Origin of the sequence: Sedimentibacter sp., assembly GCF_033447055.1 — a bacterium.
GTDB lineage: Bacteria > Bacillota > Clostridia > Tissierellales > Sedimentibacteraceae > Sedimentibacter.
In genome coordinates, this window is record NZ_JAWQJF010000069.1 from 1 (window position 1) to 42,088 (window position 42,088).

At 32.5% G+C, this 42,088-nt stretch carries 36 protein-coding genes and 1 other annotated feature; of the genes, 12 read left to right on the top strand and 24 right to left on the bottom strand.

Features of this window, described 5'->3' with window-relative positions; genetic code table 11:
* Window positions 1–98 precede the first annotated feature (98 nt).
* From ilvC to SA378_RS04585, 5 genes are all read right to left on the bottom strand, one after another.
* Entirely contained in the window at window positions 99–1,109 is a 1,011-nt protein-coding gene (gene ilvC / locus SA378_RS04565; protein ID WP_318524802.1) for a ketol-acid reductoisomerase, read from the bottom strand.
* Window positions 1,110–1,312: 203 nt separating this feature from the next.
* Window positions 1,313–1,543: an ACT domain-containing protein gene (locus tag SA378_RS04570; RefSeq protein ID WP_318524803.1), complete on the bottom strand. Its 231-nt coding sequence runs from the start codon at window positions 1,541–1,543 to the stop codon at window positions 1,313–1,315.
* Between the two features lie 207 nt (window positions 1,544–1,750).
* Window positions 1,751–1,997: a binding site (T-box leader), on the bottom strand.
* 105 nt (window positions 1,998–2,102) lie between these two features.
* Window positions 2,103–3,731, bottom strand: coding sequence for a putative manganese-dependent inorganic diphosphatase (locus tag SA378_RS04575; RefSeq protein ID WP_318524804.1), 1,629 nt, complete (start codon window positions 3,729–3,731; stop codon window positions 2,103–2,105).
* A 14-nt stretch (window positions 3,732–3,745) separates the two neighbouring features.
* A complete protein-coding gene (locus SA378_RS04580) occupies window positions 3,746–4,732 on the bottom strand; it encodes an ATP-binding protein (protein ID WP_318524805.1) in 987 nt (328 codons plus the stop codon).
* On the bottom strand, window positions 4,725–5,804 hold the full coding sequence (locus tag SA378_RS04585) for a DnaD domain-containing protein (RefSeq protein WP_318524806.1): 1,080 nt from the start codon (window positions 5,802–5,804) through the stop codon (window positions 4,725–4,727). The genes SA378_RS04580 and SA378_RS04585 overlap by 8 nt, the downstream gene beginning before the upstream one ends.
* Window positions 5,805–6,060: 256 nt before the next feature.
* Here SA378_RS04585 and SA378_RS04590 point away from each other — a divergent pair, with 256 nt between their 5' ends.
* The 6 genes from SA378_RS04590 to SA378_RS04615 all read left to right on the top strand — a co-directional run bounded on the left by SA378_RS04590 (window position 6,061) and on the right by SA378_RS04615 (window position 12,014).
* Window positions 6,061–7,536, top strand: a complete 1,476-nt coding sequence (locus SA378_RS04590) for a peptidoglycan DD-metalloendopeptidase family protein (RefSeq protein ID WP_318524807.1) — start codon at window positions 6,061–6,063, stop codon at window positions 7,534–7,536.
* 249 nt (window positions 7,537–7,785) lie between these two features.
* Window positions 7,786–8,280 carry an HD domain-containing protein gene (locus SA378_RS04595; RefSeq protein ID WP_318524808.1) on the top strand — a complete coding sequence of 165 codons (495 nt, stop codon included), beginning with the start codon at window positions 7,786–7,788 and terminating at the stop codon, window positions 8,278–8,280.
* A gap of 290 nt (window positions 8,281–8,570) precedes the next feature.
* Window positions 8,571–9,101, top strand: coding sequence for a ribosome hibernation-promoting factor, HPF/YfiA family (gene hpf, locus SA378_RS04600; RefSeq protein WP_318524809.1), 531 nt, complete (start codon window positions 8,571–8,573; stop codon window positions 9,099–9,101).
* A 729-nt stretch (window positions 9,102–9,830) separates the two neighbouring features.
* Window positions 9,831–10,970: an HD-GYP domain-containing protein gene (locus SA378_RS04605; RefSeq protein WP_318524810.1), complete on the top strand. Its 1,140-nt coding sequence runs from the start codon at window positions 9,831–9,833 to the stop codon at window positions 10,968–10,970.
* A 92-nt stretch (window positions 10,971–11,062) separates the two neighbouring features.
* Entirely contained in the window at window positions 11,063–11,425 is a 363-nt protein-coding gene (locus SA378_RS04610; protein ID WP_318524811.1) for a hypothetical protein, read from the top strand.
* On the top strand, window positions 11,418–12,014 hold the full coding sequence (locus SA378_RS04615) for a M23 family metallopeptidase (RefSeq protein WP_318524812.1): 597 nt from the start codon (window positions 11,418–11,420) through the stop codon (window positions 12,012–12,014). The genes SA378_RS04610 and SA378_RS04615 overlap by 8 nt, the downstream gene beginning before the upstream one ends.
* Window positions 12,015–12,066: 52 nt before the next feature.
* On the opposite strand, the gene SA378_RS04620 is transcribed toward SA378_RS04615, so the two are convergent.
* A complete protein-coding gene (locus SA378_RS04620; protein ID WP_318524813.1) occupies window positions 12,067–12,552 on the bottom strand; it encodes an FMN-binding protein in 486 nt (161 codons plus the stop codon).
* 126 nt (window positions 12,553–12,678) lie between these two features.
* A complete protein-coding gene (locus SA378_RS04625; protein ID WP_318524814.1) occupies window positions 12,679–13,461 on the bottom strand; it encodes an REP-associated tyrosine transposase in 783 nt (260 codons plus the stop codon).
* A 149-nt stretch (window positions 13,462–13,610) separates the two neighbouring features.
* Here SA378_RS04625 and SA378_RS04630 point away from each other — a divergent pair, with 149 nt between their 5' ends.
* Window positions 13,611–14,720 carry an HD-GYP domain-containing protein gene (locus SA378_RS04630; RefSeq protein ID WP_318524815.1) on the top strand — a complete coding sequence of 370 codons (1,110 nt, stop codon included), beginning with the start codon at window positions 13,611–13,613 and terminating at the stop codon, window positions 14,718–14,720.
* A 253-nt stretch (window positions 14,721–14,973) separates the two neighbouring features.
* Entirely contained in the window at window positions 14,974–15,411 is a 438-nt protein-coding gene (locus tag SA378_RS04635; RefSeq protein ID WP_318524816.1) for a DUF523 domain-containing protein, read from the top strand.
* 83 nt (window positions 15,412–15,494) lie between these two features.
* Here the strand turns inward: SA378_RS04635 and SA378_RS04640 are convergent, their stop codons facing one another.
* From SA378_RS04640 to SA378_RS04655, 4 genes are all read right to left on the bottom strand, one after another.
* Complete coding sequence (locus SA378_RS04640; protein ID WP_318524817.1) at window positions 15,495–16,172, bottom strand: hypothetical protein; 678 nt, start codon at window positions 16,170–16,172, stop codon at window positions 15,495–15,497.
* Between the two features lie 407 nt (window positions 16,173–16,579).
* Window positions 16,580–18,409, bottom strand: coding sequence for an O-antigen ligase family protein (locus SA378_RS04645; RefSeq protein WP_318524818.1), 1,830 nt, complete (start codon window positions 18,407–18,409; stop codon window positions 16,580–16,582).
* Between the two features lie 258 nt (window positions 18,410–18,667).
* The gene (locus SA378_RS04650) at window positions 18,668–21,205 is read right to left on the bottom strand and encodes an S-layer homology domain-containing protein (protein WP_318524819.1); all 2,538 of its coding nucleotides are present in this window, start codon (window positions 21,203–21,205) and stop codon (window positions 18,668–18,670) included.
* Window positions 21,206–21,590: 385 nt separating this feature from the next.
* Window positions 21,591–22,151 carry a hypothetical protein gene (locus SA378_RS04655; protein ID WP_318524820.1) on the bottom strand — a complete coding sequence of 187 codons (561 nt, stop codon included), beginning with the start codon at window positions 22,149–22,151 and terminating at the stop codon, window positions 21,591–21,593.
* 278 nt (window positions 22,152–22,429) lie between these two features.
* On the opposite strand from SA378_RS04655, the gene SA378_RS04660 reads away from it, so the two are divergent.
* On the top strand, window positions 22,430–23,455 hold the full coding sequence (locus tag SA378_RS04660; RefSeq protein ID WP_318524821.1) for a M14 family zinc carboxypeptidase: 1,026 nt from the start codon (window positions 22,430–22,432) through the stop codon (window positions 23,453–23,455).
* A 195-nt stretch (window positions 23,456–23,650) separates the two neighbouring features.
* The gene (locus SA378_RS04665; RefSeq protein ID WP_318524822.1) at window positions 23,651–24,904 is read left to right on the top strand and encodes a competence/damage-inducible protein A; all 1,254 of its coding nucleotides are present in this window, start codon (window positions 23,651–23,653) and stop codon (window positions 24,902–24,904) included.
* Between the two features lie 220 nt (window positions 24,905–25,124).
* On the opposite strand, the gene SA378_RS04670 is transcribed toward SA378_RS04665, so the two are convergent.
* From SA378_RS04670 to SA378_RS04725, 12 genes are all read right to left on the bottom strand, one after another.
* Entirely contained in the window at window positions 25,125–26,297 is a 1,173-nt protein-coding gene (locus tag SA378_RS04670; protein WP_318524823.1) for an ABC transporter permease, read from the bottom strand.
* Complete coding sequence (locus SA378_RS04675) at window positions 26,260–27,615, bottom strand: ABC transporter permease (protein WP_318524824.1); 1,356 nt, start codon at window positions 27,613–27,615, stop codon at window positions 26,260–26,262. The genes SA378_RS04670 and SA378_RS04675 overlap by 38 nt, the downstream gene beginning before the upstream one ends.
* 9 nt (window positions 27,616–27,624) lie before the next feature.
* Window positions 27,625–28,554 (bottom strand): ABC transporter ATP-binding protein, encoded by a 930-nt coding sequence (locus SA378_RS04680; RefSeq protein ID WP_318524837.1) that lies wholly within the window; start codon window positions 28,552–28,554, stop codon window positions 27,625–27,627.
* 16 nt (window positions 28,555–28,570) lie between these two features.
* Entirely contained in the window at window positions 28,571–29,569 is a 999-nt protein-coding gene (locus tag SA378_RS04685) for a hypothetical protein (RefSeq protein ID WP_318524825.1), read from the bottom strand.
* A gap of 274 nt (window positions 29,570–29,843) precedes the next feature.
* Window positions 29,844–30,491 carry a response regulator transcription factor gene (locus tag SA378_RS04690; protein WP_318524826.1) on the bottom strand — a complete coding sequence of 216 codons (648 nt, stop codon included), beginning with the start codon at window positions 30,489–30,491 and terminating at the stop codon, window positions 29,844–29,846.
* Window positions 30,484–31,695 carry a sensor histidine kinase gene (locus SA378_RS04695; protein ID WP_318524827.1) on the bottom strand — a complete coding sequence of 404 codons (1,212 nt, stop codon included), beginning with the start codon at window positions 31,693–31,695 and terminating at the stop codon, window positions 30,484–30,486. The genes SA378_RS04690 and SA378_RS04695 overlap by 8 nt, the downstream gene beginning before the upstream one ends.
* 359 nt (window positions 31,696–32,054) lie before the next feature.
* Complete coding sequence (locus tag SA378_RS04700; RefSeq protein WP_318524828.1) at window positions 32,055–32,813, bottom strand: OAM dimerization domain-containing protein; 759 nt, start codon at window positions 32,811–32,813, stop codon at window positions 32,055–32,057.
* A complete protein-coding gene (locus tag SA378_RS04705) occupies window positions 32,813–34,369 on the bottom strand; it encodes a lysine 5,6-aminomutase subunit alpha (protein ID WP_318524829.1) in 1,557 nt (518 codons plus the stop codon). Before SA378_RS04705 ends, SA378_RS04700 begins: the two co-directional genes overlap by 1 nt.
* A 114-nt stretch (window positions 34,370–34,483) precedes the next feature.
* Window positions 34,484–36,058: a MutS-related protein gene (locus SA378_RS04710; RefSeq protein WP_318524830.1), complete on the bottom strand. Its 1,575-nt coding sequence runs from the start codon at window positions 36,056–36,058 to the stop codon at window positions 34,484–34,486.
* Window positions 36,059–36,066: 8 nt separating this feature from the next.
* Complete coding sequence (locus SA378_RS04715) at window positions 36,067–37,095, bottom strand: hypothetical protein (RefSeq protein WP_318524831.1); 1,029 nt, start codon at window positions 37,093–37,095, stop codon at window positions 36,067–36,069.
* A gap of 131 nt (window positions 37,096–37,226) precedes the next feature.
* Window positions 37,227–38,477, bottom strand: coding sequence for a lysine 2,3-aminomutase (ablA, locus tag SA378_RS04720; protein WP_318524832.1), 1,251 nt, complete (start codon window positions 38,475–38,477; stop codon window positions 37,227–37,229).
* Between the two features lie 84 nt (window positions 38,478–38,561).
* Complete coding sequence (locus SA378_RS04725) at window positions 38,562–39,602, bottom strand: zinc-binding dehydrogenase (RefSeq protein WP_318524833.1); 1,041 nt, start codon at window positions 39,600–39,602, stop codon at window positions 38,562–38,564.
* Between the two features lie 234 nt (window positions 39,603–39,836).
* On the opposite strand from SA378_RS04725, the gene SA378_RS04730 reads away from it, so the two are divergent.
* Window positions 39,837–40,256 (top strand): DUF1934 domain-containing protein, encoded by a 420-nt coding sequence (locus SA378_RS04730; RefSeq protein WP_318524834.1) that lies wholly within the window; start codon window positions 39,837–39,839, stop codon window positions 40,254–40,256.
* Between the two features lie 90 nt (window positions 40,257–40,346).
* The gene (locus SA378_RS04735) at window positions 40,347–41,756 is read left to right on the top strand and encodes a sigma-54 interaction domain-containing protein (RefSeq protein ID WP_318524835.1); all 1,410 of its coding nucleotides are present in this window, start codon (window positions 40,347–40,349) and stop codon (window positions 41,754–41,756) included.
* A 57-nt stretch (window positions 41,757–41,813) separates the two neighbouring features.
* Here SA378_RS04735 and SA378_RS04740 read toward each other — a convergent pair.
* Window positions 41,814–42,088 (bottom strand): stage II sporulation protein R (locus tag SA378_RS04740; protein ID WP_318524836.1); only part of this gene is annotated, 275 nt, incomplete at its 5' end.

The following is a 42,088-nucleotide window of genomic DNA, read 5'->3' on the forward strand; positions in this document are numbered from 1 at the left end:
GCGACGATTATCCTTGAACTATATTTTTGCGATTTTCTAGGTTCATATATACCTAATTTTTTTGACCTTGTTTTTCATAAGCTACTTTACACTATCTATTATTCTTGCCCTTCAGCAGGTTTGTTTATCCATGACATCATTGATCTTAATTTTTTACCTGTTTCGATTATTGGATGATTCAATTCCATATTTTTCATTGCAAGGAACCTAGGTTTTCCAGCTTTGTTTTCTGAAATCCAGTCATATGCAAATGTTCCGTCCTGGATATCTGAAAGAACTTTTTTCATTGTTTTACGGGTATCTTCAGTAACAATTTTTGTTCCTGTTATATAATCTCCGTATTCTGCAGTGTCACTTACTGAATATCTCATATTTTCAAATCCGCCTTCATATATTAAATCAACTATAAGTTTCATTTCATGCAAGCATTCGAAATATGCAATTTCTGGCTGGTATCCGGCTTGTGTCAACGTATCAAAACCAGCTTTCATCAATTCTGTAACGCCGCCGCAAAGAATAGCTTGTTCACCAAATAAATCTGTTTCAGTCTCTTCTTTGAATGTTGTTTCAATTACCCCGGCTCTTGTTCCGCCGATTCCCTTTGCATATGCCAATGTTAAATCTTTGCATTTTCCTGTGTAGTCCTGGTAAACTGCAAATACATCAGGTACGCCTTTGCCTTCCTGGTATTGTCTTCTAACTAAATGTCCAGGTCCTTTTGGAGCAACCATGAATACATCTATGTTTTTTGGCGGTACTATTTGATGGTAGTGGATGTTGAATCCATGAGCAAAAGCAAGGGCATTTCCTTCTTCTAAATTTGGAGCTATGCTTTCTTCATAAATTTGTTTTTGTACTGTATCTGGAGCTAAAACCATTACGACGTCAGCTTCTTTAACAGCTTCAGCAACAGTTTTAACTGTCAATCCGTGTGACTCAGCTTTTGCTTTTGATTTGCTTGTTTCTTGTAAACCTACAACAACATTAACTCCACTTTCTTTTAAGTTAAGAGCATGAGCATGTCCTTGACTTCCATAACCAACAATGGCCACTGTTTTTCCTTCAAATACTTTTAAATCCGCATCCTTATCATAATACATTGTTCCCATTTTTTATTTCCTCCTAAGAAATTGTTTTGTTATTGGTTTATTAGTAATGCCTATATTTGGCAGTCACTTTCTTGTTGTTGTATAATTCTGAGTTTTTCACGAAGAATCTCAGCACTTTTTATTTAAAGTTAAAAGATGAGGTCCTTCGCTATGCTCAGGATAACATAAATTGAGATAATCTCTTACTTTAACTATTGAGTTATTTACTGTTCGTAAACATCATAAACATCAATGATTTTTTTCATCTGAAGCATTGCTCTTTCGAAGCTTTGTTTATTTTCATCTTCTAGTGTAACTTTAAATTGAGAATTATTTGCATCCAATGGCAACATACTGAACCCTTTAACATCAAATTGCTTTCTCCTTAATGTTGTCAACACTCTTACTGCTGAATCCATTCCGCTTGATACTCTAAAACTAATTGTCCTGCACATATAACCTCCTTGATTTTTTTAATTTCAACCTGAGGTGCGATTGGTTAGGGCATACTCAGTCTCATTCACAAATTTATTTGCTCCCTTTGGTCGCATAAATTTGGAATTCGTTGCGGTTGACCTACCGCCATTTTTCAGAAAAAACACTCTGAAAAATGGGGTTAGGGCATACAAAAAAACCTCTCGTCTCTATATACATTAGATGTATATAGGGACGAAAGGTCTTTCGTGGTACCACCCTATTTTACGATAAAAAAATATCGCCTCATTCAAGTCGAAAAAACTATATGTTTTTTGAACTCTATTCTTATAACGCAGAAATACGTCTTCGTCTACTGTTTCTTCGACTCAGAAGCTCAGGAGTGATTATTATATCTTATAACACCGATTCTCACCATCCATCGGCTCTCTGAAGTTATTTTTATGATATTTTTGTCTCCGTCAAAGCTTTTTTTAACTTGTATTAGATTATACACAAAGCCAAATGGCTTGTCAACACTTTTTTAATTTTTTTATTTTGTTAAAGCCCATTCGTTGCAACACAACGCTTGGGCTTTGTTTATTGTCGAATTAATTTCAAAGCACTTATTATTTTCGGAACAATTTGTTTTTTCCTTGAAACACATTTATCAACATAAATTCCCTGGAATACATCTTCTTCCTCAAATATTCCTTTAACAAGCCTTTCCTTGCTTGATGTGTAAAATATATACGAACCTTCATTTACAATATCTGTGACAGCCATAATCAATATAAAATAATCCATATTTTCTGTAATATTATCTATGAGCTTTATGTATTCTTCTTTTTTGCTCATGATTTGATTTATATCCAGTGTAAATACCTGAGAAATACCAACATTTTTATATTCCAAGTTAAACCTTTTAAAATCCTGGTATATAATTTCTTCCATTGTTTTTCCTTCAAGAGATGTACCGGCTTTGAACATTTCCATTGCATATTTATATAAATCAATATCCACAATTTTCAAAAGATTATCTGCAGCATCTTTATCTCTTTCTGTTGTTGTAGGTGACTTGAACAACAATGTATCTGATATTATCCCGGATAACATGAGACCGGCTATATCTTTTTTTATTTCCACATTGTTTTCTTTGTACATGTGATAAATTATTGTATTAGAACTGCCAACAGGACTGTTTCTGAAGCTTATTGGAATTATAGTTCTAATATCACCTATTTTATGATGATCGATTACTTCGAGAATTTCTGCTTCCTCAAGGCCTTCTGCACTTTGATTCATTTCATTGTGGTCAACAAGTATAACTCTTTTTCTTTTAGGATTAATTAAATGATTTCTGCTCAAAAGCCCCAGATATTTTTTATCCTTTGATATTACAGGAAACTTTGAATGCCTTGACTGTTCAATATCTTCCTTGCATTCATTTAAATAATCTTCCTCAAAAAACATCATGATGTCTTGACTTTTCATGATATCTTCAACATATTTTGAAAGAGAAATGTTTTTTGCAGTATAATAGGTGTGATAACCGGTACTAATTAAGTTTACTTTATTTTTAGTTGCCATATCAATTAAATCAGATGAAACCTGCAAATCGCCAGTTACAATTATTAACTTTACTCCTATTTCAATTGAATACTTGATTACATCATATCTGTCCCCAACTATTACAATTGAATTTTTACTGATTATATCAGAACTTCTTAAAGTATTTTCTTCAAAAGATGCTACGATTATATCACCATCTATTATTTCATCAAATTTCAAAAGATTTTTTCCAAGTAAAGTTTCAATTATATTGTCGTAAGAAGTGTGCAAGTGTTTTTGGTCTGTATTGATTAAACTCATTGCAATATCTTTCATAGTAATAATACCGGACAAATTGCCTTCTTCATCAACTATGGGCAATGTTCTCAATTTGTTTTCATTCATATTGAAATATGCAAAATGAACCGATTGATGTTTCATAAACGGCCTTATTTTCTCATAATTCAAATCTTTGATTTGAATTTTCACATTGTTTAATTTTTCTGGAACTGTAACATTAAAATAATTCAATACAAATTCAGTTTCCTTGTTTAAATTACCAAGAATATATGGCTTAGATGGTTCATTAATTATATTTTTAAGCTCCGACAGCGCTATTGCTGCACAAACACTGTCTGTGTCAGGTGTTTTGTGTCCGAATATTAAATTGTATTTCATGTTCGCTCCTTTTCTTACTTGCTTTTATACCTTAAATCTTTACCGTAAAATTTAAGTGGTGCAAAATTATTAATTACTCTGGACATTATCCTGTCAGAATATGTTTCTCTCAACTGCTCAAATGACAAATTAGTTGATATTATTACCTTCTTTTCAGTTATCAGTCTTTCGTTAATAATATTGAAAAGCTCTGCATTGGTAAATGAATTGCTGACCTCAGTGCCAAGGTCATCAATTATTAATAAATCGCATTCAAAAATCATATTGTAATTAATTTTGTTTTCCTCAGTTTCATTTTGTTTGTTGAACTTGTGTGTTTCTATAATTTCAAACAAAGAAAATGCAGTTTGATATAGCACTGAAATTTCCATGTTTATCAAAGAGTTTGCAATACAATTGCACATGAATGTTTTACCAAGACCTGTTCCTCCGTAAAATAGCAAATTCATATTTGTTTCATGAAAATTACAGCAAAAATCTTCACATATTTCTAAAATATAATACATATTCTGCTTTGGTGTTAGCTTTTCACTTTTATAAATTTCATTGCTGAATACACTTATATCAAAAAAATCAAAATTTTCTTTCTTCAGCATATGAACCATATTAGACATGGTATATAAATTATTAATAATTTGTCTGTTAAAACAGCTGCATTTTTTACCGTCAGGAGTATATCCTGTGTCATTGCATTTATCGCATTCATATTCTATCTCAAGATAATTGTCAGCAATATTGTATTGTTCATATATTTCTTTCCTTTGTTTTTTTAAATATTCAATTTCTTCCTTTATATTCAAAATCTGTTCCTGTAAATTTACCGGATTAGACAAAAAAAGCCTTGACAAACTTATGCTTAAAAGTTTAATTTGTTTTTCAATTTCCTCCAGACGGGGAATTTTATCATAGAGTTTTTCTTTTTTCAAATCAGATTCATGAGCTGCTTTAAGTCTTTTTCTGTTATATTCAGTCATAATGTTTTCAATTATTTGTTTATTCATCACTCCCGTCTCCTTCTTCCGGTACTTTAAGACCTAATTTATTGAGCTTATTTTCAAACCTTTTTCTAGCAATGTTTTCTATATCTTCCCCTGAATAATCTTCACTTTGAATAAAATTATGAAATTTGTTTTTAGTCTTTGCTGTTTCCTTCGATGGTTTCATTTTTACTTCAGGTTTTTTATCATTTTTAAGATCTTCTATTGTCTTAAATCCATTTTTATACCATTCGCTTAATATTTTATCAAAATAATTTATATTTGGATTATTGATTTTTGTTGAATTTTCCAAACACCTTAAAATCATCTCCAAAGAGAAACCCCATTCGTCAAACCACCTGTCAATAGTCTTCATTTCAGCTTCAGTCAATGTTCTTATAAAGCCAAGAGATTTGCTTATTCTTGAATACATAGAAAATCTATCATTTCGTTTTTCCAAATACTCAACCATAGTATCAATATCGTTAACACCCTCATCATGCCATGCAGAAACTACTGATTCGATATAATTAAACTTCTTAACTTTTTTATTGTTTATGCAGTAACTGAAAGCTTGTGTCATAATATCTGTCTTCATTTTATAAGTGTTTAGCCATGTTACTATCTTTTGTTTTTCATTAATTTTTAATGGCCTACCAAACATTTCTTCAATTTCTTCCATCATTTTTTTATTGTCAGATCCCCTGTTGAATGATACAAGTTCATTATTGTCTATATAATTGTTGTTCTCCGGTATGCTTTTTGCTATATATTTGTAAACATTGTCAATATAGAACTGTTTCAAATTTACAAATTCAATTATATAATTATATTCGTCATCAGTTTCATGCTTGATTATTATACCTTCTTTTTCCCAGTAAGTCCACGCATTTAAAACATCAGAAAGTGGTAATTTTAAGTTCTTTGCAATTGTAGCATTGTTAAAATTCTGTTGTTTGTCCTTAGCATATTTATAGCCCAAAAGATAGACTTTAACATATGTTCCATCTGCTCCGGGCATATAATCATTGATAAAGATATTCTCTATAGGGGTATCCCCCAAATCTATTTTCATTTCTTGAAGAATAAAATACATACTTTTCTCCTCTTTGGCAATAATATGTTGTAATATGATTGTAATATATTCGTAATAATCTTATTATGTTTTTGTGAAAACATTTTCTAGATATCTGGTTGACAACATAGCATGTTTAATACTATAATATTATAAGATGATTAATTAAATCACGATACTATGAAGTATGTTTTATTATATCATTTTTTAAATTAAAAGAAAAATACTATTTTTTCTTAGTACTGTAATATCACAAAAAAAGACTAGGAAGTATACTATGAAAAAACTAAATTTAACATTCATAAAGAACTTAACTCTTAATAAAGCCGATAAAATTTTTAAAAAACTCCCTGAAGAAGGACAAGAAAAACAAATTATCCCATTCTTATTGAATAAACAAATCAAAGGCGCAATAGCCCTTGCATGTGCAACTACATTAATATTAAGCGGATCTTACTCTTTAGACTATTTGGATTCTCACGAGAATAATGTGTTTTCAACTGACAGTTTTTCAATATTAGCAGATGGCAAGGAACTTTGCAAAATCAGAGACCTTGAACAATTAGACACTGCTCTTGAAGAATTAGAATATGACTTGGAAGAAAAACACCAACACGATTTATCAATTGAAAATAATTTTCAAATAGAACCTTCAAAAGCAAAAGATAAAGAAATTATATCCGGCGAAGAACTTTACAACATACTTGCAGAAAATGCAAGCTATTCCATATTAGCTGATGCAATCAAAGTTGATGGAAACCAAGTTGGTGTAGTAAATTCAGAATTAGAAGCTAAAAATGTTGTTGAAAAAGTTAAAAATTACTTCACTCAAAATTATGATAAAGAATCCGTAATAGAAGTTAATACTAAGGAAAAAGTAGAAATCAGTCAAATTAAAGCTTCCAATACGGACATTCAAGCAGCTGAAGAATTAGCAAATTACATAATTAAGGGTACAGATGAAGAACAAAAATACGTAGTTGAAGAAGGAGACACATATTGGACTATTGCAGAATATTTCAATATGTCATTAGATGAATTAATATCAGCAAACCCTTCATCGGACTCAGAAAATATACAAATTGGTGAAGAATTAAATTTAGTAGTTCCAAAACCATTTATAAACGTACAGGTTAAAAGAAAAGTAACACAGGAAGAAAAAATGCCTTTTGAAACGGAATATCAATACGTTTCATATATGTACAACGACGAAGAAGTTGTCGAACGTTCAGGAAAATATGGTATATCAGAAATAGAAGCTATTATTACAGAGCAAAACGGAATTCAAATTGCAAAAGAAACTATATCAGAATCAGTAATATCAGAACCTACAACAAAAATTGTAACAACAGGTACTCAAGATCCACCACCAAGAATAGGTACAGGAACTTTTATCAATCCTCTTCCAGGAGCAATGATATCATCAAGATTTGGATCTAGAAGCGGAGGTTTCCACAGAGGAATTGATTTAGCTAAAGCTACAGGTTCATCAATTAAAGCAACCGACGGCGGCACAGTTATATCAGCCGGATGGGATGGATCTTACGGTTATTCAATTCTTATAAATCATGGAGGCGGATACTCATCAAGATATGCGCATTGCAGCGATATGTACGTGTCAGCAGGCGATAAAGTATATCAGGGACAGATAATTGCAGCAGTTGGCTCCACAGGAGTTTCTACAGGACCGCATTTACATTTTGAAATAATGAAATACGGATCAGTAGTGAACCCCGCGTCATATATATATTAATAAATTTGAATACTACGCCGTTGAGCAATCAGCGGCTTTTTATATTTATACTATAAGTTTTTATTTTTTATTTTTTAATTTTTATTTTTAATTTTTATTTTTAATTTTTAATTTTTAATTAAATTTTAACTTGCATTTTTATGGTTTCCGTAATATTATGTATGGGTATTATGAATTTAAATTTTAGTGGTATAAACAATTAGCTGTTTGGCATCCCCTGCAAATTTAAATTACTAGAAGGATGGTATAATGATATATTTAGATAATAGATTTATGGAAATTGCAAGACCAATTATCGAACATGAAAAATATCAGCAAATGAGATATCTTAAGCATCATGATGAAATTGTTTATGAGCATTCCGTAAAAGTTGCTTTTTACTCTTATCAGATGGCATATAAGCACAATTTAGACTGGGAAGCTACAATAAGAGGAGCATTGCTACATGACTTCTTTCTTTATAAGTTTAAGAAGTGTTTTGGTCCGAGAATAATAACTGATTCGATAAAACATGCTATTATTCATCCCATAATAGCTTTTGAAAATGCAAGTAAATATTTTGATTTAAATAAAAAAGAAGAAAACATTATAAAAGGTCACATGTTCCCTTTTGGAATTCCAAAATCAAAAGAAGCATGGATTGTGAGCTACGTGGACAAGTACATTGCAACATTTGAATATGCTTCAAACTTAAAGAAGATGACATATAATAAGAAGAAAAAAGCAGCATATGTCGTTGAGTAAAATAAACTGATTTATTTAGATGCGAAAGCATCTTAACTTGATTACAAAATGTAATTTCAGATCTTGTCATTCTGAGACGTAGTTGAAGAATCTTATCTTTTGAATTTTTTTAGAGATCCTTCACTGTGTTTTGGATGACATGAATAGGGTTTGTCAATAGTTGAGATGTGAAAGCATCTTTTTTTATTTCTCAATAAAATTAAATATTTTATTTAAAAGTGTTTATTTGTTTCATATTTGGGTAATATTTAAGTATATTAATAATAAATAACTTGAAAGGGGTTGACTGCATGAAGATATCTATTTATGGCAAAAACATGCAACTCACAGATGCATTAAAGGATGCAACAGTTAAAAAACTAAGGAGGCTAGACAAGTTTTTTCAGCAGGACATCGAGACAAAAGTAGTTTTAAGCGTTGAAAAAAAAATACATAAAGTTGAGGTGACTATACCTTTTAATGGCAGAATAGTACGTGTAGAAGAGTATTCCGATGACATGTACAATGCTATAGATGAAGCAGTGGAATCATTAGAGCAACAAATTAGAAAATACAAAACAAAATTACAAGATAAAAGACATATAAATGAATCAATTAAATTCGAAAATATAGAACCTCTCGATGATGAGTATACAGAAGAATTTAAAGTAGTGAAAACAAAGCGCTTTGCAATAAAGCCTATGAATATAGAAGAAGCAATACTTCAAATGGATTTACTAAAACATAATTTCTTCGTTTTCTTAAATGCAGATACTGAAGAAGTAAATGTTGTTTATAAAAGAAAAGATTACAATTATGGTTTAATAGAACCAGAATTATAAACATACAGCATAACCTTACCTCTAAATTATAAAATTTCAGCAACACAAAAAACGCAGTCATCGTGACTGCGTTTTTTTGCTTAGCAAATAATTAGTCCTTGTTATACGTCCATATTTCCCCAAACATATGAATTATATATTACATAAAATTGTATGCATGTCGAATAATGTAACAATGTGATTTATAATTTTACCTTATATTTATACTGCTTATGCAAATAATAAGTTGTCCACAATAGTGTATAAGCTGTGTAAATTTTATGAGTATGTTACATTGAAATTTCAATAGAAACTTTTTCAAAAATTTACAAAAAAAATACTTGACAATAATTAGCCTTAAGTTTTTCAACTTATTGAGTTGTTAACAATTCTATCCACAAGTGTGGATAACTTTAATATATATAGAACAAACCTTCTGTTTTAATTACTTTATTAAATTAATTTAAATAATTTTAACACTTATTTAAGTAGTTACACAATTTGTAACAAGCTCGAGCCTGTTACAATATTTATAATAATTTGAAAATGAATATTTAGAGAATACTTATTATAATAGATAATGTATTCTATTTAATTTTTATACAATAACTAATAAATCACAAAACAATCATACAAGTGATGAACATTTGATGTGTATTTTAAAACATACTTGCAAAAAAATATAGAAATTTGCACTATTATATGTTATACTGTCATAGTATCTAAAAAATTAAATTATTGGAGTATTTCATGTTATTTATAACAAATAAACATCTTAAGCCAGGCATGATTTTAGCAAGAGACATATATTTATATAACAACAGCAATTTCAACACATTGCTTCTGACTAAAGGACAAGTTTTAAATAATACTTTTATAAAAAAGATTATTCATCACAATATTGATGGTGCATATATTGAAAGTGAAGCTTTTGCAGACATTGATGTTGAATCCTTTATTAATGATGCTTTAACAGCAAAATCATTAAACAAAATAAAGGATGTTTATTACGAATTTAAAATGAGTTCAGGAAAAATAAATTCATCAACAATCAGACAAATTTCCACAATTGTAGACAAATTAATTATAGAACTTCTAGGTAAAGAGGTTCTTTCTTACAATATAATAGAGTTTAAAGATTACGACAATTATACATATCAACATTGCCTTAATGTGGCTGTTTTGAGCATATCCACAGGCATTTCTTTGGGATTGAACGAGCAGATGCTTCATGATTTAGGTATAGCCGGACTTCTTCACGACATCGGGAAGATGTTTATACCTGTAGAAATACTTAACAAGCCAGGCAAACTTACAGACGAAGAAATGGAAATCATGAAGACGCACCCTACAAAGGCTGTTAATCAATTAAAAAACCTTGTTCCTTATAACGTATTGGCAGGTATACAAAGTCATCATGAAAAGTTAGATGGCACAGGATACCCTTATGGTTTAACCGGAAATAACATACATTATTATGCTAAAGTACTGGCAGTTTGCGATGTATATGATGCTCTTACTTCCGATAGATCATACAGAATGGCTTCTTTCCCGAGTGAAGTAATAGAATACATTATGGGCTGTGCTGACACACACTTTGATTATGAAATATTAAAGAGTTTTTTAAAAATTATAGTCGCATATCCTATAGGAACATTTGTTAAACTTAGTAATAAAAATTTGGCCGTAGTTGTAAAAAACTATCCTGAAAATATAATGAGGCCAATAATACGCATTATTAATGAAGATGGTACTGTTGGAGAAGATATAGATCTTCTTTATGATAAAAATCACATGAACGTTACTATAATTGATATGGCATATGATTATGACGGTTTAGGATTTAACAAAATATTAAAGTCAACATACGAGATAAATGTAAAGAATTAAATAACAAAAAAAAATTATTTGAATATAATATCTAACAAATAATTTTTTGGATGTGAAAATAAAATATCATGGAATTTAACTTAGAGTCAATTATGGAACTTATAATTCCTTTATTAACAATTATATTTGGTGCCTTGTCAGCTTATTTAAAAGCTAACGAAAAAATTAGAAACAGTTCAATTAAATATATAACCGAAGCAGAAGAATTATATAAAGACGTGAGCAAAGCAGGGGGACAAAAATTCTCTTGGGTAGTTGACACATTGTATAACTTTATCCCACGCCCTTTAAGAATCATATTTACAAAGTCCTGTATTGAAAAAATAGTACAAAGCACATTTAATGGAATTGAAGCATACGCTAAAACACAAATGGACAAAGCTGTAGATAAATACTTTGAAAATATAGAAAATAAAAACCTATTAAAACGTCAAGAAAATGATGACGTTGGTTAAATTCAAATTTCTCCCCTTAGAAAAAATTGTTGTAACCAGTCCTTACGGTCTTAGAAATTTAACTGTGAATGGTATAAATTATTGGTGGCACAATGGAATCGATTTATATGCCAATTTACAAACTCCAGTGTATGCAGTAGATGACGGTACAGTCATGGCTGCAAAATATGACGGCGAAGGATACGGCTACTATATAGCTTTGAATCATGGAAAATTCGGCACACTTTATGCTCATTTGTTAAACAATGTTGTCACACAAGGTAAAACAGTGAAAGCAGGCGATTTAATAGGATACTCAGGTGATACAGGAACTACCACAGGACCTCACTTGCACCTTGAACTAAGAATTTGCACCTATGATAATTTTTGGGATAGAGCCAGTTGTGACAGAAGTGTATTTATGAGAACGGTAGATCCAATGCTTTTTATAGAAGAATATCAGGAAAGTGCAAAAGCTTTGACATTGGAAACAGCTATATCAATAGTTAAAACTAAAGCAGGTTTAGAAGATAAAACAATGGATTATATTGCTAACGATTATAAATATGGAAATGATTTAATTACAAAATTAGCAAAAGCATTATTATAGCATAACATAAAACCCGCCTTAAAAGACGGGTTTTGCTGTTAATAGTATCTAATTATTTTGTAGCTAATGCAGCATTAACAGCTTCAATTATAGCGTTGCTTGTTATAGTAGCACCTGAAACTGCTTCAACTTCTGCAGAATCAGCTTCAATTATTAATGCTGGTAACTGTTCAATTGCTAGTGATCCCATGCCTGGTGTCTCATCTGCTCCAACTGCTTCAACTGCTGTTATGTCGTCACCGTTTACTGTTAAAGTAACAGTAACGTCTCCGCCAAATCCTTTTGCTGTTCCAGTTAATGTTGCAGCTCCATCAGCTGGTGCTGGTTCTTCAGCTGGTGCTGGTTCTTCAGCTGGCGCTGGTTCTTCAGCTGGTGCTGGTTCTTCAGCTGGCGCTGGTTCTTCAGCTGGTGCTGGTTCTTCAGCTGGTGCTGGTTCTTCAGCTGGTGCTGGTGCTGGTGCTGCAGCTTCATTGCTTGAACAAGCAGCAAAACTAAACAACATTAATGCTAATACTAAAACTAATGATATTTTTTTCATCTTACCCTCCAAATATTTTAATAATACTATATGATTATACCACCATTTTTGTAAAATAGAAGTAAAAAATAATTAAATTTTTATTAAAGTTTTAGCAAAATCGGGGACGGTTCTTTTTGATTGAAATTATTCTGCTTTTAATTTTTTGCTGATTCCAGCTACTTTATAAAAAGATATATTACAAAGTTCAGATATTTCTCTATAAGAAATAATATTCAATTTAATCAGTTTTTCAGCCAGTTCTTCTTTTTTATCAATAGTTGCTTGACTTTGATCTGATATTCCGTACTCAATTACAAATTTTTCTATTAGGCTACTAACTATATTTCTAGTATTTTCACTTTCTTCTTCTTTTGTATCAATATATAAATTATCATCACTTATGCTGTGAAATGTTACAAATTCATTCTTATTTGTAAATAAACCTGATATTTCATTTAAATATTTGTCAGTTATTATTTCAGAATGCAAATTAATATAATCTTTGGCGCTGCTCCATGAGTAATCCATTATATTCTTTGTTATAGCGGCCTTAACAGGGTTATTATGTATGTATCTTAATGCGCCTAGAAAATATTTATCATTTTCTACTGCTTCACTTTTGAATCTGTCCTGAAACACATGTCCATATCTTTTTTCAATTTTATTGTAATACATAGCATATTTGATATTCAATTTTTTCATTAATGTTTCAAGCTTGTCTTCATCCGCCTTTATCAGTAAATGTAAATGATTATCCATTACGCAATAAGCTATAACATCAAACTCAATATCTTCTCTTATATTTTTTATTATTTCTATGACCTTATTTTTATGCACAGCTCTGTTAAATATCTGTTCTTTATTTATACCCCTTATCATTATATGATATATTCCCGTAGAACTTTTTATTCTTGCTTGTCTTGGCATTTTTTCACCCCCAAAATTATATCTTAAAATAATCCTATTACAATTTCAAGAATTTGTCAATCAAAAAGAACCGTCCCCAATTATTTCATTTATTATTTATCAAAAATGTGATATCATATAAATGAAAAAATATTATTTAGGAGCATGGTATGTTTATAACTAAAAGTTATCTAAAACCCGGCATGATTCTAGCCAAAGACATATACTTAAATGGCAGAAACTTTAAAACAGTGTTGCTTACTAAAGGTCAACCATTGAATAATCACTACATTGAAAAGATAATATTTCATAATATAGAAGGTGTCTATATTGAAAATGCAGCTTTTAACGACTTGGACTATGAATATGGTATTAATAAAAATCTGGAAACTAAAGCACTGACTGAAATAAAAGAAGTATATTCAAAATTGTGTGAAACAGATGGAATAATAACTGACTCTTCAATTCATAAATTTTCATTTATTGTTGATGAATTAATTTCTGAAATTTTAGTAAAAAGAGAACTTACGAATAATGTAATGGATTTTAAAAATCATGATGAATATACATATCAACACTGCCTTAGCGTAGCTAATCTTAGTATTTCAACAGGTATATCCATGGGTTTAAGCAAACAAATACTCCATGATTTAGGCATGGCAGGATTTCTTCACGATATAGGAAAAACACTTATACCTCTGGAAATATTAAATAAGCCCGGTAAATTGACCAGTGATGAATTTGAAATAATTAAATCTCACCCTACAAGCGCTGTGAATATGTTAAAGAATTTGGTATCTGATGATATATTAAAAGGCATTGAAAGCCACCATGAAAAATTAGACGGCTCAGGCTATCCATATGGAAAATCAAAGGAAAATATACCTTTGTACGGCAGAATTTTAGCAATATGTGATGTATACCACGCTTTGTCTTCAGACCGTTCATACAGAAAAACTTGTTTTCCCAATGAAGTAATTGAATATATAATGGGATGCGCAGATACACATTTTGATTATGACATTTTAAGTGTTTTTTTAAAAAGCGTTGTTGCATTTCCAATTGGAATTTTTGTAAAATTAAGCAATGGCAAAATAGGTGTAGTAATTAAAAATCATGTAGAAAATAACATAAGACCTGTTGTTCGTATTGTAAATCAAGACAATACCGTAGGTGAAGACATTGATTTATTAAATGATTCACATTATATGAATACTACAATAATCGACATGGGATACGACAGCAATAATATAGATTTCAATAATATTTCTAAGATTTAAAAATTATAATATGGTTAAGGCGTCAAAAGTCAATTTTCATAAATTCCAACACGCAAACGTACTATATACAGTATATTTATAATACATCATTTCATATATACAGTATGCCTGTTGTTAGTCTATAGCTTTTGACACTCTAATCATAATATGATTATACACAAATTTAATTTTCAAGAAACAAAGTCAATAATATTATTTTATTGGGCTATGTCAATAAATTGAAAATATAATTATTAAAAATGGGATGAACAAGATGAATGAAATGAATAAAAATTACGAATATATTGTAAGTGCATGTCTTTGCGGAGAAAAGTGCCGTTATGACGGAAAAACAACATTGTCAGAGAAAGTAAAAAAACTTGTGGATGAAGGAAAAGCACTCATGGTTTGTCCTGAGGTTGAAGGTGGTTTGTTAATTCCAAGATTACCTTGTGAAATTAAAGACAACAAAGTTATTAATGCCGAAAATGAAGATAAAACAGAAAATTTCATGGCGGGAGCACAAAAAACTTTGTATCTTGCTAAGAAGTACAACATAAAAAAAGCAATCTTAAAAGAAAAAAGCCCATCCTGCGGAAGCAGCTTTATTTATGACGGCACATTCAGCAGAAATGTAATAAAAGGACAAGGCATAACTGCAAAATTACTCCGTGAAAACGGCATTGAAGTAATAAGTGATGAGGAGTACTAAGATGATATTCCTATCATCTTCAGTAAAAAATAGGGGATAGTTCTTCCTGTTTAAAGAATCGTCCCCTATTCTCATATTTATATTTAATTTAACTCTTCAATTTTCTGCTTTAAGTCTTCTTTTAACCTTGAATCATTTAATAAATAGTTTTTGATATTTTTATCAATATCAAGTGCTTGTTTAGCATATTTAATAGAATTTCTTGATTCATCCATTTCATCGTACAGTGCAACCAAATCACACATTGCATTTATATTATTAGGGTTAGACATCAATTCTGATTCAAAACACTGTTCAGCACTTTCATAATTTTTCTTTTCATACCAATAAGTATAACCTAATGTGATTCTTGCATTATACATATCAGGACATAATTCTATTATATCATTTAATAAATTAATCTTTTGATCTACATCTTTTATATTATAGACTGTATTCATCTTTTGGCTTGCTTCTAAAAGGATGTCAATTCTTTCATTATATTTTTTTATTTCCTTATCTAATTTTTCGTTAATAGTTTTCTCTATAGTATTGGGCAGTTCCCTTATTGTATACCAACCATATATAACAAAAAACACACCAGCCAATGCACTAGCTGCAGATATTACTGTTAATAAATAATTACTGTCAAAACTATTTATACTAATATCAGTTCCCATTGCATTATTTAAATATTCCGCTATGAAAGGCGAGAATAAGCCCACTATTAATAAAAAAATAAATATGAATAACATACATTTTATTACATAATTGCTTTTCATGTATACGCCCCTTCATTTTTTTACTAAATTATAACATTAACTATTTAAATATGCAATAATTTTCTAACTGTAACAGCTCCATAGAGCAAATTTATTGACGAGACAGATAGTATAGACAGATAGGGACATGTCATAGTGTCTCACTTGCATCTTGAAATAACTCCCCTAAAACTTTCTCTACCCATTATTGTTTCCAAAAAACATGTATTGGTAAATTCACTTTGTCCTAAATACTCCTTAAAGCTGCTCCATTTATAATTATCTATACTAGTGGATATTCCAGCTTTAACAGGATTTTGATGTATGTATCTTGACAAAATTAATAAGTATTCATCAGTTTCTACAGGTTCACTCTTGAATCTATTTGCAATTAATATACCGCTTCTCTCATACTTTCAATTTTTTTATTACCTTGTTCTTTCCTTTGTCATTATGTTAATACCTATACCTGTACCCAACAAAACCCAGAACAACGGAGCAACCGATATAATACTATCGTTAAATATACCTGCTACTAAATACGCTATTATACTTAAGAATACTGAAGCCCCAATATATTCGACGTACGAAATCATATTTCCTTTTATATAAAGCTTATAACTGTCAATCAAATATGTACCCCAAATGAACATCAATGCAATTAGTGATACTACGCCAGTATTTATTGCTGTCTGCAAATACATATTGTGGGGTTTATCAACCACAATACTTGTCATACCATTTGTACCAACATTAAACCTTCCTACATAATCTTCCTGTGGAAATACCATCGGATAATTATCAGGACCATAACCAATTAAAATAACATCTTTCAACATTGGTATAGTTCTAGACCAAATGTACCCTCTATTTGAAGCAAAAGTTTCTTTTCCATCGAAAAATTTTAAGCGTAGAGCTTCAATCGGCTCTGTTAATTTGTTATTAAAAGAAATGACTTTTATATTATACTCATCTAAAGATTTATATAAACTCCAAGTTCTATCGTAAAAATTTGCATTTATTTTTAATTGACTATTTGATAATATTGAAAAGCTATAACCTTCATATTTCTTATCGATAATAGTAATATTCCCATCTTCGTCAGTCTTAGTATTTAGTTCAATTCCATCTTCATCAATAAAACTCAGTTTTGAGTTTTCCACAATTCCAGTAAGAGTCTCTTTGCTTGTAATAACTGTAAAAGTGTTTTCTTTTACCGATACTTCTTTAAATCTAATTTTCTCCTGCTTTTGAATATTCTCTATTTTTTCTATTTCAGCTCCAGGATTGAGTCTTGTTAATTGACTACTTACTCTTCCATCAGAAGCTTTATTAAAAATAACAGTAATAAGAATAAATCCAAAAATTAGCAATATTATTTTGCTGATTTTTTCTTTTATTAATTTTCTAAATAATATAACTCCATTAACAGATGATACCATAACTCCAAGGTATCCTGCCCTTGAATTGCAACCTAACCATATTGAAAAAGCGAGAAAAGCGATTAAGCCAAATATTATTGATTTTATTTTATCATCTGCAATCAAATAAAGCACGACAGCTAATGGTAATACTAATGTACAAAAACTACCTACAAAGTTACTATTGTATAATGTACCAAAAATGGTGTACTTATCAGAAGAAAATATAATAGTAGCTTCACGTAATTCACTTGGTGTAATGAGCCACTTACCTAGAGAACTTTGAAAAAATTCAATTCCGAAGTATTCTCCTATACCTAGCAACCCTTCTATTGCTATCAATACAACAAAAGAATTCATTATAATTCTGACATCTCTTTCATTTCTAGTATAATTAATAAGTATAAATGTAAGTACTATATAGCAAATTAAAACAAATATGCCCTGATACATTTCAATAAAACCTACAACTGCTACATGCTTATTCTGAGACATGATAGTTGAAAATATCGACATTATTATATATGTGGCTAAAGGAATATAGTATCTTTTCTCTTTTTGTAATTGAAGTTTATTATTCAAAAATAATCCAAAATATGACAAGAAAAAAGCTACAGTTGCAACAATTAAAGCTATAGACTTATAGTAACTAAAAAAATCTACATGCGTAGATCCACCTTTCCAAAAATTAGCCTCATCAATAGGCAATTTTACAATTTTGCCATAAGTTATTAGTGGTATAATTACAATAATGAATATTAATGGCAAGTAATAACCAATGTTCTTAATATAATTCTTAGAATTTGACATTGTATTTTTTGTATTTTTTTTCTGCATTATTTACCTCCAAAACTGTATAGTATAATTATATCTTATTAATATAAATAGTCAATATTAAACAAACCCTAGCAATTATACAGTCCGTTATTTTATTTTTATCAGCTAAAGTAAAATCTAAAGATACTTGACGAATATAGCTCTAATAGAAAAAAGAAGAGAATAAGTTTTATTAAACTACTTCTCTTCTTTTTAATTGAATCATCAACTTTCAATATCTTTAAGTTGATTATATTACCCCAATGGGTATATTATTTTTTAAGGTTGTGTTTGAACTACTATATTAGCAATAGTATCTGTTGCAGCTGTATTGAATACTGCTGTTGGTTCGCCTTCATTTAAGTCTGAAACATCACCTATTGACCATTCAGCAGCTGATTCATCATAGATGTATACAGCAACGTCACTAGCAAATCTGTAAGTTGTACCACCCATTACAATGTAAGTAGATGTTACGTCTGTAACTTGTACATCTGTTCCAACAAAAGCATTTACATCTCCACCATTTGCAAGTGTATCATTAGCTATAGCTGAAACATTATCTAATTCATCATCTGTTCCAAAGTTGAATTCTACAGCTGTTCCTGTTGTTATAGTAGATGGTACAGTAAATGGAGTTGTATCATTTTCTGCTAAATAAGTTACTTCAGCACCATCAACAAATGCTGTAACTTCAGTCACTATATCACCTTTAGCATTTTTAGTTAAACTTAAAGCTGTGATTACACCAAAGATATCATCATTTGCAGATTCAAGGTTACTAGTTACAAATACAACTATTTCTCCATCATCATACAATACTGTATGAGAACCATCTTTCAAGTTATCGATAGATACTACATCATCATTAGCTGTATCGAATACCAGTGCGTCATCTGCTGCTATATCAGCTAAATCATCTGTATCAATTGTTGCACTAACTGTATTCATTATTTCGATTTCATCAATGTCTCCATCTTCATTTAATGAATACTTAATTAATGTGTCAGGTGTTAATGTTGCAGTCAATGTAATACTTTGTGTTGTTTCAGCACCTACGATTGGAGTTACTGCTACTAATGGCGCATCTGTTGCTGCTGTTGCAGCTCTGTGGTCAGTGTAAATAGCATAATCGTCCAAATCATTTGTTTCAGTCAAGTCAAGGTCTACTAAAACGTCATAAACAACTGTCTCGCCTTCAGCAGTAAGAAGTTTAATCTGTGGATAATCTGTTATAGAACCATCCATCTTGCTTGAATATTCACCGTTTGCTTTGTTAAGAACTAAAGCATAATCTGTAAGAGCTTCCCCATCAGTATCTACAGCAAATATTTTTCCTGCATTGTCTAAATAGAATGTTCCTTCATCGCCAACTGATGGTAATGTTCCATAACGAACTGAACCTTCAATTCTGCTTAATGTATACTCTGTTCCATCAACATATACTGTTGTTTGACCATCAGCAGTCTTTGATACTTCACCTTCTACTGAATCCCTAACAACTACTAACTTAACAGGTGCACCGTCATTAGCTTCATAAGCTACAACAACATCATTTTCAGCAATATCATCTAATGAATCAACAGCACCAGTAACAGTTACTTTGTCTAAATCAACTTCATTGTCAGTATCTTTAGGCAATGATAATGATGTTCCGTCAACACCAGATATTTTAGCTTTTCCAGATACATAATCACTGTCTACTAATATAGCTTTAGTTGCTCTTTCAACGATGAAATGATCTGCATAATCTCCGCTTTCTATTTCTTCAGAATCACCGGCTTTAATAGTAGCCAAATCATCACCTGAAATAACTGTTATTTTAGCTTCTAATGCATCGTAGTTAGCAGAGTTATCATCACCTCTGTATAACAATTCGTTGAATTCACTTGCTGTAATTGTAGTTTGTTCACCATTATAGTAAACAGTAACACCAGAACCAGTAGTGTTTATTGTATATTTGTCCCCTTCAGAATCTTTTACAACAAAAGATTTAGAAGCTTCATTTACACTGTTAACTGTTCCTGTAAGAGTTTCAGAATCACTACCTTTTACATAAACTACATCACCAGAATCATTTGTATATGCATCAATATATTGATATACATAAGGTGTTAAGTCAACTAAGTTTCCTGAATAGTCGTTATCATCTTCGTTAAATCTATCAATTCCAACGTAATAGTATTCTTTAAGATTTGCAACATTATCAATAAGTAACTTAGTAGTTTCAACTACTATGCCATCTTCATCAATTTTTACTATTTTAGCTTCTAATGCGTTGAAAAGAATCTGAGCTACTCCGCCTCTGTCAGCTGCAGCTGTTGCCATTACTACATCATCATTAAGGTCTAAGTCAATAGCTTTTACTTTGTAGTTTGTTGGCCAAGTTCCTTTAAGAGATGCATCAGTATATCCTAATGCTCTTACTACCATTGTTAAAGCTTCATCATATGTAACAGCTTTGTCTGGTAAGAAAGTTCCGTTTGGATATCCAACAACTAAGCCTGTTCCAGCAGCTATAGCTACATAACCATTTGCCCAATGTCCTTGAGTGTCAGTAAAGTTGCTTGATGCTCCTGCTACTAAATCTCCATAACCTAAAGCTTCAACTAATATTTTAGCTAATTCTGCTCTAGTTATAGTTTTTTCAGGTCTAAATGTTCCGTCTTCGTAACCATTGATTACGCCTAATGCAGATAATGCGTTAACTGCATCTTCGTAATCGCCAGTTACATCTTCAAATGTGCCTGCGAATGCAAAGCTCATGCTTGATAATACCATTGCGATTACCAATACAAGTGATAATACTTTTTTCATTCTTTATTTCCTCCTATGAAATTTGTTTTTGTGGGTGTTAGGTCCCCAATACCTTCATTGTGATAGCACAACGACTATAATATTATAACACCGCAAAATTATGTAGTCAACATTATTGATAGTAATGTAATTTTATTGTAATATTCGCGATATAGGTGCCAAAGTGCTATGTATATAATATAGCATATGTTTTTGATATTAATATTACAGTAATGTTACATGTATATGTTTTCATGTGGATTGTCTTAGTTTGTTGGAAAATATGTCGAAAAGATGAGATCCTTCGCTGACGCTCAGGATGACATGGACAGATTATTTGCTACATTTAGGATGATAGATTATGTATTATAGAGGTTCGGGCGGGTATAATACTCGCCCCTACATTCTATATATCATTTGTATTTGTAAAGCCAAATTGATTTTCATCGTTTTGTTCATAGTAATTTGGATTTATTTTTGTTGTATTGAAGGTTTCGTATAATGTCAGGCAACCTAGTATTGTAAAAGCTATTCCTATTATAATGATTACTGTATTTAATGCTGCCTCGGAATTTATGATGCAGTAGATGGCAAACAATATTCCTATACCTGAAACAATTATCATTATAATATCTGAGTAGTCTTTTGATTTTATTGCATTAAAATATATAGGAACGGTTAAGAACAATAGCATTATGCCTATGATGAACATTGTTAGTTCAGGTTTGACTAATCCAAGTATCGAAGCTGTTACAGCAGCAAAGTAATTTATTTTTTCTTTTGTTGTTAAATATTTATATGTCATTTTAATATTCGTCAGGCAGAAGGCAAGTGTTATGAGCATGGCAAGGCGTATAGAAATACTTCCAATGTATTCTGATGCAAGTATGAATGTAATGCCTGTTAATGTAAGTGATAGGCTGATAATTTTCAATGTTTTAGTTTTTAGATTTAAATTTGACAGCATGTACTCAACCCCCTTTTTGTTTTGATTAATTATATCATTTATGTTTTTTGTTAGCAATAGAAAAGATGAGATGCATTCGATAGTAAAAAAGATGAGATCCTTCTCTGGCGCTCAGGATGACAACGTCATAGTTTTTTAGGCTTTTTAAATCATTAAAAAACAGTATCCGAATTCAATAAAAACAGATATGCTGTTTATGAAGTTAAGTTATTGAAATTTGTTGTATAATTGAAAATTATTATATTATAATAAATGTATTACAAATGATGAGGTTTATTATGAATAAGTTTATTGTTGATACTTCTGATACTTATTTTTTAGATGATATATATAAAGATATAGATACGCTTTGCGAAAAGTACAGCAGTATTTTAAGTAAAATGGTTATTGGAAAATCTGTGGAAGGTAGAGATATTGTTGCTATAAAAATTAGCGGTAAAAAAGATGAGATCCTTCGCTGCACTCAGGATGACAGGAAGGTTCTTTTTGTTGGAGGTATTCATGCAAGAGAGGATTTTTCTGTTATGCTTTGCATGAAGATGATTGATTATTACTGTCATTATTATAGTGATAGGAAAAATTTTGACGGCTTTGATGTAAGAAATATCATTGATCTGGTTAATATGTACTTTGTGCCTGTTGCTAATCCTGATGGTTTAAATATTGTTCATAATGGGATAGAAGCATCATCGAATTATGAAGCATTAAAGGTTATGCAAATTTGGGGTGAGGATCATACCTATTGGAAAGCTAATGCTAATGGTGTTGATTTAAATAAAAATTTCAATGACGGTAATTGGGAAATCAGAACATGTGTACCTGGAACTGAAGTTCCTTGTTCTGACAGATTTAAGGGATTCGCACCAAGCAGCGAACCTGAAACTAAGGCTTTAATTAATTTTTGCAAAGAAAATAATTTTTCTCTGATGGTGACGTATCATTGCTCGGGAAATTGTACTTTTTGGGCTGACAGCGGTACTCATCATATGTTTAATGGATTAGATGAAAAAATTATGGATGAGTTAAATAAAAAATATATTTATAGAAAAACTAAGGTGAGTATGGATCCAAAAGTTTATGGGTGCGGGTTCGAAAACTGGTTTAGAGTTAAGATGAAAAGACCTGCGTTTTGCATAGAGTTATCGCCATTTGTTGAGGGTGGGAAACAGCATCCTGATAGTATGTTCGATGAGTTGGTTTGGGAACACGCCAAGACTACTGGGTTGTTTTTTGCGGTAAAGGCAATTGAATTATCTAATGAGATTTATGGTGATGTCGAGAAGTATGCTGCTTTAACGGAGTGAGAGAATTTAAAAGATGAGATCCTTCGCTGACGCTCAGGATGACAACGTCATTTTGTCACGATAATTTATTGGCTTCTGGACGACGGACCGTTTTTGTGATAAAGAGCAATCACACCAAATTGTTGTTGTATTATGGTATTTTTTGATTTATAGTAGATTTATATTTATTTATTTTACAATTATTGGAGGAACGAAATGAATGCTGAAATACTTTGCGTAGGTACTGAGCTTTTGCATGGAGATATAGTCAATACAAATGCCCAATATATATCTAAAAAATTAGCTGAAATAGCTATTGATGTTCATTATCAAACTGTTGTGGGCGACAATCCTGACAGAATCAAGAAATGCTTTGGTATTGGATTTTCCAGGGCTGATATTGTAATATGCACCGGAGGTCTTGGACCTACTCAGGATGATATTACAAAGGAAGCATTGGCGGAATATTTCAATATTGAAATGGTTTATGACGAAAATAGCTTCCAGCATGTGAAGGAGATGTATTCTCGCTTCAGAAAAGACTTTCCAAAAAACAATATTAGACAGGCATATTTCCCTGAGGGTTCTATCATACTGGATAATCCAAACGGCACAGCCAATGCTTGTATTTACAATGGAGAAGACAGCAAAGGAAATATAAAAATAGGCATACTTTTACCTGGGCCTCCTAAAGAAATGGGACCTCTTGTAGATAATGAGGTAGTACCTTATTTAAAGCAATTTTCAGACCAGGTTGTTTACGGAGAAAAATTGGTAGTTGTAAATATTGGTGAATCAGCTGCAGAGGAAATGATTCTGGACATAATTGAAAAGCAGACAAATCCAACCATTGCTCCATATGCAAGCGCGGGAAAAGTAATTTTTAGAATTACTGCAAAGGCTGAAAGCAAGGAAAAATGCATTGAAATGATACAACCTGTTAAAGAAGAATTGATTAACCGCTTTGGCAAAAGTAATGCATATGTTACTGAAACAGGCAAAGTAGAAGACAAAACTGCAGAACTTCTGATGGAGAAAAATATCACTATTGCAGTTGCTGAATCATGTACCGGTGGTTTGGTTGCTTCAAGGCTTATAGGTTATCCCGGCATATCAAAGGTGTTTAGGGAAGGATTTATCACATACAGCAATGAAGCTAAAATGCATACTTTACAGGTTAACAGAGAAACTTTAGAAAAGTTTGGTGCAGTAAGTGAGGAAACAGCTAAAGAAATGGCATACGGTGCAGCAAAGATAGCGGGTACTGATATAGGAGTTTCTACTACGGGTGTTGCAGGTCCTGGCGGTGGAACTGAAGAAAAACCTGTTGGATTGGTTTATGTGTGTGTTTATTATAAGGATAAATTTAATGTTTTGAAAATTCAAGCTACAGGTTCTCGTGAAATCGTAAGAGAAAGAGCGTCAACATCTGTGTTGGATTTAATTAGGAGCAGCATTGAGAATAATTAATATTTAAAAGTTAAAAATTAAGAATTAAAAAGCTGAGATCCTTCGCTAGCGCTCAGGATGACAACGTCAAAACTTATATGATATATATGATTAACAAAAGAGTCTGAGTTTATATGAATATAAATAGGAACGACACGGTGGGTCGCTCCCTACAGCGTCAAAATTCAAATATATATTCGGGCGGGTACAAAACCCGCCCGTTTTTCAGTTGTCGAAACATTTATTCATATTTTAAAACTTTTACTCCAACTGCAAAGAATACAATGCCCATTAATAAAAGAACTACGGTTGGAACAATGGCTGCTTCAAAACCCATGCCCCTGCTTGCAATGTTATTAATTCCCTGCATTGCCCATTTTTGAGGGGTGAGTTCTGCCAAGAGCAGCAATGCTTTATTGTTGACTATTTCCAAAGGCCACATGCAGCCCCCAAGCATTGAGGTGCTTGTTAATATTACCGGAACCATCGATCCTAACTGAGCTTGTGTTTTTACAAAACCTGATATCATAAGCCCCAAAGAAGTAACAGTGAATACAAATGCAGCTGATACCAGCAAAACTCCTGGTATGCTGTTTCCCCAGTCCACTCCCAGCAAATATTTGCCAGCTAGTATAAGCACGCATATTTGAACAGAGCCAACCAGGTATGCTACCACCATGCTTCCTCCCAGAATTGATGCTTTCGAAACCGGTGATATGAGCATCCTCTGCCATGTTTTGTAATGTTTGTCGCTTAAAATTGTTCCTATGGAAAAAACCATTGTATACATGGAGAAAAACAGTGTAAAACCTATCATAGAATGCTTCATGCCGTCATAACCTGATTCATTGCTTGTATTAGCAACAGTTGATGTAACTTTCATTGGATTTTTATATTTCCATGATTCCATAACTTTCTCATATGCTGATAATTTTACCTCTTGTTTATTCGCAACGGGTAATTGTGAATGAATGAAATCAGCGGTAACATCTGCAATTCTAATTCCTCCTGCCATCTTCAATACAATGCTGTTAACAGTTTCTTGAAGTGTCAATATCATTGTATCGTCCTTGATTTTTATGAAACCCAAGGTTACATCGCTGCCTGCTTCTATATTGCTTCCAAAGCCTTTATTAATTAACAATGCAACAAGTGTTTTTCCTTCTTCGACTTCTTTGGAAGCATTTGTATAGTCTGTTTCAATAAAATTGAAAGTTTTACTTGATTTCAGTTCTTGAATAAGATTTTCAGAATAAGTACTTTTATCTTCATCCACTATTAAAACTGTAGGTCGGTATGAGTTGAAAGAAACGCCAAATACTGCTGTAAGTCCAAATGCCATGGCAGTCATGAGCACTAAAACCTTGACATCGTCTTTAAGCCTCAGAAGCCTTAATTTTATTATACTTATCACTGCCGTGCACCCCCTTCCCATTAATCAAGACCACAGCTAACAATGCGAACACAACTCCTATGACTGCCAATGCGAATATATTATTCATTACTTCCGGCAAACCATATCCAACCATAATCTTAAGATATGCTTTAAGAGCTATGCCATTAAGAGACAAGAAACTTAGCTTTTGCAATGCTGCAGGCATTACATCAACAGGAAAGAAGCTTCCTCCTAAAAGTGCCATCACTTGTATAATTGCTGATTCAAATGCACTTGCCATTTTATAGTTACCTGCTCTGTAAGTTGCAGCTGCTACAAAAGCTCCTAATCCTGCAACAGCTAGTGCAGCTGTTAAACTAACCAATGAAAAGGCAATTAAGTTTCCCCACTGCACTTTCAATGCAAAATGTGAGAAAATAGTCATTACAATTATTTGAATTAATGCTATTATATATACCACAGCAAATTCACCTGACAAAATGCTGAATTTAGAAGTACCTGCTATTATCATCCTCTGGTACGTTTGATTTTCTTTTTCTTCTAAAAGCATTCTGCCTCCTTGGCCGGCTGCAAAGAGAATGAACATAGTCATCATGGCTGTAGAGTAATAATCTGCGCTGGAAATATTCCTCTTTCCTTCAACAACAACATCCTCAATGTTTATATTGATGTTTTCCATCATTTTGCTCATGTCTTCCATCACATCATCCATATTTTCAAACCCATTTTCTCCAAGGTCATTTGCCATGGTTGTTTCAATTAATACATTCTTTCCAATTATTACAGATGACATTGCATTGGTGTATGCTTCCATGACCGATTCAACTATCTGGCCGCTAATGGTCTTGTCAGGATGTGTAAGAATTTTAACATCAACATTATTCCTAAAAGGTGTGAGAAAATTAATTTTCATATTGTATATAAATCTTTCAGGAAGAAGAACAACTGCAGATACTTCCCCGCTGTCCAAAAGCTCCATAGCTCTTTTTTCTTCTTCCACACTATATGATATAATCTTTTCAACTTCTTCACTGCCTAAGAAATCTTCAAAAAAAATATTTTCCGGATCAACATCACTTGAATCAACATCTTTTGAAAGTAAATTATTGTCCAAGGCTGTTTCAAACATTTGAGTATCCTTATTTTTATCATAAAGTTTTACAACGGCAATATTTATGCTTTCTATATTCAAATCATCACTGCTCACAAAAGAACCTTTCAAAGCCATGCTTAATATAGTCATAAGAATTATAGGCATCAGAATGATTATAGCTAAAGCTTTTCTATCACTTAGTATGGTTTTCAAATCTTTTTTGATAATGCTTATTACTTTCATACTGTTCTCCTAATCTCTTAAGGCTTTTCCGGTCAAATGAAGAAATACAGCTTCAAGATTTGGTTTCTTCACATCAATGGATTGAATGAGCAAACCATTTTCAGATACTTTGTCAAAAATTTCTGCCAATAACGTATCTGCATTTTTTCCATACAAGCAAATTGCATCTTCAACAATTTTCCCATCAAACACACCCTGAATTTCCTTCAGCTTTTTAAGAATATCAATGTCCATGCTGTCAAGCTTAATATTTATTTGCGTTTTTTCCTGCACCAGCTCCACTAACTCCTGCTGATTTCCTGAAGCAATAATTTTTCCTTCATCCATAATGCAAATTTCATTGCAAAGATATTGAACTTCCTCCATGTAGTGGCTGGTATATATTATTGTTATACCCTGCCTGTTAAGTTCCAGCACTGTATCAAGTATATGGTTTCTTGATTGAGGGTCAATTCCTACAGTAGGTTCATCCATTATGCGAAGCTCAGGCCTGTGAAGCAGTGCTGCGCCAATGTTTAACCTTCTCTTCATTCCGCCGGAATATTTATCCACCCTGTCTTTTAAGCGGCCATTTAGCTCTATTATATCTGATACTTCATTTATTCTTTTTTTAAGTTCTGCACCTTTAAGTCCGTATATGTTTCCCCAAAACCTTAAATTTTCATATCCTGTGAGAGTAGGATACAATGCTATATCCTGAGGAACTACACCTAATCTTTTTCTTATTGTTTTGGGATCTTTTATGATGCTTTCCCCTTCATACAGTATTTCTCCCCTTGATGGAGGCAAAAGAGTTGATATCATGGAAATTATAGTTGATTTACCTGCACCGTTTGGACCTAAAAGGCCAAATATTTCTCCCTTGTTAACTTCAAAACTTACACCATCAACTGCATTTATATTTCCAAAGCTTTTATATAGGTTTTCAACCTTTAACATTGTCATTGCGCACCCCTTAATCTTTGTTCTTAAACAAGTCTTCCATCATATCAGGCATATTTTCGTCCATTTCGTCCATTTTTAATGTATTTTCTTCTGTGAGAACAGGAAAATCAAAACTTTGTTCTTTGTTTATATCCCAATTTTTTATATTTAAACTGTAACTTGCACCTGAAAGACCGCTTTTCTCCGAATCAATGAAACTCAAAGAACACTCTATCATTTCATTGACTATATATCCGTCAATATCCACATACGCAGTGTAGCTGAAACTTTCAACATTAAATTTATCAATGTTATTTTTCAATTCAATCAGCACGTCATCCAATGTTTTATTTTCTGCAGCCTCTGCATTTTCTTCTATATATTTCTCATAAAATTCATTTAAATTTTCATCCCCGGAAATTATGTCAATGCATTCTGAACCTAATGTTTTTATTTGTTCATCACTTAATTTAATAACATATTCCGTTGTTTTTACTTCACCGTCCGGAGTTGTAAGCACAATATTTTTTCCTTTAAAAACATCATCTTCCTTCATGAGCCCTATCCACTTTGAAGCTATTGCTTTTAATGTTTCTTCTGAAACAATATTGTGTGCTTCTTCTTTTTGTTCTGTACTGATAGAATTTTGTATTTCATTTAATTTCATGTACTTGCCCACTACCGGAAGCTTCACGAACATTTCGTCTTTATTAATATACAAATCAAAATCAAAACCCAGTCCCCCCATATTCAGATAATTTCTGTATATGCTTTTTTCTGATTCATCATCAAAGGAAATATTAAATTTCCCATTCATGTCTTTGTAATAATTAAGTTCTTTAATTTCTTCCGGCGTCATTCCATCAGTGTTAAAATCTGTAACCAGGGAAAATTCTCCAGACGTCTGACCCTTTGTTATTTGATCAGTTTTTTCTGCTGCTTGTTTATATTCCCCCAAGCTGTCAGTATTGCAAGCTGTCAGTGAAAACACAAGCATCACAGCTAATATGGCACTAATTAATTTTTTCATGTTAACCCTCCTAAATATTTTTTCTTACAATACCATTTTATTAATTTTTAATACCATTTTCTAGTATCTAAAATCACATATTTAAAAATTTGCATGTGACTTTTGGCACAAAAAAAGAAAATGAGATCCTTCGCTGCGCTCAGGATGACAACGCGAAAATGCAATGGGAAAATGCAATGGGGACAGTCCCCACTGCATCTTTATTCCTTCACGATTACAACTCGAAAAATGTTGACGCTGTCATTATGAAGGCAAAGCCTGAAGAATCTCATCTTTACAAATCATTCTTTATTGTAAATACTGCCAGTTGTGTTCTGTCTCTAAGATCAAGCTTAATCAGCACTCTGGTAATATGGTTTTTCACAGTTCCTTGACTTAAAAATAATTCATCAGCAATTTCCTTATTATTTTTTCCCTCTGCTATAAGGCGGCAAATTTCGATTTCTCTGTCTGTCAACAGCTCTGCTTTTGGATCAGTGTGTTTATCCACAGTTTCTTTGGCAAGCTGCGAAAATTTGTCTATAACTTTAACTGCAACCTCTGATTGAATGAGGGCTCCCCCTTTATAAACTGTACGAACAGCCTTGGCTATTTCTGAAGGGGTTGTATCCTTCAACAAATATCCGGAAGCTCCATTTTTTAATGCATCGTATATGTATTCGTCATCATTGAATGTAGTAAGAACAATTATTTTTACGTTGGGAAAGTCTCTCTTAATCAAGGCTGTTACTTCAACACCATTTAATTCCGGCATTTGAATATCCATAAGAACCACATCAGTCTTATTCCATTTACAAAACTCATATGCTTTTTTGCCGTTGTTTGCAGTGCCGCAAATTTCAATGTCCTCTTCCATTCCCAATATGAGTTTCAGACCTTCCACCAGTATATCCTGATCATCAACTAACAGCAGCTTAATCATTGTTATCCTCCGAATGCAGAACGACACAGGTGTCATTCCCAATAAAATTATCATTTAAATTTAGAAATCCATTTATATAAAATCCATCACCTGATGCAAATTCTACATCACCATTAAAAAATTTAACTCTTTCCCTTATTCCCTTCATGCCAAATCCTTCATTTAAAACCTCTGCTCCTGAACCATTGTCTTTTATGTTAAATTTAATGAAGTTATTGGAATAATTAAGCTCCATCCAAATTCTAGTTGCATTCCCATGCCTTACGGCATTTGTCAATGCTTCCTGTAATATATGGTAAATGGCTGTATTTGCCCCATAATTTTTCGTCACTTCACCGGTTATTTTCAAATCAATTACTGCACCGGTTTTTTCTGAAAATTCATCCACAAGTATTTTTATAGCTTTGTCAGGTGATAAAGCACTTTCTTTTCCCCTTAATGTTTCAACAACTTCCCTAATGCCTGACATGCTGTCTTTTGCAGTCTTTAAAGAATTAGTCAATAATTGTTCTGACTTTGAAGAATCAGTTTTCATGTAATGTTCAGCCATTTGAAGCTGCATTATCAATGCTGTCATGTTGTGCCCCAATGTATCGTGTATGTCTCTGGCAATTCTGTTTCTTTCTTCAATTACAGAGAGTTTTTTCTGCACATCAGTGTATTCTTTCAATTTTTTATGAGCATCTAGAAGTTCTTTGTAAAGAATGTCTTTTCTTTCCTTTTCTTGCTTGTTGTGCTGGGCAAAAGCTGCAATAATTAAAATAAGAACGTTTAGCATGAGGAAAAATAGCATTTGTGATATATTGGACATGTTGAATTTGTAATAAATTAAATATACATACTTAATCATTGAAACAAGTACAGTGACAGTACCAACTATTATTCCTTTTCTTTGTTCCAACATAAGGGAGGCTTCAAGCAAAACAATTATGTAAAATGAATGAAAAAAGTAATTTATGAGAAGTCTTGAATAGGATTCCATGGCATAAATCAATGCTGCATCAAGAATAAAAGACATGAAGTAAAGTTTCTTTTGATTTTTTATATAATATTTTCCAATATTGTTGGCTAAAAAACCAACAAAAATACCTGTGAGCACATATAATCTTTGCTGTTGTGCACTTTCAAAGTATATAGCTGTAAAAAAAAGTATTGAAAATATTATAATTTTCAGAACGTATAAAAATTTCTTGTTTTTATCCATAAATAACTCCCACATCCTTATGGAAGTATTATACAATAGGTGGAATGTTATTGCTATATGTATGTAAAATTATTTGCTGTAAATATCGCAGTCTCGTTCACCAATTTATTTGTTCTCTATCGTTCACATAAATTGGGAACTCGTTGCGTTTGACCTACCGCTGTTTTTTTCTCCCTTCGGTCAAAAAAACAGGATTAGGGCATAAAAAAATGAGATCCTTCGCTGACGCTCAGGATGACAGCGTCGAACTTGGTGAAACCACATAGAGGATGACAGTGTCGTATGTCACTGTCATTCTGAAGGCGGTGCCTGAAGAATCTCATCTTAGGGGATGCAATGGGGACTGTCCCCACTGCATGTTATATCAATTTTCTTTCAACTATTTGTTTTACTACAAATGTGGCAACGTGGTTTGCAAAGCTTCCTGAGCCAAACCCTGCATCATAGCCTAATTCTTGTGCTAACTCATGGGATACACGAGGTCCGCCGCAAACTACAATAAGTTTATCTCTTAAGCCTTCCGCTTCAAGCATTTCTATCAGCTGAGTCATATTTGCAATATGAACATCCTTTTGAGTAACTACCTGAGATACAAGAATTGCATCTGCTTTTACTTCAATTGCTTTTGCAATAAGTTCTTCATTTAGAACCTGGCTGCCCATGTTTATAGCTTCAATTCCTTTATACCTTTCAAGGCCGTAATTTCCGTCAAAGCCCTTCATGTTCATAATAGCATCTATACCAACTGTATGAGCATCAAAACCTGTACATGCTCCAACAATTACAACGTCTCTCTTGATATTTTCCTTAATGTAATCCTCAACCTGGTGTCTGTCCATGAATTCCATATCAACTTTTGGAACTTCAATTGTTGTATAGTCAACGGTGTGAGTGCATTTTCCATACATAACAAAAAAAGTATAGCCAATGCCCAAGTCTTTTGAATAAACTACTGCAGGTTCATCAAAACCCATTTTTGTAGCAAGCTGTTTAGCTGCTTCGCTTGCTTCATCTCCGTAAGGAACAGGCAGGGTAAAGCTCATTTGAACCATTCCGTCGTTTAATGTATCTCCATATGGTTTTACATTGGTTAAATCTACCTTTTGTACTCCTTCCATTACCTTACACCTCCAAGCATTAAATCAATAAATGGGTTAAAGTATTTCTCATCCTTTTCTATAACTCCTGCCAAGCCTTTTCCGCCTGTAAAACTTCTTTTAACTCCACCGAACTTTCCTTTTTCTATGGTGTCAAATATTCCTTCTTTATCTATGTCTCGTAAAAGTTCTTCAGCTTTTGCAAGCACTTCTTGTGCTCTTTTCTGAATAATTCCATCTTTCTTAAACTCAACTTCATCGCCTATATTTCTGGCATTGTTAAATATATATTGAGCATTTTCAATTGCCAGCATTCTGTCTTGAAGATGTGGTGTGTGAATTGCTTCTGTAGGCATTCCTAAAAGCTGAATTCCCTGATGAGTCCATATTGATACAAAGTTAAACATTGCATCCTGCAAATGTCCTCTGAATATATTTCCTGTCATAAATTTTGTAGGAGGCATGTATTTAAGCGGTGCTTTAGGGAATATTTCTCTTGCCATCTGTGCCTGTGCTAGCTCCAATAAAAATCCATTTTCAAGATTTAAATTCATTTCAAAAGCGTGGCCAAGTCCCATTTGTTCTTCCGGTATTCCTGCTTTTAAAGCAAACTGCTCATTTATAAGCTGTGAAGCCAACACAGTATGTGCTTCTTCAACTGCATCTGCTGTTGTTAAATAATTGTCTTCTCCGGTATTTATGATTATTCCTGCAAAACCGTTTATTATTCTTGAGAAATATTGGTCAACCAATGTTCTCTGCATGTTAATATCTCTGAACAGTATTCCGTAAAGAGCATCATTAAGCATGACATCAAGTCTTTCCATAGCTCCCATGGCAGCTATTTCAGGCATGCAAAGCCCTGAACAATAGTTGCAGAGACGAATGTATCTTCCAACTTCTTCACCAACTTCATCAAGCGCTTTTCTCATAATTCTGAAATTTTCCTGAGTTGCAAATGTTCCGCCAAATCCTTCAGTTGTAGGTCCGTAAGGAACATAATCCAACAAGCTTTGAGCTGTTGTACGAATAACTGCTATGATATCAGCACCTTGTTTAGCTGCTGCCTGCGCCTGTATAACATCTTCATAAATATTGCCTGTTGCAACAATTACATAGATGTATGGTTTTTTTCCTTCACCGATAGTGTTTAAATAATTATCTCTTTTTGCTCTATTACCCTTGATTCTTTCTACCATTTGCTTTGCAGTTTCATAAACTGCTTCCATAATTCTATCTTCATCAGCAATTGGCAATTTTGTTATGTCTATTTCTCCTGCACTGATTTTTTCTGCAATTTCCTGAGGTGTCTTTCCTGTGTTAACCATTGCATTTCCAATCCAAAATGCAGCACCTCTGGATAATCCGCCGCCTTCCTTTATATTGTCAACCAATACATTTGGAAGAGGTTTTTCTATTTCATCAACTCCATCTACTCCCATGAGCCTTGCAACTGTTCTTTCGACTGTTACAGTTGTATTTTTATCAATAAACATTTGCACATCTTCTGCTATATGACCTGCAGCCGAACGCGCACTGTCTATTAATTCTTGATTGAGATTTAATTTGCTTTCCATGATACCTCCCTTGATTGTTTATCATTCTGAGTCAAGCCCGAAAAATCTCATTCTTTAAAGCGAGATCCTTCACTTTGTTCAGGATGACATCGTCATTCTTCTAATATTATTCAATTATAAGTAATTTTCTGCATCCTCTATTATTTCTGAATAAATTCCTGCCATTTTTGCTATGCTCAAAGCATTTTTTGGTATATCGCTTTTATATTTAACTTCTATCAACCTGTAATCCATGTATTTGGAAATCTGGTCTATATTGTTAATTTTCAGAATATCAGCCTCACCAGGAAGCATCAACCCGGCAACCTGCAGGTTTTGTATTTCCTCATCACTTGCAACATTGTCATAATGAGTTGTGAGCACCGTTATGCAATTTTTCTTTTTAAGATAATTAACTACTGCCTTTGTAATTGCATATCCTTCCTTTGGATTAGTACCTCCCGCAAGCTCATCCACAAGAATAAGGCATCTTTCATGAGAATTATCTAATGCCTCTTTTAAATTAACTATTTCTGCTCCAAAGGTACTAAGTCCTTTTTCAATGGACTGATCATCTCCAACTGAAATATATATATGGTCAAAAAGACAAAGCCTGGCATACTGACATGGAACAAACATACCATAGCTAGCTAAGCCTGCAATTTGTCCAATCATCCTAAGACTTACAGTTTTTCCCCCCATATTAGCCCCTGTGATACATATGACGTTTTTCCTTAAGTTCAAATCAACCGGCACATATTCAATGTGTTTTTCCTTCAATGTTTTTTCGAGCTTAAGATTTCTTCCGCCCTTCACAGCAATTTCAAGACTATAAATTATTTCAGGCTCAACAGAGTTTGTTTTTTGTGCATAGTTTGCCTTAGCAATAATAAAATCCGTTTCACCTATAATTCGAGTATTTTTATGCATTATGTCGTAACACTTTTTTATTTCCGTGGAAATATTTTGCCTGATTTTAAATTCCTCTTCTTCTTCTTCATTAGACAAAATTTCATATTTATGCTCTAGTATGTCAATGCTGTCGTTGTTTTTTATTTTTAAAACTACATTTAAATAATTTTCGCCGGATACTCTTAAATTAGTATCTTTAATTAATTCATCAACTTTGTCTTTTTGTGACTTGCTTATTGTAATTTCATTTTTCAAGTTGAATTTAACGTCGTACTTCTTCTCTGTTTCTTCTTTAATTTTCTTTTTTAATAAATGAATGTTCTTTTCTATTTGCTTTTTTTCAGTTCTTATTGCTTTTAAATTTTCTGTATATTCATCATAAATATAAAATGTATTTAAATTTTCATGAGCCGGATCTAATAATTCAAATAATTGTGGTAGGGGCGTCAATTTCAAATCATCAATAGACATCGTTTTTAGAATTTTATCCATTTTCTTAACTTGAATCAGAAAATTTTTAATTTCAAACAATTCAACTTCATCTAATACCTGATTGTTTTTAGACCTCTCTAATGTTTCATGTATATTCTTTACATGTTTTAGTACATCAATGATATCACGCCTTTTCTTAGATTCAATAAATGCCCTAATTTTATTGAATTCAATTTTTAGGTCCGCCTCTTGACCCTTTTTAAAAGGCTCTGTTTCTTGCTTTTTTTTGATACCATATTCAGTAATTGGTTTCACTTCATTAAAAATATAATCAAAATTTATATTTTTAATTGTATTTTCAGTCATAAAACTCTTCACTCTGCATCACCGCCCGACACAACATCAACTATTTTTACTTCAGAAAGACATTTTTCCATGTTTGCCTTAAATATTGCACTGTCAAAAAAATATCCCGCTGGAGATACCGGATTCAAAGTAACTGCTATTACATTAATAGTATTAAGAGTTTCAACCTTAAGCCCTTTTCTCCTCAGTTCATTCCATACATTAATATCCACAAATATCTTTGTTCCATCTTCTATTGCTATTTTAATGCCTCTTAAATATTTATTTTCTACTAAATCCTTTAACAAAACAGATGTCACTGCTCCTTTAATGAATACATGTGTAGTCTTGTCATCAATAAGATCGCTGATTTTTTTCCCTCCAGTGATACTTGTTTTAATGTCAGGTACAACAACACTTCCATCATTTTGTATAATACAGGTTTTATTTATACCATGTATAATTTTTCTTATATTGTCATCTGTTTTGTTCAAAGTATAACACTCAACTGCATGAGCTGTCTTTTCTAAAACTTTTTTTATATCCCTGCTTACTACCGCACCTGTCGCAATTATACATGCATCGGTTATTACAGGAGATGAAACTGCTTTTCTGTCTATTGCTCCGTCTATAAATACCACCTGTGCACCATAATATTTAAGACGTCTTGCTATATACTTCATTTCCGTGACATTGACTGGACCTGCAATCTGAATATTGCCCCCTTGTCTTACCTTGACTATTATAACTTCACCCATCGGAGTACTTATGCCTGTCGTTTCTAATATTTCTGTTTTTGCATTTGACAACATCAATGTTTTTTTAGCTGTTGCCACATACATGCCTTCCGTAACAAAAATAGATGGCTTTTGGGTTTGAGTTACAAGATCTATGCTTTCTCCGTCACGCCCTGTAGAAGTTATGCCTATAATGAAATTATTATTTGCTGATTCTTCTATGAGATAATTGAGGGTTACGGTCTTACCTGCATTTTTTGCAAGTCCAATAATCGATATAGTTTCATAGCAGTTTTGTTTTATAATATCAATTAATCTCATGAAAACCCCTTTTGATAATAAACCCCCGACGCTGTCATCCTGAGCGTTAGCGAAGGATCTCATAATATTGAAATGAGATTCTTCGGGCTATGCCCTCAGAATGACGCGTTCGAAAGTTACTTTGTCATCTATTATTTGTGTACTCTTTCTCTTCTTGCAAGTTTTGTTGGCTCAAGTGCTAAGTCGTTTCCTTGAAGCAAACCTGCAACTCCTGTCAATGGATCTTTTTTCTTTCCTTGGCATACATCACACTGACATTCCAAATCCGGAAGATGTGGTTCAGTGTATGTTGTTATAACGCCTTCATAATTTCTAAGAATTATTTTGTCAGCTGACTGTGACAATACATAATTAGGCATTACCGGAATCTTTCCGCCGCCGCCAGGTGCATCGATAACAAATGTTGGAACGGCATAACCTGAAGTATGACCTCTTAAACTTTCAATTATTTCAATACCCTTTGAAACAGGTGTTCTGAAATGTTCAATACCAAGTGAAAGATCACATTGATAAATATAATATGGTCTAACTCTGTTCATAACAAGTTTATGAACTAATTCTCTCATAATGTGAGGGCAGTCATTAACTCCTCTTAACAATACTGATTGATTCCTCAAAGGAATACCTGCATCTGCAAGCTTTCTTAATGCTTCCATTGATTCAGGAGTAAATTCATTCGGATGATTAAAATGAGTGTTCAGCCAAATTGGGTGATATTTCTTAAGCATATTTACTAAATCATCAGTAATTCTCTGCGGCATAACAACAGGTGTTCTTGTGCCAAGCCTGATTATTTCTACATGTGGTATTTCTCTTAATTTTTTGATTATATATTCAAGTTTTGCATCAGAAACCAAGAAACAATCTCCGCCTGACAACAGTACGTCTCTGACAACAGGTGTATTTCTTATATATTCAATACATTTATCAATATTTTCTGTTGACACCTCATTGTCACACTGTCCTGCAAATCTTCTTCTTGTGCAATGTCTGCAATACATTGAACATTGGTCTGTGATTAAAAACAACACTCTGTCCGGATATCTGTGAGTAAGTCCCGGTGCCGGTGAGTCTGTATCTTCATGCAATGGGTCAAGCATGTCTGCATCACTCACATGAGTTTCAGAAATTGTTGGCACAGCTTGCATTCTGATTGGATCTCTCGCATTATCCTTATCCATGTGCGATGCATAATAAGGAGTAATTCCCATTCTGAATTTTTCCAATACCTTAGAGATATCTTCTTCTTCTTGTTTATTAATATTTACTACTTTTTTTAATTTTTCTACAGTATCTATTCTGTTTTCAACTTGCCATTTCCAGTCATCCCACTGTTCGGGTTTTACGTCCTTCCAGACGTTTATTTCATTGTAATAAGCCAATCCGATCCCTCCATTATTCATATTTACAACATACAAATATCAATTAAGAATCAATTGATATTCCTAATCAGTACTTGGTATTAATTATGCGTATAACTTAGTATATAAGTCTCTTAAACCTTTATTTTCTCTCATAATTTGAAGTGCTGTTTCAGCGTGTCCTTTAGTATATCCATTTCCTATAATCATGTTGACATCTTTGCCAACGCCTTCAGCTCCCAAAGCTGCCTTTGTAAAGCTAGTTGCCATGCTAAAGAAATATACTGTACCTTCATCCTTAGTCGCAAGGATTGCTGACATTTCACAATTTGGTCTGGAAACACAGCTTATAACTAAATCACAAAGCTTTCCATCAGTAGCTTCCATCACTTTTTCATAAACCTCTATTGCATCTGTTGCGTCTCCAGCTATGCATACATCAGCTAAACCAAGCTCTTTTACTGTATCAAGAGTGCTTTGTCTGTGTGCCCAGCAAATAACCTTACCAGTTGGACCAGCTTTTCTTTTTGCTTCATATAAACAAAGAAGACCGGATTTCCCAGATCCGCCAAGTACCAACACAGTATCTCCTTCTTTAACAAGTTTAATTGTCTGCGCAGGAGCACCCGCTACATCAAGTACTGACAAGGCCAAATTTTCTGGTATATCTGTTGGAAGTTTGGCATAAATTCCACTTTCAAACAATATTGCTTTACCTTTGATGTCAACTTGGTCAATTTCTTTTCTAACAGTTATTATATCTTCAATTAATAATGGAGTCAAAGATAAAGAAACTAAAGTAGCAATTTTATCTCCAACTTTCAAATCTGTTTTTCCCTCTAATGCTGGTCCTACTTGTTCAACAGTACCTATGAGCATTCCGCCTGATCCTGTTACAGGGTTTTGATGCTTTCCTCTTTCAGCAACAATTCCCTTCATAATTTCTTTGATTTTTTCTTCGTCGCCGCCAGCTTGATCGCTTATCTGAGTAAAACTTGCAGAATCTACATTCAAAGTTTGTACGTTTATCAATATTTCGTTATCGTAAATTTCCATTGTATTATCGATTTTTAAAGCTGGCTGTGGCAGAACTCCTTGTGGTTCAATTACCCTGTGTGTTCCATATGGGTTTCCTTTTCTAATCATAATGCCTCCTAAATTAATGCTTATTGTATTAATGGGTTTGGGTTGAATATTGGGTATATTCAAATTAATAATATGCAATTATTGTGCCAACTCTTAATAAATTACAAACATTCATATTTCAGCGTTTTTTCTTTAATTTAAAAGTTATTTTTTTGAAGTGCCGAAATTTCAGCTTTTTGATATTGCTCTACAAGACAATTTTTGATATAATCTTTAGGAAAGGAGAGAGACATATTGGAAAATGTTAAAGTAAAAATTACAACGGTTCAAACTGTTGATGAAGCAAGAAACGAAGATATAATTGAATTTGTTACGGAAGCAACTTTAGAAAAAATTGATACCTGTTTCATAATAAATTATGACGAAAGCGATATAACAGAAAGTAAGGGAAGTAGAACAAGACTTAAGATATATAAAGATAAAATGGTAATGACTAAAATCGGTACTTATTCTTCTAAAATGGAGTTTGAAGAAAAAATAAGCAACAAAAACTTGTATACCACTCCATATGGAACATTTGATTTGGATTTTACCACAATTATTTATGATAATTCGCTTGATGAATTTGGCAAAGGCCAAGTATATATTGAATACAAAATTATTTTTGGCAATACAGGAGATAATTATAATAAATTAAAAATTGATATTTTTTAAACAAACTAATTGAAAAATAATACATACACGAACATTATGGCCAATTTTTCGGCATATATTGCCTGATATTTGGCACTTGTGAGGAGACTTATGGAGATTAAATATTTTGAATCTTTAATACAAGCAATAAATATTATCAATGATGGAATTCATATTATTGATGCAAGCGGAAAAATAGTATATTACAACGTTGCAGCCAAACAGCTTGATGAAATTGATGTTGACAAAGCCATAGGAAGACACATATTAGAAGTGTATCCATCTCTTTCATTTGATACAAGCACACTGCTGAATGTTCTTCGTACAGGCAAGCCGATTTACAATATTGAGCAGAATTTTATAAATTACAAGGGTGATAAAATTTCTGCATTAAATTCTACTTTACCAATTTTGTATAACAATAAAATTGTCGGAGCGCTAGAAGTTTCTAGAAATATTACAAAAGTGAGAGAATTGTCTGAAAAAATTGTAAACTTGCAAAGAGAATTGTATGAAACCAATGAAAATATAGAAAATGTTGATAAACATTCTAAACCAATCGCAAAATACAATTTCCTGGATATAATAGGACAAAGCAAAGAAATGCTCAAACTAAAATCTTTAGGTCTTAAGGCTGCTATGTCTGATTCTCCCGTAATGATAGCCGGAAGTACAGGAACAGGAAAGGAACTTTTAGTTCAATCAATTCATAATTCCAGCAACAGAAAATACAAACCATTTATTGCTCAAAACTGTGCTGCATTACCGGCTAATTTACTGGAAAGCATTTTGTTTGGCTCAGTAAAAGGTAGTTTTACGGGAGCTGAAAACAAACCTGGTTTGTTTGAACTTGCCAATGGCGGGACATTATTTCTTGATGAAATAAATTCCATGCCTTTGGAATTGCAGACCAAATTATTAAGAGTACTTCAGGATGGTCGAATTCGTAGAGTAGGATCAAGCAATACTATTGATGTTAATGTTCGAGTAATTTCAGCAATAAATACTGAAATAAGTGAAGTTGTAGAAACGAAACAATTAAGGCAGGATTTATTTTTCAGATTAAATGTTATAACTCTTGTTATACCGGATTTGTGCAAAAGACAAGAAGATATTCCAATACTTGTAGACCATTTCATAAAAAAATACAATGATAAGTGCAACAAATTTTTCAGTGGAATATCAAAAGAAGTTTTAGATATATTCTTATATTACAAGTGGCCCGGAAATGTAAGAGAACTTGAGCATGCCATAGAAAGTGCCATATCTCTTTACGACGGAGAGATTATACGTGAGGAGCATCTCCCTTTTCAATTTAAAAATTTTCAGACAAACGATAGCTATTCACTGGATACAAGCGTAATCCAGCCCTTAAATGTTGCCGTTGAAAAGGTAGAAAGAGAAATTATCATATCTGCTCTTGAACAAACAGACTACAACATTTCAAAAGCAGCAAAGTTAATTAATGTTCCAAGACAAACCCTTCAATATAAAATTAAAAAATTGGAAATACCTTCTTAAACCGACGGGAGCCGCACGCGGGCCGCACGGGGACGAACCTTTTTGAGACCAGCAGTCTCAAAAAGGTTCGTCCCCACTGTGGCTTTGAGAGTAAATGCACGTGTTTTCTATTTTTCCTTTTTCTATGAATTCAAATATTTTTGATTTAAATTGTATGTCTTCCAACCCGCGCCTAGTTTTTATTGCATCAATTTCTTCTTGTGTTAAAACTTCCTGCAATTTGTTTTCCGTGTCAATATCAAAAACAGGCTCTCCTTTTTCTTTTCCAAAATCTACAAAACATAGCGGTGGGAACATTACACACCACCAATTGCATCCTTCTGCCTTGCCTA

Coding starts and splice junctions, on each gene's coding strand:
- SA378_RS04715 (WP_318524831.1), bottom strand. CDS start 37,095: ATGAGATTAATTGATATTATAAAACAAAACTGCTATGAAACTATATCG.
- SA378_RS04685 (WP_318524825.1), bottom strand. CDS start 29,569: ATGAAAAAATTAATTAGTGCCATATTAGCTGTGATGCTTGTGTTTTCA.
- SA378_RS04675 (WP_318524824.1), bottom strand. CDS start 27,615: ATGAAAGTAATAAGCATTATCAAAAAAGATTTGAAAACCATACTAAGT.
- SA378_RS04620 (WP_318524813.1), bottom strand. CDS start 12,552: ATGAAAAAAATATCATTAGTTTTAGTATTAGCATTAATGTTGTTTAGT.
- SA378_RS04580 (WP_318524805.1), bottom strand. CDS start 4,732: ATGAATAAACAAATAATTGAAAACATTATGACTGAATATAACAGAAAA.
- SA378_RS04650 (WP_318524819.1), bottom strand. CDS start 21,205: ATGAAAAAAGTATTATCACTTGTATTGGTAATCGCAATGGTATTATCA.
- hpf (WP_318524809.1), top strand. CDS start 8,571: ATGAAGATATCTATTTATGGCAAAAACATGCAACTCACAGATGCATTA.
- SA378_RS04660 (WP_318524821.1), top strand. CDS start 22,430: ATGAATAAGTTTATTGTTGATACTTCTGATACTTATTTTTTAGATGAT.
- SA378_RS04695 (WP_318524827.1), bottom strand. CDS start 31,695: ATGGATAAAAACAAGAAATTTTTATACGTTCTGAAAATTATAATATTT.
- SA378_RS04640 (WP_318524817.1), bottom strand. CDS start 16,172: ATGAAAAGCAATTATGTAATAAAATGTATGTTATTCATATTTATTTTT.
- SA378_RS04625 (WP_318524814.1), bottom strand. CDS start 13,461: ATGCCAAGACAAGCAAGAATAAAAAGTTCTACGGGAATATATCATATA.
- SA378_RS04590 (WP_318524807.1), top strand. CDS start 6,061: ATGAAAAAACTAAATTTAACATTCATAAAGAACTTAACTCTTAATAAA.
- SA378_RS04690 (WP_318524826.1), bottom strand. CDS start 30,491: ATGATTAAGCTGCTGTTAGTTGATGATCAGGATATACTGGTGGAAGGT.
- SA378_RS04725 (WP_318524833.1), bottom strand. CDS start 39,602: ATGATTAGAAAAGGAAACCCATATGGAACACACAGGGTAATTGAACCA.
- SA378_RS04585 (WP_318524806.1), bottom strand. CDS start 5,804: ATGTATTTTATTCTTCAAGAAATGAAAATAGATTTGGGGGATACCCCT.
- SA378_RS04630 (WP_318524815.1), top strand. CDS start 13,611: ATGTTTATAACTAAAAGTTATCTAAAACCCGGCATGATTCTAGCCAAA.
- SA378_RS04705 (WP_318524829.1), bottom strand. CDS start 34,369: ATGGAAAGCAAATTAAATCTCAATCAAGAATTAATAGACAGTGCGCGT.
- ilvC (WP_318524802.1), bottom strand. CDS start 1,109: ATGGGAACAATGTATTATGATAAGGATGCGGATTTAAAAGTATTTGAA.
- SA378_RS04595 (WP_318524808.1), top strand. CDS start 7,786: ATGATATATTTAGATAATAGATTTATGGAAATTGCAAGACCAATTATC.
- SA378_RS04665 (WP_318524822.1), top strand. CDS start 23,651: ATGAATGCTGAAATACTTTGCGTAGGTACTGAGCTTTTGCATGGAGAT.
- SA378_RS04735 (WP_318524835.1), top strand. CDS start 40,347: ATGGAGATTAAATATTTTGAATCTTTAATACAAGCAATAAATATTATC.
- SA378_RS04610 (WP_318524811.1), top strand. CDS start 11,063: ATGGAACTTATAATTCCTTTATTAACAATTATATTTGGTGCCTTGTCA.
- SA378_RS04575 (WP_318524804.1), bottom strand. CDS start 3,731: ATGAAATACAATTTAATATTCGGACACAAAACACCTGACACAGACAGT.
- SA378_RS04710 (WP_318524830.1), bottom strand. CDS start 36,058: ATGACTGAAAATACAATTAAAAATATAAATTTTGATTATATTTTTAAT.
- SA378_RS04700 (WP_318524828.1), bottom strand. CDS start 32,813: ATGGAAGGAGTACAAAAGGTAGATTTAACCAATGTAAAACCATATGGA.
- SA378_RS04635 (WP_318524816.1), top strand. CDS start 14,974: ATGAATGAAATGAATAAAAATTACGAATATATTGTAAGTGCATGTCTT.
- SA378_RS04680 (WP_318524837.1), bottom strand. CDS start 28,554: ATGTTAAAGGTTGAAAACCTATATAAAAGCTTTGGAAATATAAATGCA.
- SA378_RS04655 (WP_318524820.1), bottom strand. CDS start 22,151: ATGCTGTCAAATTTAAATCTAAAAACTAAAACATTGAAAATTATCAGC.
- SA378_RS04645 (WP_318524818.1), bottom strand. CDS start 18,409: ATGCAGAAAAAAAATACAAAAAATACAATGTCAAATTCTAAGAATTAT.
- SA378_RS04605 (WP_318524810.1), top strand. CDS start 9,831: ATGTTATTTATAACAAATAAACATCTTAAGCCAGGCATGATTTTAGCA.
- SA378_RS04570 (WP_318524803.1), bottom strand. CDS start 1,543: ATGTGCAGGACAATTAGTTTTAGAGTATCAAGCGGAATGGATTCAGCA.